A 57325-nucleotide genomic window follows, 5' to 3' on the forward strand; every position below is an offset into this window, starting at 1 on the left:
CAGAAATGCCCCTGCCACCAGGACCCAGGGCACCAGTGCCGCCAGTTTCTCCCACAATGAATCCGGGGTGGCCACCAGGAACCACATCGTCACCATCGCCGCGATACAGATGCCGGCCGCCATGCCCCAGGCCGTCAACCGGCCGCCCGGCACCCAGTCGAGCACGCCATTTCCCGCCAGCTTCACCAGCACGCCGCCCAATAAGAAGAGAGGCGGCACCAGCAGCAGCCATGCCCCAACAGGACCCTCCGGCCCGCTCGGCTGGTTTCGCAGGTAGACCATCAGTCCGAGAAAACCGAGCGTGGCGGCCAGCGCAAAGTCGAGGAAAACTACCGTCGTATTCGTCATCCATCCCTACCAGCGCCGTCCCGCGGCGATTCCGATCATGGATTGCTGTTGTTACGACCGCTTCGCCACCGCCGCCACCGCGTCGAACCGCAAGCAGCCCCACGCAAACTCGCACAGCGTCATGGCCGTCGCCCGGCGCCTAAGTCTCGTCCACGTAAGCCAGATACTCGCGGCACTTACGGCACCTGAAAATGTAGGCCGTCGGCTGGTCGTCCTTGCTGAGCGCTGCCAGAAACTCCTTCAACTCCGCGCCCGAAAGGTCGAAGTCTTCCTTCAGGTGCTGCCGCACCGCCGGCATCGCGTCCGGGAACTGCGTCTTCAGTTCCTTGCTTCCGGCCGCACCCAGAAATTCGGCGCCGTCGCCGCAGCAGACAAGCCACTGCGTCTCCTGCCAGCTATGGAAACCTGGGGTCCTTTGGGCGATCTCATCCCGCACTTCCTGGGATACCCCCTCCATCGTTCCGGAATCCGCGAACTCCGCCCCGAATTGCCGCGCAGCGGAGCCGTCGGCAATGCACCACGGGCACAGGCAGTGCGTCAGGTGGTGGAATTTCTCAGACGTCACCGGGCCGTCGTAAATGTACCCGCGAATCCGGTTACATGAGAGGCACGGGGCGTCTTCGTCGCGCACCACCACGCCGGTGGCTACAGGGTCCGGGTGGTACTTGAACTCCGGGAGTGTGGCTGTTTGGTCCATCAACCTGATCTGCGAAATCGGTCATCAGAATCGCTCATGGCATCGGAAATTCTTCCACGGCGCCGGCCGCCGGCTCAGAGAACCCTTCCAGCACAAGACGGCGAAATCCGCCCACCAGCGGGTTGCTCGCGTCCCGCCGGTAAACCAGGTCCAGGTGTGTGGCGCCGCCCTGGGGCGTCAGCTTCAGGCACCTCACATCCGCATGTGCGATGCCCGCCACTGAGGCCGGGGCCACCGTCACTCCCAGCCCTGCGCCCACCAACCGCAGCACCGTCAACCACTGCTCCGCCTCCTGGACAATATTGGGCCGAAAGCCGAACCGGGTACAGTTCTCCATCGTCCGGTCCCACGCCTTCTGCCCGGCTGAGCGTTCAAAGAAGACAAACGGCTCGTCCTTCAATTCAGCCCAGGACGCCGTCTCCTGCTTGGCCAGGCGGTGAGTCTTCGGCACCGCCAGAATGAAAGGCTCGATCACCACAGGCTCCACTTGCAGCCAATCCTCGGCTCCGGCGTCCCGCGCCAGTCCTGCGTCCACCAGTCCATTCCGCAGGGCATCGACCAATTGCTGCGTATGGAACTCGTGCAGCCGTAACTGCACTTTCGGGTACACCGCGCGGTAGCGTCCCAGCACCGCCGGCAGCCTGCTCAGAATCGCTGATTCGACGAAGCCCACCGTCAGTGACCCAACCTCGCCCCGGCCTGTGCGCTGCACCGCCTCGACATCCTCCCGCACCTTCGCCAGCGTTCGGCGCGCCCGTTCCATCAGCACCTGGCCCGCCGGCGTCAACTCCACTGATCGGGACGTGCGTACAAATAGCGCATGCCCCAGCATCCGCTCCAGTTGCCTGATCTGCTGCGACAACGGCGGCTGTGCCATATGCAGCCGTTTGGCTGCCTGGCCAAAATGAAGGTCCTCCGCCACCGCCAGGAAGTAGCGCAAGTGGCGCAGTTCGATCTCTTCATTGATATCCATAACGTCTCAATTCGTATGAACAGTATATTGGACGTTCTGATTGATTCTGTCTAGATTGAAATCAGGACTCTTATGGACACTACTCCAGATGCTGTCTTCATTCGCCCCTTTCGGCCCGGCGACGAGAAAGCTTTCCGTGAGCTGAACGAAGCCTGGATCGCCGCTCTCTTCACCATTGAGGACAAGGATCGTGAAGTGCTGGATCACCCTGTGGAGGAGATCCTGAATCCGGGCGGACACATTCTGATGGCCTTGTCCGGCGGACGCGCGGTGGGTTGCGGAGCTCTGCTGGCCATGCCTGGCTGCGCTTACGAGGTGGCCAAAATGGCCGTGGACGAAACCCTGCGCGGGCAGGGCATAGGTCGCAAGCTATTGATGGCGTTGATAGAACACGCCAAGCAACTGGGCGCTACACGCCTCTTCCTGGAAACCAACCACCGGCTTGTCAATGCCATCCACCTGTACGAAAGCTGCGGGTTTGTTCACCTGCCGGCCGACCGTGTGAAGCCGTCGCCCTATGTCCGTTCCGACGTCAGCATGGAGATGCTGTTGCCCTCCGGCGAAGCCCTGTTGCGCTAAGTCAGCTCAAACGTATCGCGTCGACCGCCGCCGCCGTCTGCTGCTTCTTGCGGTCCTGTAGGCTGTCGATCACCTCGGCCAACTTCTTGGGATTGATCGGCTTAGGCAGGTACGCATCCATGCCAGCCGCCAGGCAACGCTCCGCATCGCCTTCCATCGCGTGGGCCGTCAGTGCGATCACCGGCAGATGCCGTCCGCTGCCGGACTCGCGCGCGCGGATCGCTGCCACCGCCGACAGGCCATCCATGGTCGGCATTTGCACATCCATGAGCACCAGGTCGTAGGGTTTGATCTCAACGCTGTCCACAGCCTCCTGGCCGTCAGCCACCACATCCACCTGGCAGCCCAGTTTCTGCAGCAGGCTCACCGCCACGCGCTGGTTGATTTTGTTGTCCTCGGCCAGCAGGATCGCGAGCGGAACCAAACCATGCGGTTCAGCCTTGGGCTGCTCCACTGCCGGCTCTGCCGCAGCCACACCTCTCTGGACGCTGAGCGTGAAGTTGAAAACACTGCCCTGTCCGGGCACACTCTCCATCCAGATGCGCCCCTTCAGGGCAGCCACCAGGCGTGCGGAAATTGCCAGGCCCAGTCCAGTGCCGCCAAACTGACGGGTGGTGGAATTGTCGGCCTGCCGGAACGGCTCGAAGATCATCGACTGCTTTTCCGGTGATACGCCGATTCCGGTATCGCGCACGGCGAACTTCAACACCAGGTCATGCCCGTCCACACTCTCCACGCCCGCCATCACCTTCACAGATCCTTTTGAAGTGAACTTGATCGCGTTTCCAACAAGGTTGAGGAGAATCTGCCTCAGCCGCACCGGGTCGCCCACGACAGAGTCCGGCACCTCGGGTGACAGGTCGAAACTCAACTCCAACCCCTTCGCCGCCGCCCGCGGAGCCAGCACGCCCAGCGAATCCTCCACCAGTCGCTTCAACCGGAATGGTGTGGATTCCACCGTCAGATGACCGGCATCGATTTTCGAGAAGTCCAGGACATCATTCAATACATGCAGTAGCGCCTCGGCCGATTCCTCCGTTAGGCGAAGGTACTCCTGCTGCTCCTTGCTCAACGGCGTCTGTAACGCCAGTCCGACCAGGCCTAGGATCCCGTTCATCGGAGTACGGATTTCGTGACTCAGATTGGCGACAAACTCACTGCGCGCCTGGCTGGCATCCTCTGCCAGTGTCCGTGCGATCTCGAGTTCGCCAATGAGGGTGCTCAGTTCTTTGTTTGCTTCCTCCAGCCGCGAGGTGCGCTCCACTACCCGCGACTCCAGTTCCTGGTTGACGACGGTCAGATTCTTCATCCGCCGGTTGTGCAGCAGCCAGGCGCAGGCACATCCCGCGGCGAGTAGGGCCAGCAGGAACGACCTCGTCTGGTAGAAGTGGGGGTGCAGCGTCACTTCCAACGTCGCGCCGCTTTCATTCCACACTCCGTCATTGTTGGCGGCAATCACCTGGAACTTATAGGAACCCGGCGCCAGATTCGTGTACATGGCGGAGCGGCGAGTACCCGCCTCGACCCAATCCTGGTCGTAGGGCAGCAGCCGGTAGCGAAACTTCACTTTGTCCGGAGCCACCAGGCTCAACGCCGTATATTGAATCTCCAGGTTGCGGCTTCCCGCCGGCAGATCGACCTCGCTGGTTGGCGCGTAGTCCTTCCCGTCCGCATGGAACCGCTCCACCTGGACCGGGGGCGCCAGAGGGTTCGACACAATCAGGCTGGGCTGCACCATGGCCAGACCCTTCATCGTTGGAAACCACAGCCGCCCATCGTGGGCGATGTCCCCCGCGGGTTGGCCCCCATTGCACTCGCGGCTGATGAGCCCGTCTGCAATGCCATACGCGATCGATTTGATCCGCGTCTGCTTGCCGTCAATGACGTCGTTCAACTGGCTCTTGCTCAGCCGGAAGATCCCGGTGCTCGAAGAGACCCAGAACCCTCCTATGCGGTCTTCGAGAATCTGGAAGACTGTCTTGGCCGGAAATCCCGCGGATTCGGGCACTGACGTGAACTTCCCATCGCGCAAGCGGGTCAGCCCGCCGTCAAAGGTGCCGATCCACATCGTGCCGTCCGGATCGTCCCGCATGGAAAAAATGAACTCGCCGGACAGGCCGTCGCTCTTGTGGAAATTGCGGAATCCGCCTTTCGACCTGAGACTCAAGCCCTCCCGTGTGCCGATCCAGATCTGACCCTTCCGGTCTTCGTGAACAATGCGGATGTGCTCCGAGGGCAAACCGTCAGCTTTGTTGTAGATGCGGGTTTTTCCGTCCTTCAGTACCGCCAGCCCGCCGCTGATCGTGGCCACCCATACCGCACCCTGGCTGTCCTCTTTCACCGAAAGCACCGGATTGCCCGGCAGGCCATCCTTCCGCCCGTAGCTCCGGCGCCCCTGCTTCGTGAAATGGGTGATCGTTCCGTCGTAGAATCCGGCCCAGATTCCACCATGACGGTCTTCCCCCAGGGCCCACGCATCGTCCGAGGTCATCCCGTTCTTGCGGCTGAAACTCTCCAGCACCTGCCCGGAAGCGGTCATGTGTGCCAACCCGCCCCCGTTCAAACCAACCCACATCGTGCCGTCCCGCGCGGCCAGCACGGTCTGAATCTGGTTCCCCCGGAGGCCGTCTCCCGTGGTGAGTGTGTGGAAGGGAACGGATCTCAGCCGCCCCAGTCCGCCGCCGCTGGCGCCGATCCAGAGCGAGCCTTCCCTGTCTTCATAAAGTGCCGTGATCGCCTGGCTGGCGGCCTTTCGCGGATTCTCGAAAGGTTCCGTCTTCTCATGCAGATACCGGACCAGCCCGCCGCCCAGCATGCCAATCCACAAGGCGCCGTCGCGATCCTGGAGGAACGACCAGATCACCTGCTCTTTCACCTTGCTGGCGTCCAGGCCTTTGGGGAGTCCCTTCAGCAGCTTGCCATCGCGCGCGCAGACCAGGCCGGAGGCGGTGCCGATCCAGATTAAGCCGTCTTTGTCTTCATGGAAAGACAGGGCACGTTCGTCGGGCAGTCCGTCCTTCACGGTGAGTTGCTGAATCTGGCCGCCCGTATACAGGAACAAACCCGTATTCGTGCCGATCCACAGATTGCCCTTCCCGTCTTTCAGCAAGGCCCTGACTGTGCGATTCGCCGCCCCGACTGAGAGTAGTTTTCCGTCCTTCAACAGGAAAACCCCTTTGCCCACCGTCCCAATCCAGAGTTCCCCGCCGGGCGCCGCGAGCAGGTACCGAACCGATACCTGGTCGATTTCCGGCAGTGCTACCCGCTCCAGCCGCCCATCCTTCAACTTGAGCAGGCCTTTAGTTGTGCCTATCCAGATATTTCCGTCCGCATCAGGCTCCAGCCGCCATACCTGGTTCTCGGTCAGTGCGGGCGTGTTGGCGTGGTCAAAGACGTCAAATTTCTTGCCGTCAAAACGGACGAGACCGTAATACGTTGCCAGCCAGAGGTAGCCGTCCCTGCTCTGTGCGATGGAGTTGATGCTGTAGTGCGGCAGCCCTTCCGCTTCTTCCCAGGCTTCAAACCGGTACTCACCAACGGGTTTAGCGGGATCCAGTGCCCAGGCACACGGGATCACCACGCTGGCCGCCCAGACCAATCTCAACCACATCTTGCCAACTGCCTGTAAGCGCACGAATCGACCCTGCTCTCAGTATCGGCAGGCCTGTCAAGAGTCTATACGCCAAAAGCCGCCCGCGTTCGCGCCGAAGGCACCGTAACAAAGGGCTCACCGCCGCGCGACGCCCTTGGAGCTCTCCAGCCCCTCCGCCTTCGCCCCGTTTCCGCTCACTCTGCGTCCCACAAGCGGACACCCGATTGTCCGCCCGAAATCCAGCCTGCATCGTAACTGTCTCTAATTTCACCACATATGCTGAGAAGCCGCGCTTGGTATGCAACATGCCATGATGCTCTGCGAGGTTCCCCATGGACGTTCCACGCGAAGGCGCGAAAAAAAAGAAGATCATTCGCCGAGCCATTCTAGTCACCGTGATTGTCGCTGCCATCCCGCTGATTACCTTTGGGTTGTCGAGACTGAAACCGGCTGCTCCCTCCGTTGAGGGCGGAACGCTCTGGACCGATACCGTCAAACGCGGACCCATGATTCGCCAGGTTCGCGGCCTCGGCACCCTGGTGCCCGAGGATACTTTACTAATCCCCGCCATCAATGAAGGTAGAGTCCAGAAGATCGTGCTGCGGCCCGGAGCGCTGGTCAAAGCCGATACCGTCATTCTTGTTCTCGCCAATCCTGAATTGGAACTCGCCGCCGAGGATCTCAAGTGGCAGGTCAAGGCCGCCGAAGCCACGATGCGCGATCTGGAAGTGAAACTGGAGACCGCCAAGCTCGATTTGCGGTCCGCCGTAGCCCGCGTGGAGAGCGAATTCGTGCAGGCCAAGCTGAAAGCTGAGCGTGATGACGCACTGGGCAAAGAGGGTCTCACGCCTGATCTGACCATCCGTCTCTCCCGTGCTGCCGCCGACGAGGCCGGCAAACGGTTCGATATCGACAAGAAACGTCTGGAAATCAGCGGCGCCTCGGCGGAAGCCCAGACTGCCGCCCAGCAAGTGAATATCGAAAAACTGCGCGCCGCCTACGTCCTGAAGAAGCAGCAGGTCGACGGTTTGCGCGTAGTCGCCGGTTTCCCCGGCGTACTCCAGCAGATGGCTGTGGAAGAAGGCCAACGCGTAGCGCCCGGCACGATTTTGGCGAAAGTAGTTCAGCCCACCCACTTGAAAGCCGAGATCAAAATCCCTGAAACGCAGGCGAAGGATATCACTATTGGGCAATTGGCTCAGGTAGATACGCACAACGGCGTCATCCAGGCGAAGGTTTCCCGCATCGACCCGGCGGCGATCAACGGCAATGTGACCGTCGACCTGCGGCTGGAGGGCGATCTGCCTCTGGGCGCCCGTCCTGACTTAAGTGTTGACGGAACTGTGGAACTTGAGCGGCTCTCAGACGTATTGTATGTGATGCGTCCGGTATTCGGTCAGCCCAACAGTGTCATCGGCCTCTTCAAAGTTACTCCCGACGGGAAGGAAGCTTCCCGCGTCCAGGTAAGAATTGGCCGCGTTTCCGTACAAACAGTTGAAGTTCTGGACGGTCTAAAGGTGGGCGACCGAGTGGTGCTTTCTGACATGGCCGCCTGGGATGGCCACGACCGCCTGAGGCTGAATTAACAAAAGTATCCGTCCGGCCGTTGAATGATGAGACGACAACCCTAGCCAACGCGAGCAAAACAGGAGATTGCAGTGCAACTGAGCGACCAGTCGATGATCAAACTTGACGGCGTCACCAAGGTATTCACCACCGAGGACGTCGAAACCCATGCCCTCTCTGGCATCCACCTGGATATCAAGAAGGGTGAATATGTCACCATTGCGGGACCGTCTGGCTGCGGTAAGTCTACGCTGCTCGCCATTCTGGGCCTGTTGGATTCGCCCAGCGGCGGCTCCTACACGCTCAATAACCAGGCGGTGCAGAGCCTGAAGCTCAGCGACCGGGCGCGCATCCGGAACCGCGAGATCGGCTTCATCTTTCAGGCATTCAACCTCATCGGCGATCTCACGGTGTACGAAAACGTAGAGCTGCCGCTCACCTATCGCGGCATGGGCTCGGCCGAACGTAAGAAGCGCGTCCACGAAGCCCTGGAACGCGTGGGCATGTCGCATCGCGTAAAGCATTACCCCTCACAGCTTTCGGGCGGTCAGCAGCAGCGTGTCGCCGTGGCTCGCGCCCTGGTCGGCAGCCCCTCCATCCTGCTGGCTGACGAACCTACCGGAAACCTGGACTCCGCCAATGGCGAATCCGTGATGGAACTGATGACCGAGCTGCACCGCGGCGGCGCAACCATTTGTATGGTGACGCACGACCCCCGTTACGCCCTGCTGGCGCAGCGCACGGTTCGTTTGTTTGATGGCCGTATAGTCGAAGAAAGTGTGGGCATGGCGTCATGAAACTGAAGTTCTCCTCATTTCTGCGCACGAACCCCGATGTCGTCGCGCTGGCGGTGTTGCTCGCCGTGTGTCTGCCCATGTCGGCAGTCGCCCGGCCGAAACTCCATCTGACTTTCGCGTCCGACCAGCAGCACGAGCGCACCTTGAACAAGCTGGAAGAACGCGGGCAGCGTGTCTGGCAGCGTCTCGAGGATCGCATGCGGCGTTTTGAAGAGAAGTTCGACAAGATGTCCCTGCCGCGTACCAAATCCACCTACTGCGACGGAGTAGAGTCAGACTGACCAGGCATTAAGAGGTTTGACATGCTCGACGACCTGCGCGGCGCACTCCGCCGGCTTTGGACGAACCCGGGTGCGAGCGCGGCCGCGGTGCTCGCTTTGGGCATCGGCATCGGCTTCAACACCGCCATCTACTCCGTGGCGGATGCACTGCTGTTGAGACCGTTGCCGATCCCGGAGATCGACCGGGTCGTCATGCCGGCCGGCCAGAACGAAGGCGATCCCCGCAGTTTCCGCTCCATTTCGCCAGCCGATTACCGCGAGTGGCGGGCTTCCGCCCTGTCGTTCGAGAGCGTGGCGGTCTCTCATGGCTGGTCTGCTAACCTGACCGGTTCGGGCGATCCGGTGCCACTGGAAGGTTCGCAGGTCACCGCCAGTCTCTTCAATGTTCTGCAGGTTCAGCCCATGCTGGGCCGCGCCTTTCTGGCCGAGGAAGAAGAGCCAGGCAAAGACCGGTCGGTCATCCTGAGTTATAACCTCTGGCAGCGCCAGTTTGGCTCCGATCCGGCGATCCTGAGCCGTTCCATCGAATTGAGCGGGCGCAAGTTCACCGTCATCGGAGTCATGCCGAAAGGCATTACTTTCCCCCAGCCCAGCGAATTCTGGGTGCCGTTGCCCATGAAGTCGGAGGATTGGAACGAAGCCGGCAGCTTCTACTTAAAGCCTGTGGCCCGGTTGCGGGCCGGGGTGACCCTGGAAGCCGCACGCGCCGAACTGCAGGGAATCGCCCGCCGCATGACGGCCCAGAATCCTGTGAACCACCGCAAACTGGGTGCCCGCGTGGAAACCCTGCGAGAGCGGATTTCCGGCGACCTGACAGCCAGCTACACGCGGGTCACGGTGGCCGCTGCCCTGTTTTTGCTTCTCATTGCCTGCCTGAACGTCGCCAGCCTCCAGTTTGCGCATGTTGTCTCGCGGACCAGGGAGATGGCGATTCGCGGAGCCCTGGGTGCGCCCCGCCTGCGCCTGGTGCGCCAAGTTCTTACCGAGAGCGTGCTGGTGGCATTGGCGGGCGCTGTCTTCGGCCTGCTGGTCGCCGTCTGGTCGCTCGATCTGATGAAGGCGAATATGCCCGCCGAAGTGGAGCGCTGGCTTCCGGGCTGGCAGAAGCTGGGGTTGAACGGGTTTGTTTTGGCTTGTACGACCGTGACTGCCATGGCGGCTGGGCTCCTGTCTGGGCTCGGACCTGCCCTCTGGCTCAGCCGGACGCCCATCCTGGGGAATCTGCATGATTCCGGGCGCGGCTCCACGGGTTCGGCCGCCAGGCAGAAGCTTCGCAACCTGCTGGTGGGCGGCGAGATCGCCCTGGCCACCGTCTTGCTCGCCGGCGCCGTGTTGATGGTGAAGGGCTTCCACTCGATCGGGCAGTTGCCTCTTTCCGTCGATCCCGGCCGGATTCTCACGCTCCGGGTGAACCTGCCCCAACAGCGTTACCCCGGCCATACCGACGTCGCCCGCTTCGAGCGTGACTTGCTCAACCGGCTGAATGCGACCCCCGGAGTCACCAGCGTCGCGGTCACCTCCAATCTCCCTTACTCCGATTTCATGAACCGCTCCTACGTGACCTTCGAGGGGCGGGCCGACGACGGACGGCCGAAGGCAATCGCGCAGATCCAGAACGTATCCGGCGGGTTCTTTGGCACGCTGGGCGTCCCCATCCTGGATGGCCGGGCCTTCGACGGGTCTGAGGCCGAGGATGGCCAGAAGGTCGCAATCGTCACGTCGGCATTTGTCCGCCAGTACTTCCCGGATCAAAACCCGATGGGCCGCCGATTCCATCTCGGGGACGGAAAGTGGTGGACCATCAAGGGCATCGCGGGGGATGTTGCGCACGACTTTACGGAACGGACACCGCAACCGGTGGTTTATCTGCCCTATACCCAGTCGGGGTGGGGTGCATTCGACCTGGCCATCCGAACCGCGGGCGACCCCATGGCCATGCTGCCTGCCGTGCGGTCCGCTGTCCGGGCGATCGATCCGGCCCAACCGCTGGCGCTCATCCGGTCGTTCCGCAAGCTGATCAACGACGCCATTCTGGGTATCGGCCATATGGCCGCGATGCTGACCGTGCTGGCCGCCGTGGCTTTGTTCCTGTCCGTGCTCGGGATTTACAGCCTGATGGCCTGGTCAGTGCGCGAACGGACACGCGAGATCGGGGTGCGCGTCGCACTAGGCGCCCAGCGCGGCCAGATCCTCCGTATGATCCTGAAAAAGGGAGCCTGGATCGCCGGCCTCAGCCTGCCGCTCGGAGTCGCCGGGGCCGTCGCCCTGGCCCGGCTGCTGAGCCAGTTGCTCTTCGGTGTCTCCGCATTGGATATCCTGGCATTCATTGGCATGCCTCTGGTTCTCGCACTTGCCCTGACGGCCGCCTGTCTGGTGCCGGCGCGGCGGGCCACACGCACAGACCCGCTTACGGCATTGCGACACGAGTAGAAACAACATGATTTCCTTAAGAAATATCGAGAAGTTCTATCAGCAGGGTCCCGACCGGTTCTATGTGCTGCGGCGCATTAACCTTGAAATCAAGGAAGGCGACTTTATCGCCGTCATGGGGCCATCGGGCGCGGGCAAATCCACCCTGCTTCACGTGCTGGGGATGCACGATACCTCCTGGACCGGCGAGTATTCGCTGTTCGACCACAGCATCCACCGCATGGATCGCAAACAGCGCATGGAAGTCTACAAGAAGTACTTCGGGTTCGTTTTCCAGAGCTATCACCTGCTGGACGACCTGACCGTGGCCGAGAACCTCGACGTTCCGCTCTCTTATCGCAACATCAAGAAAACAGAGCGGCAGGCGATCGTGGCCGATACTCTCGACCGCTTCCAGATGGTGGGCAAGAAGGACCTCTTCCCCAGCCAGCTCTCCGGTGGCCAGCAGCAGTTGGTGGGCGTGGCGCGCGCTATCATCGCCAATCCAAAGGTCATCCTCGCCGACGAACCCACAGGCAATCTCCACTCGTCACAGGGCATCGAGATCATGGAGATGTTCAAGAAGCTCAACGAGGCTGGAGCCACCATCGTCATGGTGACGCACTCCGAGACGAATGCCTCCTATGCCCACAAAATCGTCCGCATCGTGGACGGCTGGATTGAAGGCGATCCGAGAAGTTAGGCACAGGCACGGTGCCCGGTTCGCCGGAGTGGACCCGGCACCTGCTTTGCGCTACGAATAGTAGTTCCGCAATGTCATCCTATCGAACCCAAACCCGGCTTCTGGTGGCCGATGACCAGGAAGACGTCCTGGCCGCACTCAGACTCCTGCTGAAGCCGGAAGGCCTTGCGCTCGATTGCGTTACCTCGCCCCATGCGGTGTTGTCCGCGCTCGACCAGAAGGAATACGACCTGCTGCTGATGGACCTCAACTACACCCGCGACACCACGTCGGGCCAGGAAGGGTTCGAGCTGATGAGCAAGGTGCAGCAGGTGGATTCCATGCTGCCCATCGTTGTGATGACCGCCTGGGGCAGCGTCGAGGTGGCCGTCGAAGCCATGCGGAGAGGGGCCAAGGATTTCATCCAGAAGCCCTGGGACAACGCCAGGCTGCTGGCCATCGTCAAGACTCAATTGGAGTTGTCCGCCGCCCTGCGGCGCGGGGCGCGGTTGGAAGCGGAAAACCGCCTGTTGCAGGCCGATGGACGCCCGGTGATGATCGCCGAGGCGCCGTCCATGCAGCCAGTGCTGCAACTGGTCTCCCGTGTGGGCCCGTCAGACGCCAACGTCCTGATTACCGGCGAGCCCGGCACGGGTAAAGAGGTGGTGGCCCGCACGCTCTTCGCCATCAGTGATCGCTCCACGCAGCCGATGGTCACCGTCAATATGGGCGGGCTGGCCGAAGGCATCTTCGAAAGTGAGCTTTTCGGCCATGTGAAGGGCGCCTTCACCGACGCCAAAACCGACCGCGTGGGCCGTTTCGAACTGGCCGACGGCGGGACGATCTTCCTGGACGAAATCGCCAACTTACCCTTCAACCTGCAGGCCAAATTGCTGCGCGTGCTGGAAACCGGCGAAATGGAACGCGTGGGTTCGTCCAAGACCAAGCGCGTGAACGTGCGCGTCATCTCGGCCACCAACGCGAATCTGCACCAGGAAGCGGCGGAAAACCGGTTCCGGCAGGACCTGCTGTTCCGCCTCAACACCATTGAAATCCACCTTCCTCCGCTACGCGAGCGCAAGGAGGACATCCCACTCCTGGCGGCTCATCATCTCTCGCAGATGGCCCGGCGCTACCGCAAACCGGTGGGCGGCTTCGATCCGCCGGCGCTGCAGGCCATGCTCGAGCACCCATGGCAGGGCAATGTCCGCGAATTGAACCACGTGATTGAGCGAGCCGTCCTGATGGCTCAGGATCACGTCATCCGCAGCAGCGACCTGGCTCTCCGGCCTTCCCGCGAAACCGGCGGACGGCTGGAAGACATGAGCCTGGAAGAGGTCGAGGCGTTTCTGATCAAGAAAGCCCTGGCCCGTTACGGCGGCAATGTCAGCCAGGCAGCCGGCGCCCTGGGGCTCAGCCGCAGCGCGTTGTACCGGCGCATCCAGCGTTACGGTCTATGAACCCATTCCGCCGCATCTCCTACTGGTTCGCCTCCCACGAGAATCGCGTCCTCTACGCCTCGTTGATGGCCGGCTCGATGGCGGTGGTCTTCTCGATGGTGGTCTTGTGGTCGGGCGATACGTTCTCGGCCAAAGTGCGCTGGACGATGACCGTCCTGATCATGGGGTTCTGGCTCGGTTTCGCTTTCTCGGCCCGCGAGCGCGTCGTCTCGCCGCTGCGGACCCTGGCCAACCTGTTGGAAGCAATGCACGAAGGCGACTACTCCATCCGCGGCCGGGGCGCCCGCCAGGACGACGCCCTGGGCGAAGTGATGATCCAGTTGAACGCCATCGGCACCACACTGCGCGCACAACGCCTGGGCGCCGTGGAAGCGACCGCCCTGCTGACCAAAGTGATGGAGGAGATCGAGGTCGCCCTGTTCACCTTTGACGACCAGGAGCGGCTGAAACTCGTCAACCGCGCCGCTGAACGCCTGCTTGCCCTGCCGGCGGCCCGCCTGCTGGGCCGCACCGCCACCGAACTCGGGCTGGACGAGTTCCTCCACTCGGAAGCTTCAGAAACCATCGCCCGGTCCTTCCCGGGCAGCGCGGGCCGCTGGGGCATCCGGCGTACCTCCTTCCGGGAGAGTGGGCTGCCGCATACCCTGCTGGTCGTGGCCGACCTGACGCGCGCCCTGCGCGAGGAGGAGTTGCAGGCCTGGCAGCGCCTCGTCCGCGTGCTGGGGCACGAGCTCAACAACTCGCTGACGCCCATCAAATCGATCGCAGGCAGCCTGGCTCAACTGCTCAACCGCCAGCCCCGGGCCGACGACTGGGAAGATGACATGAAAGACGGTCTCAGTGTCATCGCGTCGCGGTCGGAATCCCTCAGCCGCTTCATCGGCGCCTACTCCCGCCTGGCGAAACTGCCCCGGCCCGTCCTCGCTCCTGTGGAGCTGTTCCGGCTGATCCATCGCGTGGCCAACCTGGAGACCCGGGTGCCCGTGAAGGTGCACAACGGACCCGCCATCACACTCCAGGCCGATGCGGACCAGTTGGAGCAGATGCTCATCAATCTGGTGCGCAACGCCGTCGACGCCTCGAAGGAGACCGGCGGCGGCGTATCCGTCACCTGGGAGACGGAAGGTCTCATGGCGACGGTCCTGGTGCTGGACGAAGGGCTGGGCCTGTCGAATACCGCCAATCTGTTTGTCCCGTTCTTCACCACCAAGCCTGGCGGCTCCGGCATCGGCCTGGTGTTGTCGCGGCAGATCGCCGAGGCGCACGGCGGCACGCTGACCCTGGCGAACCGGACCGACGTCCGCGGCTGCCAGGCCCGACTGCAATTACCGCTGTAGCCCTGGTTTCCGTCATAACCTGCGAAATCACCCAATTTCAGGTAGGATATTCTCTTCATGGGGAGTTGTGTGTGCGAAGCCTGTTGGAAGACCTGAGATATGCCGTCAGGCTGCTTTTTCGCCAGCCCGGCTTTACGTTGGCCGCGGTGCTTCTGCTGGCGTTGGGCATTGGCGTAAACAGCGCCATCTTCAGCATTGTGGACAGCGTCCTGCTGCATCCGCTGTCGTACAAGGAGCCCGAGCGTTTGTATGTGATCTGGACGAAAAACCAGCTCCGCAACAAGCTGCAGGGTGCGTTTGCGGCGCCTGAGTTTCAGGAATATGCCGAACGCCAAAAAAGCTTTTCCCAGTTCGCTGCCTACATGATTTATCCCGCCACCCTGACCGGCCGAGGCGAACCGGCCCGCGTGACCGCCACCCTGGTGAGCGCCGGATATCTGGAGATGCTCGGGATATCACCCGTGCTCGGCCGGGGCTTCGCCGCCGAGGAGTATCAGATTGGCCGCAATCAGGTGGCTTTGCTCACGGAAGAGTTCTGGAAAGAGCGCTTTGGCGGGGATCCGGGCATCGTCGGCAAGGTAGTTCGGCTGGAGAACGAACTGCACGTGGTCGCCGGCATCCTGCCGCACATAAAGGGCGAAGATCGCAAGGTGGATATGTACCTTCCCCTCGCGCTCACGCCTGAGTCGGCGGCTTCGTGGGACTCCCGGTTCCTGTTTGTAACCGGCCGTTTGAACGATGGCGTCAGCGGCGAGCAGGCGTCGGCGGAACTGAAGTCGATTGGCGCGGCGATCGCCTCAGAACATCCAGAATCCAACATCGGCACAGAACCATACCTTGTCCAAGCCGAACGCGAAGCGCAAGGCGATGCGCGGCAACCCCTGCTGGTGCTCTCGGCCGCCGTTGGCCTGGTGCTGCTGGTCACCTGTTCCAACGTGGCTAACCTGCTGCTGGTGCGCGCCGCCGCCAGGCACAAGGAGATCGCCATCCGCAGCGCCATGGGTGCATCCCAATGGCGCGTCTTCCGCCAGATGATCACGGAAAGCCTCACTCTGGCGTGGATGGGGGGAATCGTCGGCCTCTTCATCGCCTGGTGGGGTGTGCGGATCATAGGCAAGTGGGGCTCAGCCACAATGCCCAAACTGGCCCAGTCCCAGGTGGACTGGCTGGTTGTGGGCTACACCTTCCTGGTCTCGGCGGCGGCGGGTATCCTGTTCGGCGCGATTCCCGCCTGGCAGGTGCTGAGGCTAAACCTGGCCGATACCCTCCGCGACGAGTCGCGCGGCAGTTCGGGCGGCACACGAAAGGGGCTCACCCGCTCGCTGCTGGTTGTCTCCGAGGTCGCCCTCTCGGTGATCCTGCTGGTGGGCGCGGGTCTTCTGCTGAGAACGTTTATCGAACTCAATCGCCTGGATTTGGGATTCAAACCCGACCGTGTACTCACGCTCCGTACCACCCTGGCCGAATCAGCCTATGGAACGGATGCCGCCAAGGCGGGCTACGTGCGGCGCATCATTGACCGGCTGGAACGGGTGCCGGGCGTCATTTCCGCCGGTGTCAGCACCGCGCTGCCCATGATGCAGGTGAACTGGCTGACCGACTTCACCGTGGATGGCCGGCCTGCGCAGTCGGGGCAGAAAGAATCGGCCACATATGCGGCCGTCACGCCGCGCTACCTGGAAACTATCGGCGCACGCCTGGCCGGCGGCAGAATGCTCTCCGAGAGCGACAATGAGACTGCGCCTCCGGTCGTGATGATCTCCGAGGCGCTGGGGAAGCGTGTCTTCCCGGGTGAGAACGCCGTTGGCCGCTTCATCAACATGCGGGTGGGCCGTTTCAAGACCCACGCCCAGATTGTCGGGATCGTCCATGACATGGCGTATGCGAAACCTGACGAGAAGCCCCGTCCTGTGGTCTATCAGCCGCACGCCCAGCGGGCCTGGCCCTTCCTGGCATTCGCGATCAGGACCAGCGCCGAGCCGATGTCATTAGAAGGAGCGGTGCGTCGCGCCTTCTTTGAAGTCGATTCCGAATTGCCTGTGGAACGCGTCCAGCCGATGGGCGCATTGATGGATAAGGTCCTGGCCCAGCAGCGATTGGCGCTGGTTCTCCTGATTGTCTTCGCCGGCCTGGCGGTCGTCCTGGCGGCTGTTGGCCTGTTTGGGGTGCTGGCCGTCGCCGTGGCGCAGCGCAGTCGCGAAATGGGCATCCGGATGGCGCTGGGGGCGAGCGGCCGCGACATCCTCAGGTTGGTGCTGACGCAAGGCATGGGCCTGACCCTGGCGGGGATCCTGGCCGGATTGCTCGCCGCCCCCTTGGCCAGCCAGGTGATGCGGCAGATGCTCTACGGGGTACAGCCGCTGGATCCCATCACGTTCGCAGCCGTGGCCTTACTGGTGTTGGCCGCGTCCTTCGCGGCTTGCGTGCTTCCGGCGTGGCGGGCTTCGAAGGTGGATCCGGGGCTCGCACTGCGCGGTGAATGACGTTGCATGCAGCGATGCGGCGCACGGAGAGGCCTCGCCCCCTGAAGCAAGACAGGTGATCTGCTCGAGACCTCCCCGCGGCGGTCCGGCAGGCGGCGGATCAGAGGTGTAGGCCAGCCCGCCACCGGACAGGATCCCCGGTTCGGCGTCCTGGCAAGGACCCGTGGTCAGGGACACTGAATCAGACAGCGGTCATTGGCGCACGGAATCAAATTATTTGCGGCGCCGGCTATGCGGACTCTTCGAACATCCCGGTCTGGCGGTTCTTGCGGACTTTGCCGGTCTGGAAATACCGGCCATTCATGGCGACATACACGCCCGGTGGCAGGGTCTGGGCGAAAGCCAGGGCGCTGCCCAGGTTGAACAGGCCGTCTGAGCTGCCGAATTTGTACGGCACCATGGCGCCCGTCAGCACGATGGTCTTGTCCTGCACCTCGGCCGCCAATAACAGAGCGGTATCGGTCATCGTATCCGTTCCGTGCGTGATCACAATCCGATGCTCGGCGGCCGAGCGGCACTGCTCCACCACCAGGCGCCGGTCTGCTTCGGACATATCCAGGCTGTCGATCATCATCAGCGTGCGAACCTGCAGCGGCAGCCCACAGCGGCCCAGTTTCAGCATTTCGGGCAGGTGCGACTCCTGGAAGAAGAGCCGGCCGGTGAGTTCGTCATACTCCTTGTCGAACGTTCCGCCGGTGATCAGGATGCGGATCTGTCCGGCGTCCGGGGATGTGGCCATGGCTTCATTGTGAAGCAACCAGCACTTCGCTGCCGGGCCCTCCCTTCAGGGGCGGATTCCTCTCTTCTCATTCCGTTTTGGACGTGATACATTCGCCTCAGCTTATGGCGAAATTGCTCGTACTTCTCATGACGGCCCTGGCAGTGTTTGCGGCCGACGATCCGTGGACCAAGGTGCGCGCCGTGAAGAGCGGGACGGAATTGCGCATCCTCAAGAAAGCATCGAAGCAACCGGTACTCGCAAAAATGGATGAATTGACCGATTCCAGCCTGATCGTAATCGTGAAGAACGAACAGGTGGCGATCCCGAAGGAAGACATCGAGCGCATCGATGCCCGGCCGGCACAAACCGGCAGCCGCATGACGAAGCAGTCGACAACCAGCCGCGATGTCTCGGCGCCCCGCGATGCGGCCAGCCCGAAGCCGAACCACGATGGCGGTCCTTCCACCTCCAGTTCCAGTTCGGTTGCCTTCGGTTCGAAAGGTGACTTCGAGACGGTCTACAGCCGTCTGGCGCCCGCGCCCATGAAGCGTTAAGCGGCCCTGGCTGCATCCGTGACCGCGCCGAGGATCTCGTAGATCCGGTCGAGCCATTCCTCGTGCTCCGGCTTCATCAGGACGGAGCGCAGGCAGACCATCGTCGGCTGATCCGCCTTCAGTTCCGGCCAGGCGATGTGGAAGATCTGCGCCGGCAGGTGGATCAGGGCCAGGTGGAGTTGCTGCTCCGCGGCCAGATCGAAGATCTTCTGCGAAAGCGCCGAAGCCTCAGATGCGGAAGCCGCTTGCGGCGCCCAAACGACGATATCGAGCTCAGGATCGAAGGGCACTACGAAACGCGGGTCTTCTTTCAATCGGCTCGAGAAAGCCAGGGCGGCGCGCCGCGATGCTTCCAGTCCCTGTGCGAACGCCCCTCCGGGCACTGGCGGCAACAATCGTTGTGTCGCCCACAACGCAACAGCGGACGCACCTGGCCGCGAACATTCCAGGCTGATCTCGCCCAGGTGCAGCTCGTGCGAAGAGAAATACGTGTAGGGGGATTCGTGCTTGTACAGCCGCCCGATGGCAGGATCGCGAAACAGGATGCAGCCGCAACCGTAGGGCTGTAATCCATGCTTGTGCGGATCGATGACGATGGAATCTGCTTCACCCGCCAGTTCAAAGGCGGCGCGAGCCGATGGGGCCAGGTTGCCGGCCAGCCGGAAGTAGCCTCCATAGGCCGCATCGACGTGCAGGCGAAACCCATAGCGTTCGCGAAGTTTCAGGATCTGCGGCAGTGGGTCGACCGCCCCCACCCCGGTGGTGCCCAGGGTCGCCACTACACAGCCAACTCCTCCCTGGTCCAGCAGTCGTTCCAGCGACGCGCAGTCCAGCCGGCTATGGTCGTCCGCCTCCACTTTGGCGAACGGCAGTCGCAGTACACCGCTGATCCGCTCGTGCGTGTAGTGAGCCTGGCTGGAAGCGGCAATCGTCTTGCCCGGCTGCAACTGCCCGGCAACCCACAGGGCTTCCAGGTTTGCCATTGTGCCGCCGCTGGAGAGGTGCCCCAGATGCTGGCTCCACCCGAACATGGCCGCCAATTCCGCCACGGCTTCCTTTTCCATGGCAGAACTCGCGCGCCCGCCGTCCAGCGCGTGGTTGTTGGGATTGATCCAGGTAGCCAGCGCATAGGCGGCCCGCGCCAGGGGGTGGGGCGGCTTCAGCATCTGGCCGGCGTAGAGAGGGTGGAAGTAGGGAAAATTGTCGCCCAGGCGGGCGGCGGTCTCGCTGAGCACCGTCAGGATGCGGTCCTGCCCCGGCACCTCGGCCTGGAACTCGGGCAGATGCGCAAACGAACCGTCCAATTCCTCCAGCGCCTGGATCAGCGCGCCGGGGGAGAGTTTCTCCAATGCCATCTGTCGGGGTCCTCCACTCTCAGGGGGAGACCCTCTTCGGGAGAAGGCCTCCACCATTTATCATGCGTCAGCGGGCTCGCGTTCAGGCGGCTGGAGCCGGGGTAATCCTCAGCGTGGCCGGCCCGGTCGTCGGCACGTTGGCCGGGAGTTCGAAGGAAGTCCCGTCGCCTTGCTTCTTCCAAGGCACGCGCCCCCCGCCCAGCAATTGCACCTTCGTTCCGGCGGCGAGATTGAGTCCCGCGATCGTCGATTCACCGGAATGCGGTCCCATCAGGAACGCATACAGTGCATCCCCCTTCTTTGTGAACCGCACCTCGCCGCCCGCCGCGGTCTTTGCTGACGGACGCACCCACGACCGGCTTCCGAAGATACCTTCGCCGTTTGTTGTGAGCCATGCGCCCAGGGCGTTCAGCCGGTTCAACTGGATCTCCGAGATCGTGCCGTCCGGCTTCGGACCAATGTTGAGCAGCAGGTTGCCGTTCTTGCTGACAATATCCACCAGCAGCTCAATCAGCGCTACCGAAGCCAGCACATGCTCCGGCCCTTCCACCTGGTTGTAACCAAAGCTGAAACCGAGGCCGCGGCAGGACTCCCACTTCTTGGGCGTGATCTTGTCATATTTCGCGTATTCAGGCGTCGTGAAGTCCGCATACTCCACGCTGAAGCGGTTGTTGATCACACCTTCAGGCACTGCGTTGTAGTAGTCCGCGAAGAGCGCTTCGGGCTTGCCCAGCTTCGGATAGCCGATGTCGTTCCACATGACCGAGGGCTGGTAAAGCCGAATGAGTTCACGCCAGTGGGCATCGGCATAGCGGGCATACTCCTCGGTCTGGGGCGCGGTCGTCCGCAGGTCGGCCATGGTGGCGATGGGCCGCGATTCGAAGGTCCAGTCCAGGCCTCCGGAATAGTACAGACCCATGCGCAGACCTGCGCCGCGCACGGCTTTCGTCAGGTCGCCGACGAGATCCCGCGGTGAATTGATGCCGCCCTGCGGCCGCTTCGGGTTCTGGACTTTGCTGGGCCACAGCGTGTAGCCGTCATGGTGCTTGGTTGTCAGCACCACATAACGCGCGCCGCAATCCTTGAACAGGGATGCCCAGTTCTGCGGTTTCCACGAGCGGTTCTGCTGCTCGAAAGCCTGGCCGAAGCGGTAGTAGTCGTAGTCCGCTCCATACTTCTCGACGTGATGCCGGTAGCTGGGTGAATCCTTCAGGCGAATGGAGTTCAAATACCACTCGGCGTAAGCATTCTCATAGAACCAGCGGCTCATATCCACCTTGCCCAGTTCGCCGGACGGCGGAGCCCAGGCCGGTACCGAATAGAGTCCCCAGTGGATGAAGATGCCGAATTTGGCGTCTTCATACCAATTGGGAACGGTGTGTGCTTTCAGCGAGGTCCAATCGGATGAGTATTTTTGCGCGAAGGCCACAGGCAGCATGGAGCCTGCGGCGGTCAGCGTGGTGAGGAAGGCTCGGCGATTCATGGGTACTCCGGATTCAGGCCGTAAACCCTTGCGGAGCAAAGGCGTCCGCCAGGGCGGTCCCATTGTATCCGGATCCGCATCCCATGCCGCCTTTACGTTCCACGCACAGCCTTTACATTAGTTAACGCCTTTGTGGCCAAAGGATTGTACGCTGCGGCCAGCCGCGCCGCGTCCACCCGATATGCCCCAACGAATCGGGGTTCGTGAAGAACAATGATCAATCAGAAACGCATTGCAGTTGTTCTACCCGCCTACAACGCCGCCAGGACTCTCCGGGCCACCGTGCAGGAGCTGCCGGACATCGTCGACGACCGGATCCTGGTGGATGACCACAGTACGGACGATACCGTCGACGTGGCCCGCAAACTGGGGCTCCATGTCGCTGTGCACGATCGCAATCGCGGCTATGGCGGCAATCAGAAGACCTGCTACGCCCTGGCATTGAGCCGGGGCGCCGACATCGTCGTCATGATCCATCCGGACTACCAGTATTCGCCCCTGCTGGTTTCCGCCCTGGCCAGTATGGCCGCCTACGGGGTCTATGACCTCGTGCTGGGTTCCAGGATTCTCGGCGGCGAGGCTCTCCGCGGTGGCATGCCGCTGTACAAATACGTCTCCAACCGCCTGTTGACGCTGTTCCAGAACCTCGTTCTCGGCGCCAAGCTCTCCGAGTATCACACCGGCTTGCGCGCCTATACGCGCGAGCTGCTGGAAGCCCTGCCTCTGGAGAGCAATTCCGAGGATTTCGTCTTCGACAACCAGTTGATTGCGCAGAGCATCGTGCTTGGCGCGCGCATCGGGGAAGTGTCCTGCCCCACACGCTACTTCCCGCAGGCCTCATCCATCAGCTTTCGCCGCAGTGTGACTTACGGACTCGGAGTGGTCCGGACCACACTGCAGGCGCGGCTGGCGAAATGGGGCCTGTTGCGCGCGGCGGTTTTTCCCGCGTCCCGCTGGCCCATGCGGCCGCCTGTGTTCCTGCCGTGGGCTGAGACCGAAGAATGACCCTGGAGGGAAGCCGGCGCTGGCTGAACTGGCCGCTGGGCCTGCTGCTGACGCTGTGTATTGCCCGCTTCTGGCTGCTTCCTCTCAACACCAGTTTCTGGGTGGATGAAACGGTGACGGCGTTTGTGGTGCGACAGGGAGGCGATCATCCCTCCTTGTCGATTGCGCCGCAGGTGCCGCAGTCCATCTACTACGCGCTGCCCGCCGCCGTGCAGTCGGAAGCGGGTTTCTCCGAGGCCGGCTACCGGCTGCCCTCGGTCCTGGCGATGGCGGTGGCCCTCTTCTTCTGCGCCCGCATCGGCATGCGGTTGATCCACCCCGACTGCGGCTGGCTGATTGTCCTCAGCAGCTTCCTTCTGCGCGGGTTCAGCGACGCTGCTACCGACGCACGGCCCTACGCCTTCGGGCTGTGCGTCGCGTCGCTGAGCGTGTGGTCGTTGATCCGCTGGCTCGATCGCGCCGCCTGGCTGGATGCCGCACTGTTCCTGGGCTCGGCCGCCTTGCTCTGGCGGACCCATCTCGTCTATTGGCCCTTCTATCTGGTCTTCGCGTTCTACACCGCTGCGCGCCTCTGGAGGCGGGACACTCCGGTACGCTGGATCCCCGCCTGCAGCTTGTTCGGCATACTCGGGTTGCTGCTGGCGCCTGTGGCCATGAGCGCCCTCGCCCTCGCTCGCGAGGCGCAGGCCCACGTCGTTCAGCCCCCGCCCGGTTTCCGCCAATTGCAGTACGCTCTCAAGTTCGGGCTCCTCGTCAGCACTCTTCCGGCGGCCTGGCTGCTCAGCCGCATCCTGCGCCGCAAGCCGGTCTCCCTCCGCCTCACTACCGCCGTGCTGCTGCTGGGCTGGTGGTTCGTCCACCCGGTCGCACTGTTTGCCTACTCTGTCGGGACCGGAAATAGCGTCTTCCTGCCCCGCTACCTGTCCCTGGCCTGGCCCGGAATCCTTCTCGGCACCGCCTTCCTGCTCGCTCGATATCTGCCTTCCTCGTTCTGGCGGCCGCTCGCCCTCCTGGTCGGTCTCTGGGCCCTGGCGCAATCTCTCCGGTTGTCGCCAGATGCGCCCGCCCATGGCTCGGATTGGCGAGGGGCGGCACAGGCCATCGCGGCGCTCCACGATCCGGAAGTGCCGGTCATCTGCCCCAGTCCCTTTGTCGAGGCCAAGGCGCCCGTCTGGCGGCCCGGCTACGAAATGCCCGGGTTTCTCTACGCGCACCTGGCCACCTACCCCGTGGCTGGGCGGCCCCTTCTGCTTCCTTATGAGCCTTCGGAGGAGGGGCAGCGATACGCCCGTGATTTGTCTTCGACGCTGCTGCCACGGGCCGGCCGGTTTGTCATCTACGGCGGCGATCTCAACGTGCGGTTCTGGCAGCACTGGTTTTCGCAACGGCCCGAATTGAGTGGCTGGAAAGTCCGCAGGTTGGGGTCCTTCGGAGACGTGGAAGCTGTGTACTTTGAGAAAGCGCAGGGCACGGCTCCTATGCCCGGCAGAGTCAGCCTCCTGAGCCCCTCCGCTTACAGATAAGCATGCGGGACCAACTGCGAGACCGCACCGCACGGTGCTGAGTGCTTTCTTCCAGCCCAAGCCTGCCAATGCCGGCGGGACCCGGATTTGCTCCTGGATTTAAGGCAAACCACTTAGTGCGAAACTATTTTGTTGACCAAGTTGTACTCCGCCCGCTAAAATTACGCCAATCTGAGCAGTACGTCTGGAGGAGATTCAATGAACAGGAAACCTGTGCTCAATCGGAAAGTTGCGGCCCTGTACGGCTGCCTTCTGTTGACACTCATCGGAATGGTTGTCGTCGGACCGGCGGCGGGCGCCGCCTTTACCGCCAGCGATAGCACCCCTTACATCAACGCTTGGGCCAATGCGGCCAATCAGGTCAAATACGCATCCTATGTCGACACGAATACACGCTCGCTGGATGCGGTCATCGATGGTTGGGGCACCGTGCTCTTCGACGCGGTTTTCACTGGCGATACCTTCCGCATCACCAATGCGGTGGTAACCTGCACCTCGACCGGGGATGACTGCGGTCCCATCACGCTCGCCGCGGAGTTTTGGAGTTTCTCTTATATTCCGCTGAACGAGTTGGCTGTCGACGGAACCAGCACGCAGGAGTTCACCGGCAGCTTCTCCGCCCAGAACTCAGTTCAACCAATTGTCTCTTCAACGATCGGCCCCGGTAACTTCAATGTCACGCCTTGCACGAGTTGCGTATTCGCCGCCTCTGTTCCTTACGTAAGCGCGGAAGGCGTGGTCGCCATCCGCATGACGATCGACGGCCTGAAATCAGGCAGCATAGTGAATCTGCCCAGTTCCCTGGTATTGCAGAACACGGTGGGAAGCACGGTGCCGGAGCCTGGTTCCGCGCTCATGCTCGTAGGCGGGCTGGCTGGCCTGGCCTTCCTGCGGAAACGCATGTACCGCTAAACCCTTCGATGCTTGAGCAAAGGCCGCCTGCCCACTGCCGGGCCGGCGGCCTTTGCTATTTTTGTTAGCGGTCTCCCATGCCCAAGTCCAGCCGCCTACAGCCTGTCTCGAAGATGCCATCCGAAGCACTCGGAGCGGCGGCTGGTGAATCCGGGAATGAAGCAGACCAGATCGGCTGGCTCAAGTGGCTGGTGCCCGATTTCCGCACTATGGCGGCTCTGGCCCTGGTCCTCTATTGCACCGTGATCACCTCGGCTGCCCGGCTCTTCTTTAGCGATGCGGATGCCGGGTGGCATATCCGCGCCGGAGACTGGATCCGCCTGAACTCCGCCGTCCCCCGGGACGATTGGTTCTCGTTCGTGCAGGTGGGGCACCCCTGGTACGCCTGGGAGTGGTTGGCCGAGATCGGGATGTCCTTCGTACATCAGGCGGCCGGCCTGCCGGGCATTGCCGCGGTCTCCATTGGCGTCATCGCCTGCGGGGCCTGGCTCTGGATGCACTTTCAGCGCCGGTTGGGTGGCAGCATCCTGGTGGCTACCCCCCTGGCTGCCCTGCTCGTGCTGTGTACCCGCGTACACTGGCTGGCCCGCCCCCACCTGATCAGTTGGATCTTCGTGCTGCTGCTCCTGATCTTCGTGGAAAGCGCCCGTCCGCCCTTCCGGGTCCGCCATTTTGTTGTCCTGGCGTTGGGCACTGCCTTGTGGACGAACATCCACGCGAGCTTCTTCCTGGCTTTCCTCATCCCGGTGGTCGTGGCCGCCGCTCTGGCGGCGCAACGCTGGATCCTCCCTGCGCAGGCTGCCCCTGGCGTCGGGGCTCGCATTCGTCTTCTCCTCTATGCTGCCGGCGCGGCACTGGCCGGCTCGTTCCTCAATCCTTACGGGTTCGCTGTGCATAGCCACGTAGTTGCGTTTCTGGCCACGGTCGGTTCAACCCCCATCGTTTCGGAGTACGAGCGGCCCGACCTCTTCCGGCCGGGCATGTTCCTCTTTGCCCTGACTGCCATTCTGAGCGCTGTGGGCTTTCTGTGGTCCCTGGTGCAACGCCGCTGGGACCGCGCCGCGCTCGCGGCCTTGTTTCTGGCCATGGGCCTCCAGACCAACCGGGGCATCCCGCTGATGGCCCTGGGCTCGCTGCCCTACTTCAATGCGGCTCTTTCTGATTGGTGGCGCAACCGCCGGAACGCTGCCCCCTGGCCCTCGTTGCAGGCCGTTACCGCCTTGGAACCTCTCCTGAACGGCGCAGCCTTGCTGCCGCTGGCCGCTCTCTTCCTCGTCTATTGGGCCGGCCTGCCCTCCACCCGCCGCCAGGCGTCGTTTCAACCACCCGTCTATGCTACTGAGGCGCTCCCCTCAGTGGATCGCCTGCCCCTGTCGGCTCGCATCTACACCACTGATTTACAGGCCGGACTCCTGATGTATGTCTACTCCGGTCGCCGCAAAGTGTACCTCGACAGTCGCATCGACTACTTCGGGCCCGATCTGTGCCGCGAGGGCATCCGCTTCTGGCGGGCCGAGTCCACCTGGCCCGAAACGCTGAAGAAGTATCGGTTTACGCATGCGCTGCTCGACCGCAAGGCGCCAATCCTCACCCAGTTGCGTTCGCTCGGCTGGAGCGAACTCTATCAGGACCAGAACTTCGTTCTCCTCGCTAATCCAACCCCCGAATAATGTGCCAGGGAATTTTTTCGCTCCCCTGATCTGTTTCCTGTCCAATCCGCGCATGTATAAGTAGACCATCGCTCACACCTGACTGCCGGCGGCCGGGCAAGGCCGCCGGCGATATTTCATTCATACCGGCCGTGGGTGGCCGGCTGGGACTGGTGCGTACCTGCACCGGAGAAGATTCCTGTGATCAGACCGATATTGAGGACCCTGGCGCTGGCTGTGCTGAGCCTCGCGGCTTCCGCCCAAACTCCGAATCAGGCATGCGTGGCCATTCTGCCGGCCGCCTCGCAGGCAGCGGATGACGCCGCCGTCGAACCGCTCCGGCAGATGCTCCAGGCCGAGCTGGCTGCTCGCGGCATCAGTGCGGTGCTCGCGCCCGGCATCCCGGAAGCCCGCGAGATGGGCTGCAGTGTCGCCTTGGCAATGACCCTGAAACGGAAAGACCGCCCCGGCCTCGGGAGCATCCTGCGGTCCGCTGTGCCCGGCATGGCGACAGACCAGGGCTCCGCTACATACAGCGGCAATCCTCCCGGCCGGTCCGGAACTGACCAATCCCGCCGTCCCGCTCAATGCAAGGCGAAAGAAGAGATCCAACTGGATGTGTGCGCGACGCCCCTCGTCCTGGGCGAATCCATTGCGCGCCGCACCTTCAAGGCCAGGCCTTCACAGGCTGGGGAGGACCTACTCCGCTCGCTCGTTGTCCAGGCCGCTGCGGTTGACTGGTAGGCCCGCGCCTCGGGGTTCCCGCCCCTTCCTCTCAGTCCGGATTCAGGTAACAATCAGGGGGAGTGGTGCGTGTCCGCCCATGAAGTACCTGAACGAATTCCGGGATGCTGAAGCGGCCCGCCGCATCGCGGGCGAGATCCGGCATATCGCTACTCGCCGCTGGGCCATCATGGAAGTCTGCGGCGGGCAGACGCACTCCATCATCCGCAATGGCATCGACCAGATGCTGCCGGCGGAAGTGGAACTCATTCATGGTCCCGGTTGCCCGGTCTGCGTCACACCTCTCGAAGTCATCGACAAGGCCCTGGCCATCGCCGCTCGCCCCGAAGTCATCTTCTGCTCCTTCGGCGACATGCTGCGCGTTCCGGGCAGCCTGCGTGACCTCTTCCAGGTGAAGAGCGAGGGCGGGGACGTGCGGGTGGTCTATTCGCCGCTGGATGCCGTCACCCTGGCCCGTCAGAATCCGGGGCGTCAGGTCGTCTTCTTCGGCATCGGCTTTGAAACCACGGCGCCGGCCAATGCCATGGCCGTGCATCTGGCCAAGCGCCAGGGTTTGGAGAACTTCTCCCTGCTCGTCTCCCAGGTTCTGGTGCCGCCGGCGATCGAGGCGATTCTGGGCGCACCGCAATGCCGCGTGCAGGCCTTCCTGGCCGCGGGCCATGTCTGCAGCGTCATGGGCCTCCAGCAGTATCTGCCGCTGGCCCGGCGCTATCGCGTCCCCATCGTGGCCACGGGCTTTGAGCCGCTCGACATTCTGGAAGGCATCCGCAGGGCGGTCGCCCAACTGGAAGCGGGCGAGGCGCGCGTGGAGAATGCCTACGAGCGCGCAGTCACCCTGGAAGGCAACGCCGCCGCGCGCAGGATGCTCGACGAAGTCTTCGAAGTGACCGACCGCACGTGGCGCGGCATCGGTATGATCCCTCGCAGCGGCTGGCGGCTGTCTCCTCCCTACCGTGCCTTCGATGCCGAAGAGCGCTTTCCCGTCTCCGGCATCCAGGCGCTGGAATCGCCGCTCTGCCAGGCCGGGGCGGTGCTCCAGGGGGCCATCAGGCCGCACCAGTGTCCCGCCTTCGGACGCGAATGCACGCCGCGCACTCCGCTCGGCGCCACCATGGTGTCCACCGAAGGCGCCTGCGCGGCGTACTATCACTATGGACGCTTCCTCGACGATGAGGCCCTGGCGTCCCGTTAGGGCGCCCGCATGGCGGATACACTGCACTTCGAAGCTTGGTCTTGTCCCCTCCCGCTCAGGAACTATCCGCGCATCGTCCTCGGTCATGGCGGCGGCGGCAAACTCTCTGAAGAGCTCATCGAGAATCTGTTCCTGCCCGCGTTTCGAAACCCCGCACTGGAAACCCTGGGCGATGCGAGCGTTGTCGAGCTACCGGCCGGCCGCGTGGCGCTCACGACGGATTCCTTTGTCGTCCGGCCGCTGTTGTTCCCGGGCGGCAGCATCGGCGAACTCGCCGTCAACGGGACGGTGAACGATCTGGCCATGTGCGGAGCACGCCCGTTGTACCTCACCGCCGGCTTCATCCTGGAAGAAGGACTGGAACTTTCACTGCTCGCCGAGGTAATTGAACGCATGGCCGCCGCCGCGCGATCGGCGGACGTCCAGATTGTCGCCGGCGACACGAAGGTGGTGGAGAAAGGCCATGGCGATGGGATCTTCATCAATACGGCCGGGGTGGGCGTCGTCCCGCCAGGCTTGGTCTTGGGGCCCGCCTGCGCCCGTCCGGGCGACAAGGTGATCGTCAGCGGAACTCTCGGCGATCACGGAGTCGCTGTCATGAGCGTGCGCTCGGGACTGCAGTTCGAGACCGCCATCCGTAGCGATTGCGCCGCCCTGCACGGCTTGACCGCGGCCATGCTGCAGGTGGAAGGCGCCGTCCATGCAATGCGCGATCCCACGCGCGGAGGACTGGCCGCTACTTTGAACGAAATCGCCCGCGCGTCGCGCGTCGGCGTCATGCTGGAGGAGACGGCCATCCCCGTCGACCGCCAGGTGCAGGCGGCGTGCGAGTTGCTCGGTCTCGATCCGCTCCAAGTGGCCAACGAAGGAAAGTTGGTGGCGATCGTGGAGGGCGGCCGGGCGGCGGAAGTCCTCACTCGCATGCAGGCTCATCCGCTAGGCCGGCAGGCGGCGATCGTCGGAGAAGTGACTGCGGCCCGCCCTGGCTTGGTGGCCGCCCGCACGGCTCTCGGCGCCATCCGGGCGATTCCACTCCCCCTGGGTGAACAATTGCCCCGGATTTGCTAAATCCCAACCAGGAATTTGGAACGAAACCGCAGGGTAAACGCGTCTGATCGTCGATGATTGCGCGCCTGGCGATTCTCCTGCTATCGGTTCTGCCCCCCGCACTCGCCTGCTCCTGCGCCGCCCCCACCCCAGCCTGCCAGCGGATCGACGGCATCCAGTACGCCTTCCTGGGCCGCGTGCTGGCGACAAATGAAACGAAGGATGCAGGCGGCGGTCCCTATTGGTACCGCTTCGGTGTGGACGAAGCCTTCAAGGGAATCGGGCCGGAGGTGCGCGAACTCATCGTGGATCCTGATAGCTTCAGCTCGTGCCGCAGGTCCTTTGAGCTGGGTCGCCTCTACCTCATTGTGGGGCGCCAAAGTCCATTGAACGGCCTGGCCGGCGATGCCGCGAAGGCCCATGGAGCCTTGGGCGGCGCCCGCGGAGTCCCACTCACCGCGCCCATCGTCTCCGCCGGCCAGTGCACCGGGACCAAACTGGCCGAGTATGCTACGGAAGATCTGAAGTTCCTCCGCAAATATCGGTCCGGCCACGTCCAGCCCTCTGTGTACGGCTCTGTTCGAATCCACGCCGATGAACAGCGCTGGGAAGACCGGTTGCCTGGATTGCCCGGGACCTTCCTCCACCTCACGGGTGCCGGACAGGAACAGACGGTGACGGCCGGGGCGGACGGGCGCTTCGAGATCTCCGGCGTGGCGCCGGGTACCTACGAATTGACTGCTTCCGCACCAGGCTACTTCCCGGCATCGCCTGAGTACGAAGTCAACGTACCTGACCGTGGATGCGGCTTTGTGAATATCGGTATGTTCTCCCAAGGCTCATTCACAGGCGTGGTGACGAAACCGGATGGGAGCCCCGCGCCCGATGTCTCCGTGGAGTACCGCTATGCCTCCGCCGAGGCCCTGAATCGCCCCCTCCCACTGCGCTCTACCCGCACGAACGACCAGGGCGAGTTCTTCTTTCCCACCGTGCCCCCCGGCGACTACCATCTTGGAGTTCATCTCGAATCGGCCCCGAGTGCCGGGGAACGGATCACGCCTGCCTATTGGCCGGGAGTCGCCAGCGCGTCAGAAGCGGGCATCATCCATCTCGCACTGAACGAGCAGAAGTCAGGCCTTCGGCTCCCTCTGGGGCCCGCCGCTAAGCTGCGCTATGTGAAGCTCAGAGTGTTGTGGCCGGATGGACGGCTTGCCGTGAATACCAGGGTTTACGCTCAGGTGCGTCAGGAGATATCGGCGGCCGGCCGGACCGATGAATCCGGGGTCGCAACCCTAACCCTGTTGAATGGTGTGGACTACACCCTCAGCGCCATGGAAACCTACAATTTCCGAAAGGCACGACCCTATGGATACGAGGTGGACACCGCCGAGGCCGGGCCGGTGCCGCTGCCGGCAGGCTCGGACCAGGTGGAGTTCAGCCTGGTCCTGCAGAAACGCGAATCGGGCCAGTGAGGAACACAATCGAACTATGATCCGCTCCGCCGCGTTTCTCCTTGTCCCGTTCAGCGTCTTTGCCCAATCGGTGCCCTCGATCCAGGTCCGGTTCACTGACGTAGCAGGGGCAGCCATCGTCGCGTCAGCCTCCGTGCTCCAGTCGCGGGATGGGACGCAGGTCTACCACGGAGAGGCTGATTCCACCGGAGCGCTCCGCACCCCTGAGTTGGAGCCGGCGGCTTACCGGTTAATCGCACACGCGCCCGGTTTTCGACGGTTGGAGCTGACGGGGCTTCAGGTGGAGGCGCACACTGTTTTGGACCTGGGCGCCCGCGTCATGGAATTTGCCGGTTGCGACGCGCCAGGGGTTCACTGTTCTCCCATCGGGACCCCCGAGCACCCTCCGGATCTCCGCGCGGAATTAGGGGACTACCGAGGTTCGGTTCGATTGAACCGGCAATGTGGAGTGGATATCGACACGGCAGCCAAAATGACGTGTCCTGTGCCAGCAGGCATCCACGCCGGGTCAATCGAAACCGGTATCGACCTTCAATTGACCGGGGAGCAGGGCAGCCTCTATCTGGTTGCCGTGAACGGGGCGGTCTTCTCCACCCCGAATGCCTCGGATGCAACCTGCGGGAACGCCAGGTTCACACTGTCCAGAATCCTCGTCGAGGGGCCGGTCAGGGGTATCGACTTCTGCACTCGGAGCGTGGAAGGCGCTGTCGCCCACGTATTCCTCACTGAAGACGTAGTACGGGGCAGTGAATCGGTCGCGCTATGGATCGTGACGCGCAAACGCTAACCGTCTTCGCGCACGCGCGGTCGAATCCGACTTACCGATTCCTTGTGCAGTACGAACAAAGAGGATTTCCCTATATTTCGGAAGGTGCCGATGGCACCCCTTGGTCCCGCATGCCGCGGATGTGTCCGGCCGAGCGACGGTACAATGCTTCCGAATGCCAAAGAAGCCGCCGCCCTCAGCCGGTGAGCCCGCATCGCCAGCCGGCGAGATCGTTCTGTACCAGACCGAAGACGGCCGGACGCGGGTCGAGTGCCGGTTTGTCGACGAGACGCTTTGGCTGAGCCAGTCACTGATCGCCGAGTTGTTCCAGAAGGGTGTCCGTACGGTCAACGAGCATCTCCAGAACCTCTACGCCGAAGGGGAGATCGAAGCGCAGTCAACTATCCGGAAATTCCGGATGGTTCGCAGGGAAGGGACGCGCGAAGTCGAACGGGAAATCGAGCACTACAATCTAGATACCATCCTGGCCGTCGGTTACCGGGTGCGGTCGGCGCGCGGGACACAATTCCGCCGCTGGGCGACGGAGCGCCTGAGCGAGTACCTGGTGAAGGGATTCACCATGGACGACCAGCGGCTGAAGAACCAGCCGGTCGACGGCTCCGGCGTTCCCGATCATTTCGACGAGCTCCTGGAGCGTATCCGCGACATACGCGCCAGCGAGAAACGTTTGTACTTGCGCGTGCGTGAGATCTTCAGGCTGGCCGGCGACTACGACCCCGGACGCAAAGAGACCACGGAGTTTTTCCAGATCATTCAGAACCGGCTACATTTTGCCGCGACCGGCAAGACTGCGCCGGAACTGATCGCCGGCCGCGCCACCATTCCAAACCCAACATGGGCTTGACCGCCTGGAAAGGGGGGGTGGTGCGCAAAGCGGACGTCACGGTGGTCAAGAACTATCTGAGCCAGGAGGAGATAGGGGAACTGAACCGCATCGTAACGATGTGGCTGGATTTTGCTGAGGACCAGGCGCGCCGCCGCAAGCACGTCTTCCTGAAGGACTGGGAGACGAAGCTCAACGAGTTCCTCCTATTCAATGAGCGGGCGATCCTGGGTGACCAAGGGGGCGTGAGCAAAACCGCGGCTGACACCTGCGCGGAAGCCGAGTACGAAGAGTTTGCCCTCCGACGCCGTGCACTGCTGGAAGCGGAAGGCGAGCGCGAACAGTCGCGGTCCCTGGAAGTTGCGGCACGGAAGTTGTCCGAAAGACCGAAGCGCAACCGGTAGTGGAGGGATCAATCCCCGGTATCGAGCTCGCCGATTGAGAGTATCTTGGCGCGCTGGCGGGTGGTTTGCAGAGAGGCGTGACCTGCTCGAACATACCCCTTCGCTGTATGTGGTAAAAGACCGTGCGCCGACAATGTTCCGCACATTTTGGGACGCCTGAATAACACCGATATTCAACCAGGTCAACCCGCAAGAGAAGGCGTAATCAGCCACGGCATACGGGTATCAAAACGCTTACCATCGCTACCACGCACACCAACTGGTTATGTAATCAATAAGATTGGGCGGGGACGAAACGCGGTTCAATCCATACCACGCCGAGCACTGTGGAAAATAACCTCTTGGATCGTGTTTGAACCTTGTGGAGGGTGACCGTGGAAGAGGTTACGCCCACACATGGGAGTACCTAGCGGGTTGTGGGATAGGATTGGTGGACCTGGTGAGATTCGAACTCACGACCTCTTCCATGCCATGGAAGCGCGCTCCCAACTGCGCCACAGGCCCACAGACTCGACTTCCCCAATATAACATCGCCCTACGGCTGTTCGCTACTATGGACTCAACATCTCATGAATCGCGATCAAGCTTGGTCCATCGTTTGCGAGTTCATTCAGAACGACGCCCTGCGCCGCCACTCCCTCGCCGTCGAAGCCTGCGTACTCGCATACGCCCACAAGTTCGCAGCCGAGGGCCATGCCGTCGATCCCGAAACTTGGTCCGTCACCGCCCTGCTGCACGACTTCGACTGGGAGATCCACCCCCAACTGCCAGACCACCCCGTCAAAGGGGAGCCCATCCTCAAGGAACGTGGAGTCAGCGACGAGATCCGTCGCGCAATCCTTTCCCATGCCGACTTCACGGGTGTCCCACGCGAGTCCCTCCTCGAAAAGACCCTCTTCGCCTGCGACGAGTTGGCCGGGTTTCTCACCGCAATCTCCTACGTCAAACCCACTCGCTCCATTCTTGACGTCGAAGTGAAGGGTGTCCGCAAGAAGATGAAGGATAAGGCCTTCGCTCGCGCCGTCAATCGTGACGACATTGTCAACGGGGCCGAGGGGCTAAAAGTGGATCTCGACGTGCACATTGAGTTCTGCATCCAGGCCATGCAATCCAAGGCAGGCGAACTTGGGCTCGAACGCGTAGCCCCTTGATCTGTCAATACGATAGCTATCGTTCAGTCGTCCTTCGATACGATCAAACCAATCAAAATTATTGATTGGCGCCGGAACTTCACCTTACCTAAACTGAGAAACCAAGCTGGTCCGTTCGCCCAGCACAAGCCAGGTAGCGCTTGTTGACCCCACAGCCGGGTCTCCCGTCACCTTCGCCAAATCCCAGTTGTACATGGAGGTCTCTCATGGGTGCCAACCCAACCCAGGCGCTCGCGTTCCTGCTCTTCCTTGTCGCCTTTGTCTTCATTGGCGCTGGCCTCTTTAGCGGTGGCAGCGTCCTGTTCATGCTGATCGGTCTGGTGCTGCTTGGCGCCTCGGTCGCAGTCTTCCTCAAAGCCAAACCTCTCGAACATCTCGAAGGCTAGCCGGTCGGCGGAAAGGACTTAAAGGATTTCCACATGGTCTACGTTGGTCTTCTGATTACCGTGGCCGGCTTCGTGCTGAGCCTACTGAGTCTCTCAATGGCATCCTCGACGGGCGCCAGAATGGGCATGGTCCTCGCCGGCATTGCCATCAGCTTGGTCGGCATTATCGGCATCATCAACCAAGCTTACGTAAAGAATGCGATCTGGAAGAGGTAACTGCGGAATGAAGAGAAGCCTGCTCATCCTCACCGCAACGCTACTCGTTGCCCTGACTGCCGGAGCGCAGACTCCGGCTGCTCCCGCCGCTGCCCCTCCCGCAGCGGCCGCCCCAGCCGCTGTCCCCATTACCGATGCCGACCTGAAGGGAGTGGAAGCGCCCAAGGCTGAACTCCGTGCCAAGGGAGATCCCGACGGCAACTCCACCGGCACCGTGGCTGACGTGGCTGTCTCCGACGCTAAGAAAGGCCTCACCATTTCCGATCTGGTCAATCAGGTTGGCCAGAATAAGATCGGTATCAACTTCGTCTGGACTCTGATCGCCGGCTTCATGGTCATGTTCATGCAGGCAGGCTTCGCAGTGGTGGAAACCGGCCTCTGCCGGGCCAAGAATGCCAACCACACCATGATGATGAACTTCATGGTCTACGGTGTTGGCATGCTGGCCTACTGGCTGATCGGCTTTGCTTTACAAATGGGCGGTGTCGGCGCCGTCGGGAACCTGGGCGGTACCCCAGTACTCAACTCCGAGTTCAGCATCACCCTCTTTGGCAAGAGCTTCGGCCTCTTCGGTCAGAATGGCTTCTTCCTGATGCACAACGGCAGCTACGACGTCGCTGTGATGGTGATCTTCCTCTTCCAGATGGTCTTCATGGACACGGCTCTGACCATCGTCACCGGTTCGGCAGCGGAACGCTGGAAGTACGTCGCGTTCCTGGTTTCCTCGTTTGTTCTGGGCGCCTTCATCTATCCCGTGTTTGCGAATTGGGCTTGGGGCGGCGGCTGGCTGGCCACTCTCGGCACCAACTTCGGACTGGGCAAGGGATATGCTGACTTCGCTGGCTCCGGCGTCGTCCACTCTGTCGGCGGCCTCACCGCTCTCGTCCTCGCCATCATCGTCGGGCCCCGCATCGGCAAATTCGATCGGGAAGGACGTCCGCACGCCATGCCCGGCCACGACATCGTGCTGGTCCTCACCGGCTGCTTCATTCTCGCGTTCGGCTGGTTCGGCTTCAACCCCGGATCCACCCTCGGCGCCTCCGGCAGTGGCAACCTGCGCATCAGCAGTGTCGCCGTGAATACCATGCTGGCCGGTATGGCCGGCTCCTTCGGCGCCATGTTCTATATGTGGCTCCGCTACGGCAAACCGGATTCGTCGATGTCCGGCAATGGCCTGCTGGCCGGCCTGGTCGCCATCACGGCGCCCTCCGGCTTTGTGAACCCCGTCTGCAGCGTGATCATCGGGCTCATCGGCGGTGTCCTGGTTTGTCTCTCGGTCGAATTCGTCGAACGGGTGATGAAGATCGACGACCCCGTGGGCGCAATTTCCGTCCACGGCGCCAACGGCCTCTGGGGCGTCATCTCGGTCGGCTTGTTCGCCGACGGCAAGTCAAACTATGGCGGCTCCTGGAACGGTGTCGCCGGCTCAGTGACGGGCCTGTTCTACGGTGACCCCGGCCAGTTGGTCGCGCAGTTGATGGGAGTCTCCGCCCTGTTGGGTGTGGTCTTCACTGTCGCTTTCGTCGCCAACCTGGTCATCGAGGTCGTCGTCGGCCAGCGCGTCTCCGCCAAGGCCGAAGTGGAAGGCCTCGACCTCCCGGAAGTCGGTGCCGTGGGTTATCCGGAGTTCGAGCTCAAAGCGAGTGCACATTAGAATGGATACCTCGGTAATTCCCTTGAGCAATGAGCGGGCGCCACTGGCGCCCGCCCCCTTGCCCGCCTTGATGCCTAAACTCTGGCGTGACCCTCATACGGTGCCCGCCGAAGAGATCAAGGCCATCATCAAACGGCTGGAAGAGGCCTGCGTCGCTTACCCCGAGTCGCCCGACCTCCGCACCTGTCTCGGCATGGCGCATGCCGTCAACTACGACGCATATCGCTCCATGGACGCCTTCGAAGAAGCCCGCGCCATGGCGCCGGACTATTTCTGGGCTCAGTATAAATTCGCCGAACTGCTCTACCGGCTGCGGGCGCTGCCCCGGGCCGAAGAGGAAACCTCCCGCGCGCTACAACTCGCCGAGGATGGCTACCAGGTCGCCATGGCGCGCAAACAACTCCAGGAGATCCGCCGCCTCATCCGCGAAGGCACCCAGAAGCCGGCTTGGACTAAACCCCTTGACCGCCCCGCCTCCTGGCTCGTTCTCATGGCCGCCGCACTCATGCTGGCCGTGAAGATATTTCACTAATCTACTGGAGGCACCGAATGAATTGGCTCTGGTTCAATATGGCGGCCTGCATCGCCTTCTTTGCGCTCGTTCTTCATGGGGCACCCTTCCTGCCGGTCCTCATCGGCATCTCCGGCGCGGCTTTGTTGAATCGCCACAAAAAACGCAAAGCCCGCGTCGTCTAGTCGAATGTCGCATCCCCCGGAGTTGACCCTCCCTGTCCTCATGCTGGTGGTCTTCGCGGCCGCCAAGCTCTTCTCGGAAATCTTCGAGAGGCTAGGCATGCCGGGGCTCGTCGGCGAAATCCTCGCCGGCGTCGTCATCGGCCCCAGCCTCCTGCACTGGGTCGCGCCCGTGCCCATCCTCCAGGACCTCTCCGAACTCGGAGTCCTCTTCCTCCTCTTTAACGTCGGCCTCGAAGTCAAATCCTCTGAACTTCTCAAGGTCGGGGGCACCGCGTTCCTCGTCGCCATCGTCGGCGTCCTCGTTCCCTTAGGTATGGGCTGGGTTATCCTCCGCGCCTGGGGCTACGGCCAGATCGAATCGATCTTCGTCGGTGCCGCCCTCGTCGCCACCAGCGTGGGCATCACCGCCCAGGTCCTTAGCGCCAAGAATAAACTCCATGAAAAATCCAGCCAGATCATCCTTGCCGCCGCTGTCATCGACGACGTGCTCGGCCTCATCGTCCTGGCGGTCGTCAGCAGCATGGCCCGCGGCGAATTCAGAATCATCGACATCGGCCTCACCGCCGTCCTGCCCATCGTCTTCATGATCGTAATGGCCAAGTGGGGCTCCCATACCGTCAGTAAGGCTGTACCCGCTTTGCAGGCCCGCCTCCGCGCCAGCGAGGCTCAGTTCCACCTGGCGATCGTCCTGCTCTTCGCCCTCTCCGTGGTCTCCATGTATACCGGCGTCGCCGCCATCGTCGGAGCCTTCCTCGCCGGCATGAGCCTCGGTGAAAGCGTCAGCAAACGTGTCCACACTCTCGTCCACGGCACCACCGAATTGCTCGTGCCCTTCTTCCTCGTGGGCATCGGCTTGAAGATCGACCTCTCGGTCTTCAAGGACACTTCCATGATCCTGCTCACCGCCATCATCCTCCTGGCCGCCGTCGTATCGAAATTCGTCGGCTGCGGGGCCGGAGCCCTCAGTCTCGGCCTTCGCGACGCCACCCGCATCGGCATCGGCATGGTGCCGCGTGGCGAAGTAGGCATGGTGGTGGCTCAACTCGGACTGGCCATGGGCGCCGTCTCCAAGCCCATCTATGGTGTGGTCGTACTCACGGCGCTCGCTACTACCCTGGTAGCCCCGCCGCTGCTCAATCTTGCCTATAGACAAACACCCGCAGTGGGTGATTGAGGTTGCAATGGCAGTCTCTGATCTATACGTTGCGCAGTTTCTCCTCGATGCCACGCAGACCCCCCAGGCCCCTCTCGAGTGGCTGGTGGAGGAAGGCGGTTCCTTCTCTGCCCACATCAACGGCGTGCGGCTCTCCCTCTTCCACTCCCGCACTATGGGCTGGTCCGGCTTGTGCCTCAGCTTCTCTCGTGGCGACGAAGTGGCCTACATCGAAGAACCCCGCCCTGTCGCACTCTTTGGCCGTAAATTCCGCAATGACGACGACCAGCGCCTCGCCGCGGCGCTCAAGGACCTTTACCAGTCCGTCAGCAGTCAGTGCCATGCCAGGAGACTCCGCGCCTGGGACCTGCGCGACTCCATCCGCGAGAGCCTTTATCGCCGCATCCTCTTTCGGGACGCGGACCAGAGCTGATCATCCCTCCAGCTTTCCGCCTTCTTTTCTCCCCGGCTCCTGTCGATTCCAGCCATCTTCAATCGACGACATTGTGAGAGCGCACTCAACTGCGAGGAGAAGAAGATATGAAGTTTCTGTGCATGGTCTTCGTCGACGAAGCGAAGCTCGACGCCCTGTCCGCCGCGGAGTCACAAGCCCTGGATGACATAAGCCTTGCCTATGACGCCACCCTTCGTCATCAGGGCCGTTTTCTGGCCGCGCAAGCCCTCCAGTCCGTCAGCACGGCCGCTACCGTCCGAGTGCGCGATGGCCAGGTCGTTGTGACCGATGGCCCCTTCGCCGAGGCCCGCGAACAGGTCGGAGGTTTCATCCTCATCGACGCCAGCGATCGAGAGGAAGCCATTCAGGTGGCTGCCCGGATTCCCGCCATTCAGTTGGGCGGCATCGAAGTACGGCCCATCAAGGAACTGGTCGCCAGCGCGGACCTGCTTTGCAGCCTCTAGCGGATCCACCGCTTGCCGAAGAGGGAAGCAATCATGGATCTCGGGCCTGGATGGTGGAATCGCATCATCAATTGGCCGGACAGAATCGCCACGGGCCCCTTCGGACTGGCAGGAACCATCCCTTTCGCAGGAAGCGGTTCTGCGGTGAGTGCGGACCCGGCTCATGTTCGGCCCGGCTCGCGAGCCGCTCCCCATTCCATCGATTCCAGTCAACCCAAGTCAGTCAGCCGGACAGATGAAGCCGGGGACTTGGTTCGCATCGGGATGTCGTGGGATCTTGTCGATCCTCTCGATGGCCACGAACGACTATGTCCAGTAGCACGGGGAGGGGCCTCGTCACTCCTTGTGCAGGCCGTGTTTCTCCATGCGGTAGATGAGAGCGCTGCGCGAAATGTCGAGGAAGCGGGCGGCCCTGGACTGGTTCCACTGGAACTTCTCCAGAGCCCTTAACAGCAGCTCCCGCTCGACTCCTTCGAGGCTGATGCCCTGGTCAGGCACTTCCAACAGCAGCGACTCCCGCTGTGGCGCGGCCGGCCGGATCGAGTCGGGTAGGTCGCTCAGTGTGATCTCGTCCGCAGTGGAGAGCACGATCATCCGTTCTATGGCATTCTCAAGCTCTCTCACATTGCCCGGCCAGCGGTACGCCTGAAAGGCTGAGATCACAGGTGGAGCCAGGCGCAGAGCGGGCAGGCTGTGCCGGGCCTTCAGCTTCCGGAAGAGATGCTGCGTGATTTCGGGGATGTCTTCCTTGCGCTCTCGTAGCGGCGGCAAATGAAGCGGAACAACCGCAAGGCGATAATACAGGTCTTCACGGAACGCTCCATCCTCGATCATCGCTTGCAGGTTTCGATGGGTGGCCGCGATGACGCGTACATCCACGAGGCAACCCCCCACCGAACCGATCTTCTCCACTTCACCCTGCTGGATCAGCCGCAGCAGCTTCACCTGCAACTCAATCGGCAGTTCTCCGATCTCATCCAGGAACAGGGTGCCGCCGTCGGCCAGCTCCACTTTGCCGGGCTTGGCGGCCGCCGCGCCCGTAAATGCGCCGCGTGTGAAGCCGAACAGCTCCGATTCCAGCAGGTCTCTTGGGATCGCGCCACAGTTGATGGTGACGAAAGCCTGGTCCTTGCGCAGGCTGTTGTGGTGAATCGCCCGGGCCAGTAGCTCTTTGCCCGTGCCCGTTTCGCCATGGATCAATACGGTGGAGTCGCGGTTTGCAACCCGTGAAGCCATCTCCAGTACACGCAGTAGAGACTTGGATCGCCCGATGATACTCTCAAACCCATACCGCTCATCCAGGGCCGCCCGCAGCTTCCTGACCTCCTCGATCAGGTTCTGACGCTCCATCGCACGATGCACCACCAGCACCAGGGCATCATAGTCAATCGGCTTCGTGACGTAATCGTAGGCGCCCGCCTTCATGGCTTCCACAGCTGTTTCGACACTGCCGAACGCGGTGATCATGATCACGGTGGTCTCGCCGTGCTCGCCGCGGATGTGGCGCAGCAACTCCAGGCCGCTAGTGCCCGACATGCGCAGGTCCGTGATGACGAGCTTAGGATTCCTTCGCTCCAGGACGCCCACCGCCTCCTCGCCGTTCGCGGCCAGTGCGACGTCGTAACCGGCTTCCTCCAACTGGAGCTTCATGATGCGGCGCAGGCTCGCGTCGTCGTCGACCACCAGGATGAGGTTTCGATTCATGTCTTGGGCACCGCTTTCAGGGGCAGGTCGACTGTAAATGTCATCCCTTGATCCCGATTATTGGCGCCGGACAGGTTCCCGCCATGTTGCTCGATGATCTTCGCGGCCACCGCCAAGCCGAGACCTGTACCATTCTCTTTTGTGGTGAAAAATGGATCGAACATGCGGTCCAGTTCCTGCTGGGCCATGCCGCATCCTTCATCGTGCACGCTGATCTGGATGAACCCATCCACTTCCCGCGCCCGCAGTTCTACAACGCCCGGCCCTCTAGCCGCCTGGATAGAGTTGATGATGAGATTGAGCAGCACCTGTTTGATCTGCTCCGCGTCGCAGCGTACCTCCGGCAGTGGGCCGGCGATGGATTGCCGCAATTCGATCGTCGTCGCTCCTGCCGCATGATGCGCCAAGGAGATCACGGAATCAAAGACATCCGGCAGTTGCACCGGCTGAAACTTCGGCGCTCGGGGCCGGGCAAAATCGAGGAAACTCGTCAGCAGGCGATTCAGTCGCTGTGTCTCCTTCTCGATAATGTCGAGACACTCCCGGCAGTTCTCAATCGAGCCATGCCCGCGTTTCAGGATACCGACGGCGCCGGTGATGCTGGCCAGCGGATTCCTGATCTCATGAGCCATGCCCGCCGAGAGCTGCCCGGCGGCGTAGAGCCTCTCTGCGCGCTTCAGCCGCTCGAAGTTCTGCTGAAGTTCGTGGTACACCTCCTCCAGTTCCTGCTTGGTTGTCTCGAGATTTGTCCTCTGCCTCCTCTCCCGCTCGGCCAGGTGGCCGGTGATCGCCCCGGCCAGGCCAAACACCGGTAGCTCCAAAAGGACATCGGTAGCGTAGAACGACAGTGGTCCCCAGCTGAGCCAGATGTGTGGTGCTTGCATGGCGAATGCCGCCGCTGTCGACAATGTGGCCCCGCGCCATCCGAAAAGAAGGCCCGCCAGTACGATCGGCAGGAAGTTGAGATGCTGCAGAAAACTGTGCAGGTAAAGATACGAGCTTGGGACTGCCCAGTGGAGAGCCGCCAAACCGGCAATAGCGGCTCCAACGCCCAGCGCCTGCCTGCGTGGATCCGTCATACTGCTGGACAGCTCCGTCATGGAATCCACATTCTGGCACGCCAGTGCTTCAGCTCGCTGTTCCAGGCGCGAGAGCGCGGAGGCTGATTCGGCGGCAGTCATGACTGAGACTCCTCTTGCAATTCCCGGGCCTCCTCACGCCGCTGGCCCTGGAGCAAGGGAAGTGTCTGTTTTCGGACAATCAGCTCTGCAAGGCTGTGTAATAGCGAACAGGTAGATCCGCTTAGGTCCAGCGAAACAGGGATGTTCCGCGACGGTCTCTCGATTGCTAAGACCCCTGTCGTGACAAGAAGTGTGAAATGGGCGGTATTCACCGGCGCGGCCTTGGCGCTGGTCTTGCCGGCGGCCGGTCCTCTCACCCTGGACCAGGCACTGGCCCTTGCGGAGAAAAACCATCCGCAGTTCCAGGTCGCTTCAGCGATGCTGGAAGCCGCGCAGGCGGGCATCACCACCGCCAGGGCATATCCGAACCCCGAGGCTGGTGTCCTCGCCGGCCACCAGCGGGCCAGAGTCCCGGGAACCGTGCCAGGTCCCGTCCTGGTCTACAGCTTTGCCCAGCCCCTTGAGACACGCAAAGTGCGCGAGACCCGCATCCTCGCCGCCGAACTTGGGAGATCCGCCAGTGAATTCGCACAGGCGGAAGCAGCAATCATGCTGCGATCTGTGGTCCGCCAGGCATTCTACCTGACGCTCCGCCGGAAGTCGGAGCTGGAATTGGCAGTCGGCAATCAGAATCTGGTCGAAGATCTGAGACGGCGCATTCAAGTCCAGGTATCCGTCGGCGAGGCTGCCCGCCTTGAGTTGACCCGGGCCGAAGCTGAGGCAGCCATCGCCAGGACTTCCACCAAGAGCGCCCAACTACGCCTGGTAACAGCCTTCGCCGCGCTTCGTGCCGCGATCAATATTCCTCAGGACGAGGAGATCGACCCGAGTGGCCAGTTGGATCCCCCCGCAAGCCTGCCACCCTTGAGCGCCTTGCGCACAGAGGTGGAGCGGAACCATCCGGCCATGCGTCTGACGGAGTCCGAAATACGCCGCGCGGACATGCGGCTTCAGAACGAACTCGCTCTTCGCACGCCCCAGCCGACCCTGCGCAGCGAGTACGAACATCAACCCGATGTTGCGACCTACCGGGTGGGCGTATCATTGCCCGTCCCTCTCTGGAACAAGCGGCAGGGGCCCATCGGTGAGGCGGCCGCTGCCGTGCGGTTGGCTACCTCGACCCTGAACCTCCGTAAGCTGGAGCTCTTCGCCCAATTGGAGAGCTCCTATGGCCGCTATCAGGTGGCCAGCCAGCAACTGGCCATATACGAGGAAGGCGTACTGAAACAGGCTGAGGCGGCGCTCCAGGCCGCGGAGGCTGCTTACCGCTTTGGAGAACGGGGTGTGATTGAGGTGCTGGATGCACAGCGCGTCCTGCGAGGCGCGCGCCTCGACTTCCTGAACGCCCAGCACGAGCGCCAGGCGGCGCTGATCGAGTTGCAGCAACTGCGCGCCGCGGACTTGCGGGACACACGGCCATGACTACCAAGACTTCACTCCAGATCTCATTTGCCGCAGCACTTGCCCTCACCTGTGTCATCTCCGGCTGCAACGCGGCCGGTTCAGGAGCTGCCACGGAAGCTGCCGGGCAACAATCGCCGGTTCCGCAGGACCCGCTGTCGGTGAGAGTCTCTCCTGCTTTGCGCACCCAACTCCGCGTCGGCCAGCCAGCCTGGGAGAACGTCCGCGGGAGCCTGAGCGTGGCCGGACGTGTGGAGGCCGATGAAACACGCCTGTCTCGGGCCGGCTCGCCTGTGGCTGGCCGAATCACCGCCTTGGAAGCAGTGGAAGGTCAGAGAGTGACACGCGGGCAGGTACTGGCGATCTTGAACAGCACAGACCTGGCCGACGGGCAGTTCGGCTTCCTCCGGGCACAGTCCCAGGAACTACTGGCGCAAAGAGCATTAGTGCGCGCCAGGCAACTGGTCGATGCCGGAGTAATTGGCGTCGCCGAATCGCAGCGCCGGGAAGCGGAACACGCTCAGTACAGCGTCGAATTCGCCACCTGGCGCGACCGCCTGCGAGTGATGGGTATGCCGCCTGACGCAATCGCCGCACTGGAACGGACCCGTACTGTGAACTCGCTCTCTCAGGTGGTCGCCAACATCGAGGGTGTCATCCTCGAACGCAAGGTCACCACGGGACAGATCGTGCAGCCCGCCGACACTCTTTTTGTCATCGCCGATCTCTCCCAGGTCTGGCTGGTGGCCGATGTGCCGGAGCAGGCGGCTGGCCTCATCCAGGCAGGCAAAGCGCTGGAAGGGGACATCCCCGCTTTGCCCGGAAGCACCGTGCGCGGCCAGTTGTCCTTCGTCTCAGCCATTGTCAGCCCGGAGACACGCACCGTCCGCGTCCGCATGGATCTCCCAAACCCGGGCCTGTTGTACAAGCCCGCCATGCTGGCCAATATCCGCCTCCAGGACCGGCCGGAGCGCAAACTGGTGGTCCCCGCGACGGCAGTGGTCCGTGAGGGTAACCAGGATTACATCTTCCTCGAGACGAAGGCGGACGAGTTCCTGATGAAGCCGGTACTCCTATCGGACGAACTTCGGGACAAACGGGTGGTTGCGGAAGGCGTGGAACCTGCCCAGCGCATCGTCCTCGACGGCGCGTTCCATCTGAATAATGAACGCAAGCGGGCCAGCCTGCACGGGGAGTAATCGATGCTGCATCACCTGGTTCACGCTGCCCTGCGCCAGCGCCTGGTCATCGCCGTTGGCGCGCTGATTCTGCTTCTCTTCGGAATCGACGCAACCCGGAAGCTCTCCGTCGATGCCTTTCCGGACGTCACCAATGTGCAGGTGCAGGTGGCCACCGTGGCCCCGGGGCGTTCTCCTGAGGAGGTGGAACGCTTCGTCACTGTGCCCATCGAGATATCGATGACAGGCCTGCCGGGCATGACGGAAATGCGCTCCCTCAACAAGCCCGGCCTGTCCCTCATCACTGTGGTCTTCACCGACGAGACGAACGTCTACTTCGCCAGGCAGGTCGTCATGGAGCGTCTCGCCGAAGTCCGCGACGCACTCCCGGAAGGTGTGAGCCCCGTCCTCGGTCCCGTCGCCACCGCCATGAGCGAGGTCTACCACTACACACTGGAACGGCCGTCCGACGGACAGACTCCGCTATCCAATGAGGAACTCGTCAAGCGCCGAACCATTCAGGACTGGGTTGTGCGCCCCCTACTGCGCTCCATCCCTGGTGTGGCCGACATCAACTCCACGGGCGGGTTCATCCGCCAGTACCAGGTCCTCGCGGATCCGGCCAGATTGCGTCACTTCGGAGTCACTCTCCAGCAGGTGTGCGACGCGCTGGCCCGCAACAATGCAAACTCCGGCGGAGGGATCCTGCCCAATCATGCGGAACAATACCTCGTGCGGGGAGTCGGTCTCGTTCGCACCCTCGACGATATCGGCATGATCATCTTGAAGGAAGCACGAGGAACCCCGATCTACGTCCGCGATGTGGCCGCCATCCAACTGGGTGCGGAAGTGCGCTACGGCGCCATGATCAAGGGCGGCTACACTGAGGCCGTCGGCGGCACCGTCTTCATGGTGGCGGCCGGCAACGCCAAGCAGGTAGTCACGCGGGTCAAGGAACGCGTGACCGAAATCAACGATCGGGCCATGTTGCCCGACGGCCTACGGCTTGTCCCCTACTACGACCGTTCCGAACTGGTCGATGCGGCCCTCAGCACGGTGAGCAAGGTGCTCATCGAAGGCATTGTCCTCGTCGTGGTGGTCCTGTTCCTGTTCCTCGGCGACATCCGCTCCAGCCTCATCGTCATCGCGACACTCCTGCTAACCCCTGCGATGACATTCATGGTGATGAATCACTACGGCATCTCCGCCAATCTCATGTCGCTCGGCGGCCTCGCCATCGCCGTGGGGCTCATCGTCGATGGCTCCGTGGTGGTGGTGGAAAACGCCTTCGCTCGCCTCGGCCGCACAAAGCATGAGAGCCGCATCAGGACGGTCCACGAAGCCGTCATGGAAGTCGGTGTTCCCGTGGTCTTCGGCATCAGTGTCATCATCATCGTCTTCCTGCCATTGATGACGCTGCAGGGCATGGAAGGCAAGATGTTCGCGCCGCTCGCATACACCATCGCCATCGCTTTGGCCATTTCACTCGTGCTCTCCCTCACTCTCTCGCCGGTCCTCGCCTCCTATATGCTGAAGGGCGGGCGCGAGCACGACACCTGGCTCGTGGCGGTCATCAAACGCCCCTACCTGAGAATCCTCGATTGGACTCTCTCCCACTCCAAAACGACCATCGCTGCGGCCCTCACGCTCTTCGCCGGGGCGGTGCTCCTGTTCCCTTACCTGGGCACCTCCTTCATCCCGGAACTAAAGGAAGGCTCGATCTCGCCCAACATCCATCGCGTGCCCAATATCTCGCTGGACGAGTCGATCCGGATCGAGATGGAGGCGATGAAGATTGTCAGTGGCGTCCCGGGCGTCACTCGCGTGGTGTCGCGCATCGGCCGTGGAGGCTCTCCAGCCGACCCCGTGACACCGGACGAAGCGGAGGTCATTGCCACCCTCGCCCCTCGCAACCAATGGCAAAAGGGGTGGACCCAGGAGACCATCGCCGAAGAGGTACGAAAGCGCCTGGAGCACATTCCCGGCGTCAACCTCGTCGTAGCACAGCCCATCTCCGATCGCGTCGACGAAATGGTAACCGGCGTCCGCGCCGATGTGGCCGTAAAGTTGTTCGGCGACGATGTGGACGTCCTCATCGAGAAAGCGAACGAGATCGCCCGCGTCGCTGGCACCGTGCGCGGTATGCGTGACTCGAAGATCGAGAAACTGGGCGGCCAGCAGTATCTGAATATCACCATCGATCGCCAGGCCATCGCCAGGCATGGGCTCAACGCGGAGGATGTCCACGATGTCATCGAAACCGCCGTGGGCGGCCGCGCCGTGACCCAGATCTATGAGGGCGAACGCCGCTTCCAGGCCGCTGTCCGGCTGCCCGCCAGCCTGCGTGACAGCGTGGGCGAGATACGCCAGTTGGAGGTGAATACACCGTCCGGCGGCAAAGTGTTGCTCAAGGATGTGGCGTATGTCGAATTGGCCGAAGGGCCGGCCATGATCAATCGGGAAATGGCCAAACGCCGCATTGTGGTCGGCCTGAATGTCCAGAATCGCGACCTCGGCGGATTTGTCGCCGAACTTCAGCGGAAAATCAGGAAAGTGAGCCTGCCTGCCGGCTACTACATCACCTGGGGCGGCCAGTTCCAGAATATGGAGCGCGCGCTGCAGCACCTGATGGTGATCGTCCCGGTGACGATCGGCATGATCTTCTTTCTCCTGTTCCTGCTCTTCCGCTCGCTCCGCTATGCCGCCCTCATCATTCTCGTGCTGCCCTTCGCTTCCATTGGGGGAGTGTTCGCGCTCTTTGTCAGCGGCGAATACCTGTCCGTGCCGGCGTCCGTTGGTTTCATTGCCCTGTGGGGGATCGCCGTCCTAAACGGCGTGGTCCTTGTCTCCTACATTCGCAACTTGAGAGAGGGGCGAATGGAGCAGCGGCAGGCAATCCTGCAAGGCGCGCGCCTCCGCTTCCGGCCTGTTATGATGACCGCCACCGTCGCCGCACTGGGCTTGGTGCCGTTCCTCTTCGCAACCGGACCGGGCTCCGAGGTACAGCGCCCGCTGGCCATTGTCGTCATCGGTGGGCTGATCACCTCGACGCTCCTCACTTTGGTGGTCCTGCCGACCCTCTATCAGCACTTCGAACACACGAAACTCCCGGAGGAATCAGCCGATCTCACCTGAGCGGTGTGCCGGTTGCGTTACTGACCACCGGCATTGACACTCGCCAGTGAATAACTCTCGCCTGGTCTTGTCGCGAACTCGATAACCCCGGCCTCAGGCCGTGTGATCACCACGGATTTGCCCCCGCTCGTGACTGCGAACGAATTCGGCGTTCGGATCCGGCAACTCTTCCCGAGGCGCGACACAATGGTCGCCCTCACCAGTCTGCCGGCTTGCCACTCGAAATCGACTTCGAACCCGCCCCTGGCCCGCAAACCCTTCGCCGAACCCGATGTCATCGACTCAGCCAGCGCCGGCACAAACCGGATCTCGCCGCCATCCGATTGCAGCAGCATCTCGCTGATCGCCGCGCTCAGCCCGAAAGCCCCATCCACCTGCATCGCATTCGAACAGATCGAAAACAGGCTCGCCGTCGTGTAGTGCCCCACTGCGTACTGCACGTTCTCCATCGCCTTGTTCCCATCGCCCAGCCTGGCCCAACACGCAGCCTTCCAGGCCGACGACCAACCGTTCCCCGGCAAGCCGCGCTGCTCCAGCACCACCTGGCTGGCCCTCGCGAACTCCGGCGTCCTGCGCGGACTAATCTCGTCGCCCGGATACAGGCCCCACAACCCCGAAATATGCCGGTGGCTCTTCTCCGTCTCATCCCAGTCGTCCAACCACTCCTGCAGATTCCCCTTCCGGCCCACCTGCAGCGGAGCCAGCTTGGCGCGGGCCGCCGCCACCCGGCCACGTAGTTCCGCATCGACACCCAGGATGCTCGATGCCTGCTCCACCTCGCTGAACAGCTCCCTCAGAATCTCCATGTCGATCGTGGAACCCACCGTGAGGCTCGTCCCCGTCTTCATCGTCGTCACTTCATCGAAGAACTTCACATTCGCCGGACCAGCCGGGAAGTTCTCCGGAGAAGTGGACGGATTCGTCACCAGCCAACCCCGCTTCGGATCAGGCCGCAGGAAGTCCAGGAAAAACTCCGCACTCCCCTTCAGCACTGGATAGTATTCGCGCAGAAACTGAACGTCGCCGCTGTAGAGATAGTGCTCCCACAGATGGGTCGCCAGCCACGCTCCGCCCGTCGTGAACGCACCCCAACTCGGCCCGTCCATCGGCGCCGTCACCCTCCATAGGTCGGTGTTCTGGTGCTGCACCCACCCGCGAGCCCCATAGAACTCTCGCGCCGTCTCACTCCCCTGGTCCGTCAACTCCCGGATCATGCGGAACAGCGGCTCCGCGCACTCGCTCAGGTTGGCCGTCTCCGCCATCCAATAGTTCATCTGAGTGTTGATATTCGTGGTGTACTTCGCATCCCACATCGGATTCATGTCTTTGTTCCACAGCCCCTGCAGGTTCGCCGGCTGGCCGCCAGGCCGCGACGACGAAATCAGCAGGTAGCGCCCATACTGGAACAGCAGCGCGGCCAGCGCCGGATCATTGGACCCATCAAACGCCTTCAGCCGCTCATCCGTCGGCAGCTTCGAATTCTCCGTGGCTGGCAGCGTGATCGACGCTCGCCGGAACAGCCGCTGGTGCTCCTGCACATGCGCCTGCTTCAGTCTCTCGAAGCTCAACCCGGTCGCCGCCGTCATCACCAGATCGACGCGCGCTGCCGGATCCCCGCTCACATCGCGGTAGTTCACAAAGTTGGTGGCGGCCGCCATCACCAGCGTCACCGCGTCCGCCTTGCTCACGCTCAGCACATCATCCTTCACCACCACCGTCCCACCCGTCGCGGCTGCCCGCAGCCGGGCCTCGTACCGGATCTTGCCCGCCACGCCCAGGTAATCCGCCGACTTCCCCCGCAACACCAGCCCGTCCGCCCCCTGCCCATCCATCTGGAAATAGTCGGAAGCGTAATTGGAATGCGCCGTATTCCGGTAGCCCCGCAATTGCGCCGTAAACGACAGCCGCCCCGGCTTGTCTGCCCTCAGCCGGACAGCCACCACCTGGTGCACCGGACTCACCAGCACCTCGCGCGTATACTTCACTCCGCCCTGCAGGTAAGTCGTCGTGATGACGGCGCTGTCCAGGTCCAACTCGTGCCGGTACCCCGAGACCTCGCCCCCAGCCTCCAGCGACAGCACCAGGTTCGCCAGCGCCTGATACTTCTGCTGCTCTACCGGATAGCCCATCATGCGCCGCCCAAACAGGACATGCGCCTGCTTGTACTGGCCTTCAAACAGCAGTTGCTGGATCTCCGGCAAGGCGGCCCGTCCGCCTTTCACCACCGTGGAATAGGGCCCGCCCGACCAGTACGTGGACTCGTTCAGCTGGATCTGCTCCTCCGCCGTTCCCCCGAATACCATCGCGCCCAGGCGGCCGTTCCCGGCGGGCAACGCGTTCTCCCACTTGTCCGCCGGATGCGTATAGAACAGCACCGTCTCCGGTCCAGCCCAGGCCTTGCCCGGGCGCGTCGCTCCCAGGAGACAGAGAATCAAACCTGCTGCGATGCGCACCGCGCTCGTCCCACCCGCCGTAGTCATTCAGTCATTATGGCGGAGACCAGTTGCTTCCGCGTGCGCCGGCTACCTGGAGGATGTCACTGCGGCGCGATGGCTTCCTTGCAGCGATGGCAACTGGTGCTGCATCAATCCATCTGGAAGCAGGCACCGCAATGGCTGTCTGCTCCTGGCGCCGCCGTCGCCCGAGTGATCACAAATCCGGGCCTGCTCGCCACCTTATCATTGGAGTGTAGTTGCCGTCGTCCCCTGGGAGGGAGATCTCTATCATGATCAGCCAGTCGCTTTATCTAAAACTCGCCGCAATTACCTTCTTTCTGCCGCTTTGCCTTCCGGCGCAGGACGCTGGCCGGGGTTCCACCTTGTCGGTCGACGGAGTGCCCGGCGAGGCTGCGACCGTCACTGTGAAAGGCAAAGTGTATGTTGACGTGGACACGCTCGTGCAATTGCTGGGCGCCAGCCAGCAGCGTGCCGGCAGCCGCGTCACCGTCTACCTTCGGAATCGCGGTGCGGACGATCCCGACAATCAGGCGAAGCTGTCTCGGCCCTTCATCGTGGCTGGCATCGAGTTAATGAGCACCATCCGGGAATGGCGTCACATGATCATCACTTCCACCGCGGGCAGCGTGCCATTTCTGGAAGAGAGGGCCGGACCCTACGGCAGGAACGCCGACAGCAAGCTGTCCCTGGCCTCCACCGCGGCGGCGACGGACGCCGATCGCAGTGTGCTGGACCTGCTGAACAAAGAAACCGACCTCATGCGCAAGTTCAACGACAAATATGTCGCGTTGCGAAAGTCATCCCTGGGCGTCCTTCCGGAAGCAGTGGAGAACGACCCGCTCGGCCTCCAGATTCTGGAATGCGCCAGGGGACTGGCCGCGCTTGCGGGTTCCCAGCGTTTTCAGGACGTGCTCGCCTGCCACTGATGCTGCTTGGCAGGCGCAAGCCCGGCGTTCTCTACATCACGCCCCGGCGATGCCGCCTATCCCCTCCAACTCCGCCATCACCTCCGCCGGAATCTCCAGCTTTGCCGCCGCCAGATTCTCCCGCAGATGCCCGCGCGACGAGGTCCCCGGAATCAGCAGCATGTTATGAGCCCGTTGCAGCAGCCACGCCAGCGCCACCTGCATCGGCTTGGCCCCCAGCGCCGCGGCCGCCTCATCCAGCTTCGACGACTGCAGCGGACTGAACCCGCCCAGGGGGAAGAACGGCACGTACGCGATCCCTTGCACGGCCAGTTCGTCGATGAACGCCTCATCCGTCCGGTGCGCCAGATTGTACAGGTTCTGCACGCAGACGATGTCCGTGATCTTCTGGGCCTCCGCCAACTGCAGCGGCGTCACATTGCTCAATCCGAGATGACGGAGGAAGCCCTGCCGCTTCAGCTCGGCCAGCACCGTCAACGGCTCTTCAATCGAGCCCTCCGCTGGACCCATGATTCCGCCCACCCGCAGATTCACCACCTCCAGCACGTCCAGCCCCAGGTTCCTCAGGTTGTCCTGCACCCCGCTGGTGAGCTCCTCCGCCGAAAGCGCGTGAATCCAGGACTTGTCGTCCCCACGCCGAGCACCCAGCTTCGTCACAATCATCAGGCCGGCCGGATAAGGATGCAGCGCCTGCCGGATGATCTGGTTCGTCACATGCGGCCCATAGAAGTCGCTGGTATCAATATGATTCACCCCCGCCGCAACCGCCTCGCGCAGTACGGCAATCGCCTCATCGGTATCACGCGGCGGACCCCACACCCCCGGTCCCGCCAGTTGCATCGCGCCATACCCCATGCGGTTCACTGTCCATGCCGTCCCCGGTAGGGTGAAGCTGCCGCCCGGCAGCATCGGTGTCGTCATTGTGGTTTTTCCTCGCTCTCCTGTTACCTGAACTACCGCGTATTCATCTGATTGGATGTGCCGTCGCGCCCAAAAGGAGTTCGCATTTGCCCCCACGTCCGCCCGTCGCCCTGGAGCCCCGTAAATCGCCCGTGCAAGCACGTTCCACTGCCAGTGTCGACGCGATTCTGCAGGCCGCTATTCAGGTTTTGCTCCAGGTCGGGAAGGAGCGTCTCACCACCACCCGCGTAGCCCACCGGGCCGGAGTCTCCATCGGGACTCTCTATCAATACTTCCCCAACAAGACCGCCCTCCTGCAGGCCGCCCTCAAGCGCCACCTTGCTGAGGTTGTCAGCGTAGTCGAGCACGAATGCAGGGAACAACAGGGAAAGACCGCCCGGCAGATGTTCACCGCGCTCATCACCTCGTTTCTCAATGCCAAAATGCGCAAGGCCAAAACCAGCGTCGCCTTCTATTCCGTCAGCTCAGATATCGACGGCGCAGCCATTGCACAGCAAATGGAAGCACGGGTCAGCAAGGCAATCGTTCGAATGCTGTCCACCGCCTCCGCCCCCCTCAATGCCGATCCGCAGCTCATCGCCGATATGCTCCAAGGAACGATGTCCGGTGTCACGCGCCGCTTGCTCGAATCCGGGATGCCAGAACAGAGATTCGAGATCCTGAAGAACGAACTGATCTTCCTGGCCTGCGCCTACCTGGACGCCTCTTCCACTCGCGACTCGCCCGGCTCGGCCGGCGCCTGATTCCTCGACTCCTGACCCTTACTCCTCCCGCAGGTACGCCGCCGGATCGATCTCCGCCGCTCGCTTCGCCGGACCATACATCGAAGCCAGTGCCGCTGTGCCCACGAAACAGATCACGAACAGAAAGGCCGGCGGATCGTAGGGACTCAGGCCATAGAACGACCCCATCAGCAACCGCGCCAGCATCGCCGCGCCAAACACCCCCAGTCCCAGGCCCACCGACAGAATCACCGGCTTGCTCGCGCCCAGCGCCACCCGGATTCCAAACTCGCGCCTCCGCTGGCTCACCAGGTACCGTCATCAATGGAGCATGGTCCCATTGGGAGAGGCTTGCATCCACGCCCCATTACCCATAGGCCCGCCAAACAGGAACAGACCAAACGAACCACGACCGTAAGGAAGTGGTCCCCGCGCTACGAACCGAGCACGGCAGAAAGCGGGCACCCGTCTCCGTCGCGTCCCCCTTCAAGCCGCCAAATCGAAGGCCGCCGCAAACGGAGCCGCGAACGTCAGTGAGCGGATAGCCACCGGAAGCCTCCCCTCATCTCAGCCGCGCGACCCATCGCGTAATCGTCTTCAATACGTCTCCATCCCCCCAACTCCCCGCCAGCCACTGCTCCACCAATCCCCAGCCACCAATCGCTGCACCCGGAATCAACTTGCAAGCGAGGACTCCCTCCCCCCCGCAACTCCTCCTCATTCCATTTGTGTTAGCGTTGATTCGCGGCGATGGAAAACACTTCATCCCGCGGCAATCCGGATTTCCAGTCACAATCACTAAAAAAGGAGCGGGCATGGGAGACAAGGGCGGCAAGAAAGACAAAGACAAGAACAAGCAGCAGCAGTTGACGAAGCAGAAACAGGAAGTGCAGAAGAAGCACGACAAAGCCCCCGCCAAAAAGCCTGGGGCCTGAACAGCACAGCCCGGTGCGTCGGCGAGCCGAACGGAGCCAATCAGCCGTTCCCTGGAGCAAAGCCTCAACACCTCTGGACGCAGGGCCGCAGCTCCGCTCTCCGCGCGCCAGCACCGGCGGCCTTCTGTCTTCCTCGCGAAGTCACCAAAGACAGCACCACCTCGGCCCATTCCCTCCTGGCTGGTCTGGGCCGAGGTGCGGCACGTGCTTCGCTACTGGCTAACCGAAGAAGGCTTCAGTGCGCTACGGGTCGTACCTCTAAGCCCTCCTCCGCCTCGCGTCGCATTACGCGCTCTGCGACTTCGCCGACGCTTCCCCGGTAGAGGAGATATCTTCGGCGCCCGATTGCTTCAGCAGATCCTTCGCCCTCGAAATCTCCGCCGACGTATCACAGTGAACCGAGAGCAGCACGCCCCCGTCCTTCACCCGGCCTTCATACCGCTTCGCCTCATACTCCGGGATGCCCATGCCGACCAGCGCCCCGATCAATCCACCCACCGCCCCGCCGACCCCGAGGCCCGCAAGAGCCCCCATGATCGGGCCGGCCGCGATCAGCGGACCAACGCCGGGTATCGCCAATGCCCCAATACCGGCCAGCAACCCGAGCGTGCCGCCCAGGGCGCCGCCCGCGGCAACACCGGTCGTTGTGCCCTCCGGAGCCTTCGTGCTCTTCTCGTGCGCGAACTCCTTCGAGCTCTGCACGTCCGGCAGCAGCACCGAGATGTCGTTGTTCGAGAAGCCCGCTGCGGTAAGGCGGTCGACCGCGCTCTCTGCATGAACGCTATTCTTGTAAATCCCAAAGACTGCTGTTTTCTTGCTTTCCATGTGTTGTTCCTTTTCTAAATCCACTCGAACGTTACCGCTTCACCGAAATCTGATCAGTCACCTTGCTGGCATCGCCCGTCGCGTCGACGGCCATCGCTACGATGGACTTCTTCTCTTCCTCAGACTTCACCGGCCCCTTCAAGGTCACCACCCCGTTTTGGCTGATGATCTTGACGTTGTGTGCATAGCTGGACAGTGACTTGTCCGCCATAACGGCCTGCCTGATCTTTTTGGTCAGCGCCCGGTCTGTCTCATTTCCCTTCTGCTGATCGGCCGTGGCTTCTCCGGCGTTTCGGTCACGCTTGTTCACCTTGGTGTTATCCGCCTTCGGAGTCGTGGCGGGAGGATCCTGTCCGTAGCCGATGCCGGCCACGGCACAGAAGAGAACGCTGACAAATGTTTTTGGATATCTCATGGAATGACTACAGCCCGGAATGCCTCGCGCATTCTCAAGCCGTACTCCTTTCTCTATTTGTGTTCTTGCCAATCGCCTGGATAACCTTCACTCATCTCTTGGCAGCGACACCGGCCGGTCGCCTGCTATACAGGCCCGCCCCTGCGCTGCCTCAGATGCCGTCGCCCTTCACTTGCTCGTATGCAAGGGAGGAAGAAGAAACAGCCGCAAAACCTACTTCATGAGGATCCAGAGGATAATGAGAACCCCGGGAACGCCCAGTGCCCAAGCTGCCAAATACTTCATGGAGTGTCTCCTTTCTGCGATCTTCCACCTGCGCAATGACACAACTGCTCCCGGCAATGGCCAGGCGGCTAGTGGCGACTCGCTGCCCTCCGCGGGATGCACATCGCGCAGTTCATCAACAAACAATTCTCTGAATTGGTGCGTCTTGATTGCCCGTGATAGCCAATTCAGAATCCCGAAGGCTGCCGCCGCTGAACCCGGCCGTCGCGTTGCGGCTGCGCCGGCCAGCGCGCCCTGGAATCTCGTCCCGGTTGTCGATGTCTGCCCGCCTCGGGCGGCTATCCCTGCCAGCGGGCAGCACCGGGTGCGGAACTGGATGAATATCGCTGTCCGCGCGGTTTGCCTCGTCCAGGACTTTCCCAATTCACACTGGGTGCATGGTCTTCCTGGACATCTGTCCTGCAAAAAGCGACGCTGCCTCGACTGGCAGGTCATACGATAATTCTGAATTAGTCTTCTGCAGGATTTACTCCTCACGCCCTGTACTGCACGCACAGGGCCAGCCGGGTGTCTGCCTGCAACGAAACAACAGCGCGAGCCAATAGGACCAATCGGAATGCGTATTTCTTCCCCTCGATTATGCTGGCTGAGGCAAAATACTCGTTCTATTGGATCGTGCGTGTTTCAAAAAGAAGATAGATCGCCTTTCCTTCGCGCATGGGGCCTGTGCCCCGCCTCGGTTTCGTCCGTTGTTTGCCCGCCTGCTGCGCTGGTTGTGCTGGTTCCTGTCTCCCCAGCCTTCGAGGCTGGCAATAGACTTCGCGCAGCCCCTGGCCCACTGTCTCGGGTAGTAATTGTTACCTGACCGGGCCCGGAGCAAGTGGAACCGAACGGTCTATTGACCCGATTGCTGGCCAAACCGCCTCCGCCCCGGCCTGGCGCCCCTCCACCTCATTTGCTCAATGCCCCGGCGCTGACTCTGGCCGGCGCGGCTCCGTTCCGTATTCCTACCCCAGTCCGGCAACCATCACAGTCAACCCGTCCTCTACCGCTCCCGCCCTCGACTTCTCCCCCATTTCCACCCCACCCCGAAAATCAGTTCACCAGTTCGGAATTTATCTTCGCCCTCGAATCAATCAGTTACGCTCCTCTTCCCCAAAAACGCTAGGTCCGCCGCAGTACAACCTCGGCCAAGGAGCAAGAACTATGGAACTGTTCAAACAGACTACGGACGACTTCAAACCGTCGCGCCGCTTTCTGCAAACCACTGGCGCCGAAAACGCTCTCCTCCTCGGAGACGATTCGGCCAACCTCATCACCTGCATCGAGGATCAAGCCCTCTTTTCAGGCCTGCGCGACGACGTGCACCAGAACTTCATCCCGGCCAACCGCTTCGAACAGCACCTGGCCGATTCCATCGCCGAGGAACTCTGGCGCAAATCGCGCTACGCCCTCGTCGAAACCACAGCCCTGTCCGCCGCCATCGAGCGCGATTGGGAAGCCGTCAAAAAGGAGTGTCCTAACGCTGACCCCGCCTACCGCACCTACGTCGCCTTCCGGAGTATGGATGCCCGCGACGCCGCCTGCGTCCGCACCGGCCAGGACTTCGAAAACCGCTCCTGGCGTCGCAGCCGCGCCGACATCGCCGCCCTCCACGCCCTAAAGGCCAAACCCCGCTGACCCCCATCATTGGGATCAACCTCGAACAGGAGAAAACCATGACGATTGTGAAATGGCATGACCAGACAGCCGGGCGGTTTCGCTACAACCCGCCCGGCGGGCCGCCGCTAGTGCCGGCCCCCGCCAGCGCCCCCACTCTGCCCTCGCAATGGGTCCGCGACACCTTTCAATTCACACCCGATGCTGCCCAGGCCGCGGTCCTCGACACCGCCGGCCGCCGCGTCCTCCTCTGCTGCACGCGCCAGTGGGGCAAATCCACCGTCACCGTCCTCATGGCGCTCTATCACGCCTTCAACACGCCTGAAACGCTCACCCTCTGCGTCAGCCCTACTCTGCGCCAAAGCCGCATCTTCCTCCAGAAAGCCGCCCGGCTCCTCCGCCGCGCCCGCGTCCCCTACACCCGCGACCCCCGCGACCCGCTCTCCCTCCTCCTCCCCAACGGCTCCGCTCTCATCGGCCTCCCCGCCCGCGAAGCCAACATCCGCGGCTTCGACGACGTCTCCTTCCTCATCCTCGACGAGGCCGCCAAAATCCCCGACAAAGTCTATACCGCCATCCGCCCCACCCGGGCC

49 protein-coding genes, 1 tRNA gene and 1 pseudogene (2 of these 51 only partly in view) are annotated in these 57325 nt (G+C 62.3%); 36 read left to right on the forward strand and 15 right to left on the reverse strand.

Features of this window, described 5'->3' with window-relative positions:
* The 3 genes from ACR9Y2_RS11790 to ACR9Y2_RS11800 form a co-directional block, all read right to left on the reverse strand.
* Positions 1-348: the beginning of a hypothetical protein gene (locus tag ACR9Y2_RS11790; protein ID WP_435041475.1), read on the reverse strand. The gene continues 648 nt to the left of window position 1, outside the view; only the first 348 of its 996 coding nucleotides appear in the window; it begins with the start codon at positions 346-348; its stop codon lies beyond the left edge, outside the window.
* A 139-nt stretch (positions 349-487) separates the two neighbouring features.
* A complete protein-coding gene (locus ACR9Y2_RS11795) occupies positions 488-1045 on the reverse strand; it encodes a CbrC family protein (protein WP_435041476.1) in 558 nt (185 codons plus the stop codon).
* Positions 1046-1079: 34 nt separating this feature from the next.
* Complete coding sequence (locus ACR9Y2_RS11800; RefSeq protein ID WP_435041477.1) at positions 1080-2018, reverse strand: LysR substrate-binding domain-containing protein; 939 nt, start codon at positions 2016-2018, stop codon at positions 1080-1082.
* A 72-nt stretch (positions 2019-2090) separates the two neighbouring features.
* Between ACR9Y2_RS11800 and ACR9Y2_RS11805 the strand changes: the two genes are divergently transcribed.
* Complete coding sequence (locus ACR9Y2_RS11805) at positions 2091-2597, forward strand: GNAT family N-acetyltransferase (RefSeq protein ID WP_435041478.1); 507 nt, start codon at positions 2091-2093, stop codon at positions 2595-2597.
* Between the two features lies 1 nt (position 2598).
* On the opposite strand, the gene ACR9Y2_RS11810 is transcribed toward ACR9Y2_RS11805, so the two are convergent.
* The gene (locus tag ACR9Y2_RS11810) at positions 2599-6207 is read right to left on the reverse strand and encodes a two-component regulator propeller domain-containing protein (protein WP_435041480.1); all 3609 of its coding nucleotides are present in this window, start codon (positions 6205-6207) and stop codon (positions 2599-2601) included.
* Positions 6208-6521: 314 nt separating this feature from the next.
* Here ACR9Y2_RS11810 and ACR9Y2_RS11815 point away from each other — a divergent pair, with 314 nt between their 5' ends.
* The 8 genes from ACR9Y2_RS11815 to ACR9Y2_RS11850 all read left to right on the forward strand — a co-directional run bounded on the left by ACR9Y2_RS11815 (position 6522) and on the right by ACR9Y2_RS11850 (position 17204).
* Positions 6522-7775 (forward strand): HlyD family secretion protein, encoded by a 1254-nt coding sequence (locus tag ACR9Y2_RS11815; protein WP_435041481.1) that lies wholly within the window; start codon positions 6522-6524, stop codon positions 7773-7775.
* A 93-nt stretch (positions 7776-7868) separates the two neighbouring features.
* On the forward strand, positions 7869-8552 hold the full coding sequence (locus ACR9Y2_RS11820; protein ID WP_194453825.1) for an ABC transporter ATP-binding protein: 684 nt from the start codon (positions 7869-7871) through the stop codon (positions 8550-8552).
* On the forward strand, positions 8549-8833 hold the full coding sequence (locus ACR9Y2_RS11825) for a hypothetical protein (protein WP_435041483.1): 285 nt from the start codon (positions 8549-8551) through the stop codon (positions 8831-8833). The genes ACR9Y2_RS11820 and ACR9Y2_RS11825 overlap by 4 nt, the downstream gene beginning before the upstream one ends.
* 21 nt (positions 8834-8854) lie before the next feature.
* Positions 8855-11263 (forward strand): ABC transporter permease, encoded by a 2409-nt coding sequence (locus tag ACR9Y2_RS11830; RefSeq protein ID WP_435041485.1) that lies wholly within the window; start codon positions 8855-8857, stop codon positions 11261-11263.
* Positions 11264-11270: 7 nt separating this feature from the next.
* A complete protein-coding gene (locus tag ACR9Y2_RS11835; protein WP_435041486.1) occupies positions 11271-11945 on the forward strand; it encodes an ABC transporter ATP-binding protein in 675 nt (224 codons plus the stop codon).
* A 71-nt stretch (positions 11946-12016) separates the two neighbouring features.
* A complete protein-coding gene (locus tag ACR9Y2_RS11840) occupies positions 12017-13384 on the forward strand; it encodes a sigma-54-dependent transcriptional regulator (RefSeq protein WP_435041488.1) in 1368 nt (455 codons plus the stop codon).
* Entirely contained in the window at positions 13381-14721 is a 1341-nt protein-coding gene (locus ACR9Y2_RS11845) for a sensor histidine kinase (protein ID WP_435041489.1), read from the forward strand. The genes ACR9Y2_RS11840 and ACR9Y2_RS11845 overlap by 4 nt, the downstream gene beginning before the upstream one ends.
* Before the next feature lie 71 nt (positions 14722-14792).
* On the forward strand, positions 14793-17204 hold the full coding sequence (locus ACR9Y2_RS11850) for an ABC transporter permease (RefSeq protein WP_435041491.1): 2412 nt from the start codon (positions 14793-14795) through the stop codon (positions 17202-17204).
* A 229-nt stretch (positions 17205-17433) separates the two neighbouring features.
* Here the strand turns inward: ACR9Y2_RS11850 and ACR9Y2_RS11855 are convergent, their stop codons facing one another.
* Complete coding sequence (locus ACR9Y2_RS11855; RefSeq protein WP_435041493.1) at positions 17434-17943, reverse strand: asparaginase domain-containing protein; 510 nt, start codon at positions 17941-17943, stop codon at positions 17434-17436.
* 104 nt (positions 17944-18047) lie between these two features.
* On the opposite strand from ACR9Y2_RS11855, the gene ACR9Y2_RS11860 reads away from it, so the two are divergent.
* A complete protein-coding gene (locus ACR9Y2_RS11860) occupies positions 18048-18479 on the forward strand; it encodes a hypothetical protein (RefSeq protein ID WP_435041494.1) in 432 nt (143 codons plus the stop codon).
* Here the strand turns inward: ACR9Y2_RS11860 and ACR9Y2_RS11865 are convergent.
* A complete protein-coding gene (locus tag ACR9Y2_RS11865; RefSeq protein WP_435041495.1) occupies positions 18476-19834 on the reverse strand; it encodes a pyridoxal phosphate-dependent decarboxylase family protein in 1359 nt (452 codons plus the stop codon). The genes ACR9Y2_RS11860 and ACR9Y2_RS11865 overlap by 4 nt on opposite strands.
* Before the next feature lie 82 nt (positions 19835-19916).
* The gene (locus tag ACR9Y2_RS11870) at positions 19917-21317 is read right to left on the reverse strand and encodes an alpha-L-fucosidase (protein ID WP_435041496.1); all 1401 of its coding nucleotides are present in this window, start codon (positions 21315-21317) and stop codon (positions 19917-19919) included.
* Between the two features lie 213 nt (positions 21318-21530).
* Here ACR9Y2_RS11870 and ACR9Y2_RS11875 point away from each other — a divergent pair, with 213 nt between their 5' ends.
* The 10 genes and pseudogenes from ACR9Y2_RS11875 to ACR9Y2_RS11920 all read left to right on the forward strand — a co-directional run bounded on the left by ACR9Y2_RS11875 (position 21531) and on the right by ACR9Y2_RS11920 (position 32875).
* A complete protein-coding gene (locus tag ACR9Y2_RS11875) occupies positions 21531-22322 on the forward strand; it encodes a glycosyltransferase family 2 protein (RefSeq protein ID WP_435041497.1) in 792 nt (263 codons plus the stop codon).
* Positions 22319-23845, forward strand: coding sequence for a hypothetical protein (locus ACR9Y2_RS11880; protein ID WP_435041498.1), 1527 nt, complete (start codon positions 22319-22321; stop codon positions 23843-23845). The genes ACR9Y2_RS11875 and ACR9Y2_RS11880 overlap by 4 nt, the downstream gene beginning before the upstream one ends.
* A 198-nt stretch (positions 23846-24043) precedes the next feature.
* Positions 24044-24757 carry a PEP-CTERM sorting domain-containing protein gene (locus ACR9Y2_RS11885; RefSeq protein WP_435041499.1) on the forward strand — a complete coding sequence of 238 codons (714 nt, stop codon included), beginning with the start codon at positions 24044-24046 and terminating at the stop codon, positions 24755-24757.
* A gap of 113 nt (positions 24758-24870) precedes the next feature.
* Positions 24871-26427: a hypothetical protein gene (locus ACR9Y2_RS11890; RefSeq protein ID WP_435041500.1), complete on the forward strand. Its 1557-nt coding sequence runs from the start codon at positions 24871-24873 to the stop codon at positions 26425-26427.
* 180 nt (positions 26428-26607) lie between these two features.
* Positions 26608-27150, forward strand: a complete 543-nt coding sequence (locus tag ACR9Y2_RS11895) for a hypothetical protein (protein ID WP_435041501.1) — start codon at positions 26608-26610, stop codon at positions 27148-27150.
* A 79-nt stretch (positions 27151-27229) separates the two neighbouring features.
* Positions 27230-28342 carry a hydrogenase formation protein HypD gene (hypD, locus tag ACR9Y2_RS11900; protein ID WP_435041502.1) on the forward strand — a complete coding sequence of 371 codons (1113 nt, stop codon included), beginning with the start codon at positions 27230-27232 and terminating at the stop codon, positions 28340-28342.
* 9 nt (positions 28343-28351) lie between these two features.
* A complete protein-coding gene (hypE, locus tag ACR9Y2_RS11905) occupies positions 28352-29410 on the forward strand; it encodes a hydrogenase expression/formation protein HypE (RefSeq protein ID WP_435041503.1) in 1059 nt (352 codons plus the stop codon).
* Positions 29411-29463: 53 nt separating this feature from the next.
* A complete protein-coding gene (locus tag ACR9Y2_RS11910; RefSeq protein WP_435041505.1) occupies positions 29464-30861 on the forward strand; it encodes a carboxypeptidase regulatory-like domain-containing protein in 1398 nt (465 codons plus the stop codon).
* Between the two features lie 16 nt (positions 30862-30877).
* On the forward strand, positions 30878-31648 hold the full coding sequence (locus ACR9Y2_RS11915) for a carboxypeptidase-like regulatory domain-containing protein (protein ID WP_435041506.1): 771 nt from the start codon (positions 30878-30880) through the stop codon (positions 31646-31648).
* A gap of 154 nt (positions 31649-31802) precedes the next feature.
* Positions 31803-32875: pseudogene (locus ACR9Y2_RS11920) on the forward strand (virulence RhuM family protein).
* Between the two features lie 428 nt (positions 32876-33303).
* Here ACR9Y2_RS11920 and ACR9Y2_RS11925 read toward each other — a convergent pair.
* Positions 33304-33379: transfer RNA gene (locus ACR9Y2_RS11925), tRNA-Ala, on the reverse strand.
* A gap of 65 nt (positions 33380-33444) precedes the next feature.
* On the opposite strand from ACR9Y2_RS11925, the gene ACR9Y2_RS11930 reads away from it, so the two are divergent.
* From ACR9Y2_RS11930 to ACR9Y2_RS11970, 9 genes are all read left to right on the forward strand, one after another.
* On the forward strand, positions 33445-34026 hold the full coding sequence (locus tag ACR9Y2_RS11930; protein ID WP_435041507.1) for an HD domain-containing protein: 582 nt from the start codon (positions 33445-33447) through the stop codon (positions 34024-34026).
* A gap of 206 nt (positions 34027-34232) precedes the next feature.
* Positions 34233-34412 carry a hypothetical protein gene (locus tag ACR9Y2_RS11935; RefSeq protein WP_435041508.1) on the forward strand — a complete coding sequence of 60 codons (180 nt, stop codon included), beginning with the start codon at positions 34233-34235 and terminating at the stop codon, positions 34410-34412.
* Positions 34413-34445: 33 nt separating this feature from the next.
* Complete coding sequence (locus ACR9Y2_RS11940; protein ID WP_435041509.1) at positions 34446-34628, forward strand: hypothetical protein; 183 nt, start codon at positions 34446-34448, stop codon at positions 34626-34628.
* Between the two features lie 7 nt (positions 34629-34635).
* Positions 34636-36282 carry an ammonium transporter gene (locus ACR9Y2_RS11945; RefSeq protein WP_435041510.1) on the forward strand — a complete coding sequence of 549 codons (1647 nt, stop codon included), beginning with the start codon at positions 34636-34638 and terminating at the stop codon, positions 36280-36282.
* A 22-nt stretch (positions 36283-36304) separates the two neighbouring features.
* Positions 36305-36814 carry a tetratricopeptide repeat protein gene (locus tag ACR9Y2_RS11950; RefSeq protein ID WP_435041512.1) on the forward strand — a complete coding sequence of 170 codons (510 nt, stop codon included), beginning with the start codon at positions 36305-36307 and terminating at the stop codon, positions 36812-36814.
* A 17-nt stretch (positions 36815-36831) separates the two neighbouring features.
* Positions 36832-36978, forward strand: a complete 147-nt coding sequence (locus tag ACR9Y2_RS11955; protein WP_435041513.1) for a hypothetical protein — start codon at positions 36832-36834, stop codon at positions 36976-36978.
* A 4-nt stretch (positions 36979-36982) separates the two neighbouring features.
* A complete protein-coding gene (locus tag ACR9Y2_RS11960) occupies positions 36983-38152 on the forward strand; it encodes a cation:proton antiporter (RefSeq protein ID WP_435041514.1) in 1170 nt (389 codons plus the stop codon).
* Between the two features lie 7 nt (positions 38153-38159).
* Entirely contained in the window at positions 38160-38564 is a 405-nt protein-coding gene (locus ACR9Y2_RS11965) for a hypothetical protein (protein ID WP_435041515.1), read from the forward strand.
* A gap of 107 nt (positions 38565-38671) precedes the next feature.
* On the forward strand, positions 38672-39049 hold the full coding sequence (locus tag ACR9Y2_RS11970; RefSeq protein ID WP_435041516.1) for a YciI family protein: 378 nt from the start codon (positions 38672-38674) through the stop codon (positions 39047-39049).
* Between the two features lie 336 nt (positions 39050-39385).
* Here ACR9Y2_RS11970 and ACR9Y2_RS11975 read toward each other — a convergent pair whose 3' ends face one another.
* On the reverse strand, positions 39386-40753 hold the full coding sequence (locus ACR9Y2_RS11975; RefSeq protein WP_435041517.1) for a sigma-54-dependent transcriptional regulator: 1368 nt from the start codon (positions 40751-40753) through the stop codon (positions 39386-39388).
* Positions 40750-41934 (reverse strand): sensor histidine kinase, encoded by a 1185-nt coding sequence (locus ACR9Y2_RS11980; RefSeq protein WP_435041518.1) that lies wholly within the window; start codon positions 41932-41934, stop codon positions 40750-40752. The genes ACR9Y2_RS11975 and ACR9Y2_RS11980 overlap by 4 nt, the downstream gene beginning before the upstream one ends.
* A gap of 180 nt (positions 41935-42114) precedes the next feature.
* On the opposite strand from ACR9Y2_RS11980, the gene ACR9Y2_RS11985 reads away from it, so the two are divergent.
* The 3 genes from ACR9Y2_RS11985 to ACR9Y2_RS11995 are packed head-to-tail and all read left to right on the forward strand — an operon-like array spanning position 42115 to position 47648.
* Positions 42115-43356: a TolC family protein gene (locus tag ACR9Y2_RS11985; RefSeq protein ID WP_435041519.1), complete on the forward strand. Its 1242-nt coding sequence runs from the start codon at positions 42115-42117 to the stop codon at positions 43354-43356.
* Positions 43353-44534 (forward strand): efflux RND transporter periplasmic adaptor subunit, encoded by a 1182-nt coding sequence (locus tag ACR9Y2_RS11990; protein WP_435041520.1) that lies wholly within the window; start codon positions 43353-43355, stop codon positions 44532-44534. The genes ACR9Y2_RS11985 and ACR9Y2_RS11990 overlap by 4 nt, the downstream gene beginning before the upstream one ends.
* A 3-nt stretch (positions 44535-44537) precedes the next feature.
* Complete coding sequence (locus tag ACR9Y2_RS11995; RefSeq protein ID WP_435041521.1) at positions 44538-47648, forward strand: efflux RND transporter permease subunit; 3111 nt, start codon at positions 44538-44540, stop codon at positions 47646-47648.
* A gap of 17 nt (positions 47649-47665) precedes the next feature.
* Here ACR9Y2_RS11995 and ACR9Y2_RS12000 read toward each other — a convergent pair whose 3' ends face one another.
* Positions 47666-50128, reverse strand: a complete 2463-nt coding sequence (locus tag ACR9Y2_RS12000; protein WP_435041523.1) for a glycoside hydrolase family 95 protein — start codon at positions 50126-50128, stop codon at positions 47666-47668.
* Positions 50129-50373: 245 nt separating this feature from the next.
* On the opposite strand from ACR9Y2_RS12000, the gene ACR9Y2_RS12005 reads away from it, so the two are divergent.
* The gene (locus tag ACR9Y2_RS12005) at positions 50374-51030 is read left to right on the forward strand and encodes a hypothetical protein (protein ID WP_435041525.1); all 657 of its coding nucleotides are present in this window, start codon (positions 50374-50376) and stop codon (positions 51028-51030) included.
* 36 nt (positions 51031-51066) lie between these two features.
* Here the strand turns inward: ACR9Y2_RS12005 and ACR9Y2_RS12010 are convergent, their stop codons facing one another.
* Positions 51067-51951 carry an aldo/keto reductase family oxidoreductase gene (locus ACR9Y2_RS12010; RefSeq protein WP_435041526.1) on the reverse strand — a complete coding sequence of 295 codons (885 nt, stop codon included), beginning with the start codon at positions 51949-51951 and terminating at the stop codon, positions 51067-51069.
* A 131-nt stretch (positions 51952-52082) separates the two neighbouring features.
* Between ACR9Y2_RS12010 and ACR9Y2_RS12015 the strand changes: the two genes are divergently transcribed.
* Positions 52083-52694, forward strand: coding sequence for a TetR/AcrR family transcriptional regulator (locus ACR9Y2_RS12015; protein WP_435041527.1), 612 nt, complete (start codon positions 52083-52085; stop codon positions 52692-52694).
* Positions 52695-52712: 18 nt separating this feature from the next.
* Here ACR9Y2_RS12015 and ACR9Y2_RS12020 read toward each other — a convergent pair whose 3' ends face one another.
* The 3 genes from ACR9Y2_RS12020 to ACR9Y2_RS12030 form a co-directional block, all read right to left on the reverse strand.
* On the reverse strand, positions 52713-52982 hold the full coding sequence (locus ACR9Y2_RS12020) for a hypothetical protein (protein WP_435041528.1): 270 nt from the start codon (positions 52980-52982) through the stop codon (positions 52713-52715).
* Positions 52983-53893: 911 nt separating this feature from the next.
* Entirely contained in the window at positions 53894-54433 is a 540-nt protein-coding gene (locus ACR9Y2_RS12025; protein WP_435041529.1) for a general stress protein, read from the reverse strand.
* Between the two features lie 31 nt (positions 54434-54464).
* On the reverse strand, positions 54465-54848 hold the full coding sequence (locus tag ACR9Y2_RS12030; RefSeq protein WP_435041530.1) for a BON domain-containing protein: 384 nt from the start codon (positions 54846-54848) through the stop codon (positions 54465-54467).
* Between the two features lie 1431 nt (positions 54849-56279).
* Between ACR9Y2_RS12030 and ACR9Y2_RS12035 the strand changes: the two genes are divergently transcribed.
* Together ACR9Y2_RS12035 and ACR9Y2_RS12040 are read left to right on the forward strand one after the other, a co-directional pair.
* Positions 56280-56753 (forward strand): hypothetical protein, encoded by a 474-nt coding sequence (locus ACR9Y2_RS12035; RefSeq protein WP_435041531.1) that lies wholly within the window; start codon positions 56280-56282, stop codon positions 56751-56753.
* A gap of 38 nt (positions 56754-56791) precedes the next feature.
* Positions 56792-57325, forward strand: partial view of a terminase large subunit domain-containing protein gene (locus tag ACR9Y2_RS12040; RefSeq protein ID WP_435041532.1) — the 5' portion only. Its footprint extends 360 nt past the window's final position; 534 of the gene's 894 nt are visible here — the first part of the coding sequence; its start codon is at positions 56792-56794; the stop codon falls past the right edge of the window.

Origin of the sequence: Paludibaculum fermentans, assembly GCF_051172195.1 — a bacterium.
In the GTDB taxonomy this organism is placed as follows: Bacteria; Acidobacteriota; Terriglobia; order Bryobacterales; family Bryobacteraceae; genus Paludibaculum; species Paludibaculum fermentans_A.

Excerpts from the sequence above, each read along its gene's own strand:
- ACR9Y2_RS11795 (WP_435041476.1), bottom strand. The coding sequence starts at position 1,045 with ATGGACCAAACAGCCACACTCCCGGAGTTCAAGTACCACCCGGACCCT.
- ACR9Y2_RS11800 (WP_435041477.1), bottom strand. The coding sequence starts at position 2,018 with ATGGATATCAATGAAGAGATCGAACTGCGCCACTTGCGCTACTTCCTG.
- ACR9Y2_RS11805 (WP_435041478.1), top strand. The coding sequence starts at position 2,091 with ATGGACACTACTCCAGATGCTGTCTTCATTCGCCCCTTTCGGCCCGGC.
- ACR9Y2_RS11810 (WP_435041480.1), bottom strand. The coding sequence starts at position 6,207 with ATGTGGTTGAGATTGGTCTGGGCGGCCAGCGTGGTGATCCCGTGTGCC.
- ACR9Y2_RS11815 (WP_435041481.1), top strand. The coding sequence starts at position 6,522 with ATGGACGTTCCACGCGAAGGCGCGAAAAAAAAGAAGATCATTCGCCGA.
- ACR9Y2_RS11820 (WP_194453825.1), top strand. The coding sequence starts at position 7,869 with ATGATCAAACTTGACGGCGTCACCAAGGTATTCACCACCGAGGACGTC.
- ACR9Y2_RS11825 (WP_435041483.1), top strand. The coding sequence starts at position 8,549 with ATGAAACTGAAGTTCTCCTCATTTCTGCGCACGAACCCCGATGTCGTC.
- ACR9Y2_RS11830 (WP_435041485.1), top strand. The coding sequence starts at position 8,855 with ATGCTCGACGACCTGCGCGGCGCACTCCGCCGGCTTTGGACGAACCCG.
- ACR9Y2_RS11835 (WP_435041486.1), top strand. The coding sequence starts at position 11,271 with ATGATTTCCTTAAGAAATATCGAGAAGTTCTATCAGCAGGGTCCCGAC.
- ACR9Y2_RS11840 (WP_435041488.1), top strand. The coding sequence starts at position 12,017 with ATGTCATCCTATCGAACCCAAACCCGGCTTCTGGTGGCCGATGACCAG.
- ACR9Y2_RS11845 (WP_435041489.1), top strand. The coding sequence starts at position 13,381 with ATGAACCCATTCCGCCGCATCTCCTACTGGTTCGCCTCCCACGAGAAT.
- ACR9Y2_RS11855 (WP_435041493.1), bottom strand. The coding sequence starts at position 17,943 with ATGGCCACATCCCCGGACGCCGGACAGATCCGCATCCTGATCACCGGC.
- ACR9Y2_RS11860 (WP_435041494.1), top strand. The coding sequence starts at position 18,048 with ATGGCGAAATTGCTCGTACTTCTCATGACGGCCCTGGCAGTGTTTGCG.
- ACR9Y2_RS11865 (WP_435041495.1), bottom strand. The coding sequence starts at position 19,834 with ATGGCATTGGAGAAACTCTCCCCCGGCGCGCTGATCCAGGCGCTGGAG.
- ACR9Y2_RS11870 (WP_435041496.1), bottom strand. The coding sequence starts at position 21,317 with ATGAATCGCCGAGCCTTCCTCACCACGCTGACCGCCGCAGGCTCCATG.
- ACR9Y2_RS11875 (WP_435041497.1), top strand. The coding sequence starts at position 21,531 with ATGATCAATCAGAAACGCATTGCAGTTGTTCTACCCGCCTACAACGCC.
- ACR9Y2_RS11880 (WP_435041498.1), top strand. The coding sequence starts at position 22,319 with ATGACCCTGGAGGGAAGCCGGCGCTGGCTGAACTGGCCGCTGGGCCTG.
- ACR9Y2_RS11885 (WP_435041499.1), top strand. The coding sequence starts at position 24,044 with ATGAACAGGAAACCTGTGCTCAATCGGAAAGTTGCGGCCCTGTACGGC.
- ACR9Y2_RS11890 (WP_435041500.1), top strand. The coding sequence starts at position 24,871 with ATGCCATCCGAAGCACTCGGAGCGGCGGCTGGTGAATCCGGGAATGAA.
- hypD (WP_435041502.1), top strand. The coding sequence starts at position 27,230 with ATGAAGTACCTGAACGAATTCCGGGATGCTGAAGCGGCCCGCCGCATC.
- hypE (WP_435041503.1), top strand. The coding sequence starts at position 28,352 with ATGGCGGATACACTGCACTTCGAAGCTTGGTCTTGTCCCCTCCCGCTC.
- ACR9Y2_RS11910 (WP_435041505.1), top strand. The coding sequence starts at position 29,464 with ATGATTGCGCGCCTGGCGATTCTCCTGCTATCGGTTCTGCCCCCCGCA.
- ACR9Y2_RS11915 (WP_435041506.1), top strand. The coding sequence starts at position 30,878 with ATGATCCGCTCCGCCGCGTTTCTCCTTGTCCCGTTCAGCGTCTTTGCC.
- ACR9Y2_RS11930 (WP_435041507.1), top strand. The coding sequence starts at position 33,445 with ATGAATCGCGATCAAGCTTGGTCCATCGTTTGCGAGTTCATTCAGAAC.
- ACR9Y2_RS11935 (WP_435041508.1), top strand. The coding sequence starts at position 34,233 with ATGGGTGCCAACCCAACCCAGGCGCTCGCGTTCCTGCTCTTCCTTGTC.
- ACR9Y2_RS11940 (WP_435041509.1), top strand. The coding sequence starts at position 34,446 with ATGGTCTACGTTGGTCTTCTGATTACCGTGGCCGGCTTCGTGCTGAGC.
- ACR9Y2_RS11945 (WP_435041510.1), top strand. The coding sequence starts at position 34,636 with ATGAAGAGAAGCCTGCTCATCCTCACCGCAACGCTACTCGTTGCCCTG.
- ACR9Y2_RS11955 (WP_435041513.1), top strand. The coding sequence starts at position 36,832 with ATGAATTGGCTCTGGTTCAATATGGCGGCCTGCATCGCCTTCTTTGCG.
- ACR9Y2_RS11960 (WP_435041514.1), top strand. The coding sequence starts at position 36,983 with ATGTCGCATCCCCCGGAGTTGACCCTCCCTGTCCTCATGCTGGTGGTC.
- ACR9Y2_RS11965 (WP_435041515.1), top strand. The coding sequence starts at position 38,160 with ATGGCAGTCTCTGATCTATACGTTGCGCAGTTTCTCCTCGATGCCACG.
- ACR9Y2_RS11970 (WP_435041516.1), top strand. The coding sequence starts at position 38,672 with ATGAAGTTTCTGTGCATGGTCTTCGTCGACGAAGCGAAGCTCGACGCC.
- ACR9Y2_RS11975 (WP_435041517.1), bottom strand. The coding sequence starts at position 40,753 with ATGAATCGAAACCTCATCCTGGTGGTCGACGACGACGCGAGCCTGCGC.
- ACR9Y2_RS11980 (WP_435041518.1), bottom strand. The coding sequence starts at position 41,934 with ATGACTGCCGCCGAATCAGCCTCCGCGCTCTCGCGCCTGGAACAGCGA.
- ACR9Y2_RS11990 (WP_435041520.1), top strand. The coding sequence starts at position 43,353 with ATGACTACCAAGACTTCACTCCAGATCTCATTTGCCGCAGCACTTGCC.
- ACR9Y2_RS11995 (WP_435041521.1), top strand. The coding sequence starts at position 44,538 with ATGCTGCATCACCTGGTTCACGCTGCCCTGCGCCAGCGCCTGGTCATC.
- ACR9Y2_RS12000 (WP_435041523.1), bottom strand. The coding sequence starts at position 50,128 with ATGACTACGGCGGGTGGGACGAGCGCGGTGCGCATCGCAGCAGGTTTG.
- ACR9Y2_RS12005 (WP_435041525.1), top strand. The coding sequence starts at position 50,374 with ATGATCAGCCAGTCGCTTTATCTAAAACTCGCCGCAATTACCTTCTTT.
- ACR9Y2_RS12010 (WP_435041526.1), bottom strand. The coding sequence starts at position 51,951 with ATGACGACACCGATGCTGCCGGGCGGCAGCTTCACCCTACCGGGGACG.
- ACR9Y2_RS12025 (WP_435041529.1), bottom strand. The coding sequence starts at position 54,433 with ATGGAAAGCAAGAAAACAGCAGTCTTTGGGATTTACAAGAATAGCGTT.
- ACR9Y2_RS12030 (WP_435041530.1), bottom strand. The coding sequence starts at position 54,848 with ATGAGATATCCAAAAACATTTGTCAGCGTTCTCTTCTGTGCCGTGGCC.
- ACR9Y2_RS12035 (WP_435041531.1), top strand. The coding sequence starts at position 56,280 with ATGGAACTGTTCAAACAGACTACGGACGACTTCAAACCGTCGCGCCGC.